Origin of the sequence: Sphingobacterium sp. SGR-19, assembly GCF_011043555.1 — a bacterium.
In the GTDB taxonomy this organism is placed as follows: Bacteria; Bacteroidota; Bacteroidia; order Sphingobacteriales; family Sphingobacteriaceae; genus Sphingobacterium.
The window spans coordinates 115,344-173,014 of the sequence record NZ_JAAKGS010000006.1; the positions used below are offsets into that span (position 1 = coordinate 115,344).

Sequence of the window (57,671 nt, forward strand, 5' to 3'; positions counted from 1 at the left end):
GGTCCCATCCTTGGAAGCAAAAAAAACTTGCTTCGATTCATATTGTGAAGGGTCGAAATTGATAGCCGATTTATTATAAATTTCCGACTTTCCAGATACGATATCATATTTGTAGATTGTAACCGGATTTACATAATTTGTGAAAGAATAATATAAATCTTTATCTTGCAGTTTCGCATCAAACCCACCCGCAGAACCTATGCCAGGGAGTTCGATTTCCCGTTCTAGTTTCCCATTTCGGTCATATTGCTTTATAAGCGAAGTCGCGTCTTTCAAATAATTAGCAAATATTTTCCCTCCACCTACAGTGGGCGATAGTGCCTGTTCGGTTTCCGCGATTAATGGTTGCCAATTTTCCGGTTGCGGATTCGCCGCATCAACCGTTACTACCCGTCCATTTGGAGCATCCAGTTCCGTATAGATAAACAATTTGGAACCATCGTTATCTATAATTTCGTGGTTTTTCTCCATATCGCCTATCACCGTTACAAATTCCGCGTCAGGGGAAGAAAGATCTTTTATATATAGTTCGTTACCCGACGTAGCATTTGCCGCCGACACGATCAAATAGCTTTCATCCTCCGTTAATCCGGCACCAATATAACGCCGTGGCATAGTTGGTCCACCAAATACGAGTTTATCATCTGTCTGCGGCGTATTTAGCTTATGGAAATACAGTTTATGCTGGTCTGTCATAGCGGATAACGCGGATCCCTCCTTAGGCTTATCATAACTGCTATAATATATGCCTTCATTACCTTTCCAAGCCAATCCGGAGAACTTAACATCTACCAGCGTATCCCCTACGATAGATTTATCCTCCGTTTTCAGAACGACAACCTTTCTCCAGTCAGACCCACCTTCCGAAATCTGATAAGCAACCAACGAACCATCCTTAGAGAAGGATATGCCCGCTAATGAACTCGTACCATCTTCTGAAAACTTGTTAGGATCCAAAAAAATCTCCTCTTTTCCATCTTCGCCTTTTTTACGCCAAAGTACGTATTGGTTTTGAAGCCCGTCATTTTTATAGAAGTAGATATAATCTCCCTCCTTAATCGGCGCGCCCACTTTTTCATAATTCCACAAACTTTCCAAACGCTTATGGATAGCATCACGGAATGGAATCTGACCTAAATAATCTTGGGTTACTTCGTTTTGAGCAGTCACCCATTGTTTGGTTTCCGCAGATAGGTCGTCTTCTAACCAACGATAGGGGTCTTCGACGGTTGTCCCAAAATACGCATCTTTCTGATCAATTTTTTCTGTTTTCGGATAAGGCTTTAGCACGATATCATTTTTTGATTCAATAACTTTCTCCTGGTTGCAGGCCGTGAAGCCCAAAGCCAGCAGCATAATTCCTAAATTTTTATTCATAACCAATTTTTTAAACCAAGCGCAAGTTAGGATTTTTATCTTCTTTTTTCCCGTAAAAAGAAGCAAAACCTCGTCGCTTCAAATATTTTACATTAGGGATAGTACTAAAAATAAGTTTGTGCAGTTGTAAAACATTTGGATGCGACCTTGAATGTTAAAGGAGGGGTTCGGCTTAAAACAACAACTTTAATCAAAAATTGATTAATTTTGACGCTCCATGAGAGATAAAATATACTTTGCTTCCGATTTTCATTTGGGTGTTACGCCCAAGACTACCTCGCTGGAGCGGGAGCGGCAATTAGTCTCTTGGCTAGAACATATCAAGCACGACGCAAAGGCTCTCTTTTTGGTAGGAGACGTTTTTGACTTCTGGTTTGAATATAGTACCGTAGTCCCTAAAGGATTCATCCGCTTTCTGGGAAAATTAGCAGAATTGGCAGACCTCGGCGTGGAAATCACGCTGTTTAAAGGCAATCATGACATGTGGATGTTCGGTTATCTGAAAGAACAATTAAACGCCCATATTGTCGATAATGAAATGATATTGAATATGGATGGCAAACGATTCTATATACACCATGGTGATGGACTTGGCCCGGGAGACACGAAGTACAAATTTTTGAAAGCCTTTTTTCGAAGTAAGGTCTGTCAGTGGCTTTTTGCGAGATTACATCCGAACTTAGGCATTGGTATCGCACAAAGATGGTCTCGACACAGCCGGGCGGCCAATCTGAACGAAGAACATTTCTTAGGAGAAGACCGGGAATGGCTCATTCAATATGCCAAAGGGCTATTGCAGCAGGAACATTTTGATTATTTTATCTTTGGGCATCGACATCTTGCCTATGACGTCAAACTTCATGAAAACAGCCGTATCGTTAATCTGGGCGAATGGATGTATGCTCGTACCTATGCTGTATGGGACGGCACGCAACTGAAACTGAAGAAATGGACGCCCTGACTATCATTCAACGTATAGCTCCGCTTAAACTGGAAGATCAAAAAAAGTTATCGGAACTTTTTGAAGAAATAGAATTTGATAAACAGCAGCGCATCATAGAAGCTGGTAAGAACTCCCATTACTTGTACTTTCTGAAAACAGGATCCTGTCGGATATTTTATTATAAAGAGGAACGCGAAGTCATTTTAGATTTTGCCTTTCCGGGTGACGTCTTGATATCTTTAAACAGCTATGTACATGGCAAACCAGGTTATGAAACGATACAATCCCTTGAACCGGTAACAGCATATCGTATAAATACGTCCCAATTACAATCTCTTTTTGCCAATACCCTCGGTATAGCTAATTGGGGCAGAAAACTTGCCGAAGTAGAAACATTAAAAATCGAGTATAGGTTGATGTCAAAACTCTTTAAAACGGCGGCTGAGAGCTATCAAGAATTGTTAGACCGCGCTCCGGAACTCGTTAATCAAATTAAATTGGGGTTTATCGCTTCCTATTTAGGTATATCACAGGTTACTTTGAGTAGAATTCGCGCAAAGCAATGATGCCCTAAATTTGCTTCGGAAGATGCTATACAGAAATTTTGCACGCATGACCAAAAATAGCTTCAGCAATATCCCCCGAGATATAGCGTTGCGTCTACTTGCTACGCTATGCTTTTTTATACTTCTACTTCTACAATACAAGCTCATATCAAGTTCTTATCATATTGAAAGCCGTGAAATTGCGCAGAAAGAGAAAAATGTCATCAAGCATCTCTATGGGGAGGCAATCATTAATGACAAACTATATCCGGGAGGTCAAAACGTGTTTGACAATTCGTTGAATAAAGAGCGTCTCATGGATTTAGAACACCTGTATAAAACAAATAGACTAATGTTTAATGATTCCATACGTCTGATCACTAAACATATTCTGGAAGAATTGACCGCAGCATCCAATATGGATTCCGTGATGTCCGCTATTCTGAAATCAATCCACCTAGATCTGGAAAAATATGGTTATGCAATAACACTCGATGAAATTTCGATCTCATTCGATGGTAAAAACTATATCGATCTAACGATTTGGAATGACGTTCTTCTACCCATTTGTATTGATGGGAACGAGCGTTATATCAGTCCAAACGAGGTAGTTTCCAATATTTCAGTTTCTTCTTATATGCCCTATAGCTATGGCGTAAAATTTACCCTTTACGGACTAAACCTTTCACAAAATTTCGCGGTTTTTAAGAAGATATTCCCACTTTTTCTTCTAACGGCTATTTGTACATTTATTATTTTGACAACCTATACTTTAACCTTTCGGCGTTGGCAGAAGCAGAAAAAACTAAATGAAGTCACACAGGATTTCTTGAGTAGCATTACCCATGAATTTAAAACACCTATATCATCCATATCCGTTTCCGTCAAAAACCTAATACGAGAAACAAAATCTTACAACAACACGCACGTCACACAAAGCATTGCGGTCATCGAAAGGCAATCTAAACGAATTGATCAATTAGTAGATCAAGCTATTGGCATATCGATGTTCGACCCCAGCAATGTTCGTAAGGAACATCGTAACCTGGTCGAAGATATAGAAAATAGTTTGCATGATTTGCGTTTAAAATATATACATCATTCGCATGTTGACATAAAATTTGAGACCGATATAAAGGACTTTTTTATAAGTTATGATTTTTTTTATCTTACAACAGCCATAAACAATCTTATTGAGAACGGCATAAAACATAACAATAGTACGGATAAAGAAGTAACAATACGGCTTAGAGAAACAAAGGCAAACGTTTTGCTAGAAATTTCCGATAATGGTGAGGGAATACCACGAGAAGAGCAACAGCACGTCTTTCATAAGTTTTATCAGGGCAGAAAAGGCAAAGAAAAAGGTGGCCTAGGCCTAGGGCTATATTATGTTGATCAAATGATAAAAACCCATCAATGGAAGCAAGAAATACATCTGCGTGATACACGGGGAACGGAGATTCGGATCATCATTCCCAAAACGATAAGAAAAACGAAGGATGAAAGGTAAGTTGTTATTGATAGAAGACGACCAAGATCTCGGTCAAGAAGTGAAAAATTATTTGAATGCAGTGGGGTTTACGACGCAGTTAGTACCAAGCAGCTTTGGAGCCTTAGAATACTGCAAAGTAAACGACTACGATTTACTATTAGTCGACATTCATTTGCCGGGAAAGGATGGCTTCGAACTCGTCGAGAGCATCCGTAAAATAAAGCCACATGTACACTTTCTGTTTCTGACGGCGAGAAATCAAAAAACAAGTCGGTTGAAAGGATTGAAATTAGGTGCTGCGGATTATATCACAAAGCCGTTTGACGTTGAAGAGCTAGCTTGGCGTATCCATAATATCTTGAATCGACATCAAGGATCGACGCGGGATGAATTGAAGGTAAGTGATATTTACCTCCGCAATAACACTATGGAATTGGTGATCGATGACAGCAAGGTATATAAACTCACTGCACGTGAATTTGAACTATGGAAATATCTGTTGGAGCATGTGGAGCAAGTATTAAAGCGAGAAGATATTTTGATCAGTGTGTGGGGTGACAACGATTATTTTCTCGGCCGCAGCTTAGATGTTTTTATTAGTCGGATTCGCAAGATTTTACGGCATTCAAAATTTTTGACTTTAGATACTGTTTTTAAAGTAGGTTTCATTTTAAAGCAAAAAAACGGGCACGTACGCTGAAGTACCTACCCGTTTCCGTTCGTAACCATCCTATTCTTATTTCTTTAATAGCCGGGATTCTGTTGCAAGTTAGGATTGATGGCCAGCTGAGTCTGTGGAATGGGGAACAATTCCTTCTGCTCATCATTTGTCGCTTCATGATCCCACCAAGATCCGGTTATAAATGTACCGAAACGGATCAAATCCGTCCTACGCTTACCTTCGAAGATAAACTCCCGTCCTCTTTCGGCAAGAAGTTCCTCAAGGGTTAGGTTCGCAGTGGTATATTTATTCGCATTCCAGCTGGCAGCATCAAAGGCGCGCTCTTTCGACTCGTTGATTAAATCAACAGCTTCTTGATCAGCGGTGCCGCCATTCTTACGCATGAGTGCCTCAGCCTTATTGAAATATATTTCGGTTAAGCGATAAATAATATAATCGTTTTCCTGATAGTTCTCGTCGCTTAAACGTCCCGACTTATATTTATGGAACCTCGCACCTGAGTTTTCTTCTCCTTCGGCCATAGAGCCTTCTGAACTCATGTCGCCCTCACTTTCTCGGCGGATGGAGTTCACATAGACCAGATCTCGTCCTGCATACTCTTCCGTTCCTTTTACCGGTGTTTGCGTTCCATATTTATACTGCGGCCCAAAGAGAAACCAATCCTGTTTGCGCAGATCACTCTCCTGATAAGCATCAAAGGCTGTCGGGATTACGACGAACGCATTCCAGCCACCATACCCTACATCCAACACCTCTTTCATATAGTCATAGCTCATGTAGAAACCTCCCCAATCAAAAGTAAAACCTCCTTTGCGACTAAACTGGAATTGGAAAAGTGCTTCGGGGTTTGCACTATTCGTATTGCTAAAGATGGCATTAATATCTGCGGATAATTGAGGGACTCCTCCAATACCACCCCCCGCTCCGGAGATTACTTTTTCCGAGGCGTTTATACATTCATCCCACATGGCCGTACCGGACCACTTCTCGGCATTTAGGTATAACTCCGAAAGCATGGCATATCCTGCTGCCTTGTTTACTTTACCCACCGTTTCCGCAGATAAATTCGGCAACTTTTCCACTGCCGCTTCAAGCTCCGTCTTTACAAAGTCAAAGACTTCCGCACGAGGTCTGGTTTCCGGGTTCAAGGGAACGTCGGCAACTTCTGTAGCAATGGGAACATTGCCCCACATATCTATAATGCGCATGTAATGATAGGCTCGCAATACCTTCAGCTGGGCGATTACTTCATCCATCTCTTCTTGTGCCATTCCGACGGCTTCCATATCGAGTGCTTCAATATCGCTTAAAGCATTATTGATAAAACCAACTCCGGTCCACATCAATTCCCAAGCGGTCCTCATCCGGTTCTCATTATCGGTCCATGTATGATAATGCAACCGGAAATGGTCTCCGCCATCATACCCGTGACGACCTTTTTGGGGCCAAGCCACTTGATCTGCTGCCAATTCCGAATGATAATAAAAGCCATTCCCGCCAGTCGGTGCCAGCCAAGCCTGCATATGTGTAAATGGTCGCAATGCTGCCTGCATGACCTCCAATTTATTTTTGTAAAAACTATCTTCTTCTAGGTCACTGTAAAGATTTTCCTCCAAATTTGTGCAGCCAGAGAATCCGGTCGTTGCTATCAAGGTCGCGACCGCAAATCGTATCGTATGTATTTTAAATATTCTCATGATTCCTTCCATTAAAAGCCAATATTCACCCCAAATGCCCAAGATTGTGTTCTCGGATAAAAGCCCCTTGAGTCAATCCCGGCATCGAATCCGGTATCTTGTAGTTCTGGATCCAATCCAGAGTAGGATGTGATGGTAGCCAAATTTCTACCGGTTAGATAAACATAAAGATTTCTGACATGTTCGCTTTTCAGACTGACGTTATATCCCAAGGTAACATTATCAATCTTGACAAATGAGCCATTTTCCAAGTAATAGTCTGAGTACTGCGGATCGTCGTCTAACCGATCGTGCTTGCCGAAAGCAGATTCAAGAACATTATTGGGCAACCATTTTTTGTTCCCAAAGAACATGTCTGCTGTATTCAGAATATCATATTTAAATTTACCGCGGAGGAATACCGTCAAATCAAATCCCTTATAACTAACCCGGTTACCCAAAGATGCCTGAAATTTGGGCACTCCATTTCCGATATACGTCAAATCATCATTATTCATGTCTCCCGCATGTGCAGTAGATCCGTCCGCTTTATAAAACAGCCATTTCCCAGCATCATCATAGCCGGCAAAGCGTTTTCCGTAAAAAGACCCAATTTCTCCCCCCTCTTCCAAGCGAATTGCGGAGCCTAAGTTACCTGGAGAAGGAAGACCGCCAAATTCTAAATAATCGCTTTGGAAGACATCACTAGACAGCTTTGTCAATTCATTCTGTTGATAATTGCCGGTAAAATCGATCTGCCAATGTACGTTGTCATTTCTAATCGGCGAACCACTCAGCTGCAATTCGATTCCCTTGTTAACAACTTCGCCTACGTTGTACCAGATGGTTGACTGTCCGTAAGATGGTTGTTGCGCACGATACTCATACAGCAAATCAGAAGTTTTCCGGTGGTATACATCAAGCGCACCGGTCACCCTATTGTTGAACAAACCGAAGTCGACGCCGATATTCGTTTCCGCTTTCTGTTCCCAACGCAAATCAGGGTTTGGGTTACGGGAAAGTCCGTAGGTTTGATAATAAATACCACCTTGTGGGTACACACCGCCGGTTCCCAATGTAATTAACGAAAGGTAGTTTGGAATACCTTGATTACCCGTTACCCCATAACCTACACGTAACTTCAGGTCATTAATCACTTCTTTGTTGGTAAAGAATTCCTCATTGGAGATATTCCAACCCGCCGAGACCGCAGGGAAGTTACCCCATTTATTATTCGCACCAAATCTGGACGAACCCTCACGGCGTAAGATCGCCGTAACAAAGTACCTATCAGCATAATTATAGTTCACGCGACCAAAGAATGCGATCAGTGTATTGTCTTCTTTAAACGACCCCATGGTGGGCCGTGGCAACTGATCATTCGTAAGCGCGGTTCCAGATCCAAAGTTCCAATCCAGAAAACCATCGGTGGTGAATCCGTTATTAGACATATCAAACCATTCCGCTGTAGCATACTGATAGCTATAACCCAATAGACCTGTTATGGTGTGCAGGTCATTAAAAGTCTTATTATAATCAATCGTGCTCTCGAATGTCTTGGTCCAGTTCAACTCATTGCGTTTATAAGCATAAGCCATCCCTTGATATTCCGAAGTAAGTCGCTGGTCCCAATCTTCCGTAGAACGATACTGACGATCATTCCAGTTATCGCGGACATAGGATCCAAAGGCAGAAACACTCAGTTCATCCAAAATCTGGTATTTGAGACGGGCATTGCCCGAGAAAGTTTGTTGTGCCCGGTCATTGATACGATGTGCCAATCGGCTCATCGGGTTATAGTTATTGTATTCCTGCGTCTGATAAAAAGATCCGTCTTCATTGTAAATAGGGGCGGTTGGATTACGTTGTACAGCCTGTTCGAAATCTGGAACATTTTCTGAATCGTCGTCCTTCCGGCCACCCAATAAGTCGGCCTTAGCGAAATTAGCGGCAATATTCGCAGACAACGTCAATCGGTCGTTAAGTCCTGTCTGATTAAAATTAATCCGGCCTCCAAACTGATCTTTACTGTTCGATTTGGCAATACCCTGTGCCTGTTCATAGTTAAAGGAAGCCCGATAAGTTGAATTTTCCCCACCACCACTGGCTATAAAATTATGGAAATGCGAAAAATTATTTTTGTTTATTAATTCACTGTAAAGATCGGTGTCAGATCCTAAGTCATACGATGGTCGGTTCAGTCCGTCAATTACTTTTTCACGAAATTGTGTTGCGTTCAGCATAGTAGGTCTACGGTTCACGATTTCGGATTGCCCATAGGTCAAATATTCAAATTGTGGTGTACCAGCCTTTCCTTTTTTAGTCGTTACCAGAATTACGCCACCATTTCCCCGGGTGCCATAAATAGCTGCTGCCGACCCGTCTTTCAGTACGTCGATCGATTCAATATCTCCCTGCTTGACTAAGTCCAGGTTCCCTCCAGGAATCCCATCAATGACAATGAGTGGGCTATTCGTCCCTTTCATAGAGGCCATACCTCTTAATTGGATATTCGTCGCAGAATTTGGATTACTCCCCTGAGCACGTGTAATATTCAACCCTGCCACTTTACCCTGAACAAGCTCCATTGGGTTTCTCATTCCTCCTCGGTTGAAATCCTCTTCTTTGACCGAGGCAACCGCAGAGGTAATTTCCTTCCGTCGCTGTGTACCATAACCGACGACCACGACCTCATCCAATATTTCTTCATCGGAAGTTAACCTAATCTGGATCGTGGTTTCTCGCACAGTCACCTCTTGGGTAGAAAAACCAATGAAACGAACTTGCAGTACGTCACCAATTTCCGCTGGAATTTCAAAGTTACCCTTATCATCCGTTTGCGTAGCGACATCCTCTCCTTTCACGTTGACGGTTACTCCTGAAAGTGGAGCTCCTGTAGATGTGTTCCGTACAGTACCCGTAATGATTTGTTGCTGAGTAGTTGAAGTTATTATTTCTGTTGCATCCTGATATGGTTTATGCGCTGCATAACCATAGTTGCAAGTCATCAAAGCAAAGCATAGCATACTGCCTTTTACGAAACCTGTCCGACACCTGTTTGAACTGTAATTGTTTAGCATATTAATATAGTTTATTGTCAGCTGCTACATAGATAATCCGGTTTTATCTTTGTATAAATACTCAAGTCTATAAATTGTAGCAATAAAGTTACAGCGTTTCGCATGCAGACTTGTTAATGAGTTGTTAACGATCTCGAAATCTAGCTGTTCTTACTCTAGCTCTAGCTCTACCTCTATTTCTTTTTTATCATTTGTAAAAAGAATTCTCGTGTAGTGTTCAGATATTTGTAGTCAACAATAAAAAGCTATGAATTGGATTATATTGATTATCGCAGGATTATTTGAAGTTGGGTTTACGTCTTGCTTAGGAAAAGCGAAACACACTACGGGGACCGAAATGTACCTTTGGTATGGTGGTTTTGGCGTATGCCTAACAGTGAGCATGCTACTGCTGATGAAAGCGACCCAGGCGCTGCCGCTAGGAACGGCTTATGCTGTCTGGACAGGGATTGGCGCAGTGGGAACTGTCCTGGTTGGCATTTTTATATTTAAAGAGCCAACTGACTTTTGGCGTGTATTTTTCATTTTTACATTGATCGCTTCGATTATCGGCCTCAAGGTAGTTTCCACACATTAATACCAAAAAAAAATGTACTTTTGTGCCTAGTAAAAACGGAAAATATGTTTCCGTTATCAAGAGCATTATGCACTATGTTAGAGAAACTACAAGCTATAAAAGAGCGGTGGGAAGAGGTAGAAGCTGAATTAAGCAAGCCCGAAACCATCAATGATATGAAACGTTTTGCCAAGTTGAACAAGGAGTATAAGGACTTGGGTAAAATTGTGGAGCAATATCATATCTATAAGAATATCGTTAGTAATATAGAGACCAATAAAGATATACTCGCCAATGAAAAAGATCAGGAGTTAAGGGAGATGGCAAAAGAGGAGCTTGATATCTTATTAACGGAAAAAGAGGAAAAAGAGGAAGAAGTTCGATTGATGCTTATCCCGAAAGATCCAGAGGACGGCAAAAATGCTATTATCGAGATTCGTGGAGGTACGGGAGGAGATGAAGCTGCCCTATTCGCGGGAGATCTATATAGAATGTATACTCGTTTCTTCGAGACAAAGGGGTGGCGCACGGAAGTAATGGATGTAACGGAGGGAACGTCTGGTGGATACAAAGAGGTTATATTAAAAGTCATCGGCGAAGATGTGTATGGCCAACTAAAATATGAATCAGGCGTGCATCGTGTGCAGCGCGTTCCGGATACGGAGACGCAAGGACGAGTGCATACATCTGCGGCTTCCGTAGCTGTTTTGCCGGAAGCTGAAGATGTCGATGTAGAGCTAAACCCCGGTGATATTGAAATGCAAACCTCCCGTTCGGGTGGTGCTGGAGGGCAAAACGTCAACAAAGTAGAAACGAAGGTGCAGTTGACACACAAGCCTTCTGGGATCGTGGTTGTGTGCCAAGTTGAGCGCTCGCAGTTAGCAAATCGTGAGCTTGCGATGGAGATGCTTCGGAATAAACTGTACGAACTTGAGGTTCAGAAAAAACACGGTGATGTAGCTGCCAAACGTAAAACGATGGTGTCTACAGGAGACCGTTCCGCTAAGGTGCGAACGTATAATTATCCGCAGGGACGCGTTACAGAACACCGGATCGGTTTGACGCTTTACAACCTCCCGGCTGTTATGGATGGTGATATTCAAGGTATTATAGATGCCCTCCAATTTGCAGAGAATGCAGAGAAAATGAAAGATGGAGCAGTAGACTAAATTTTTTCAAAAAAATTTCCGCATTCTGCAAAATACACCTATATTTGCACACCTTCAAACGAGAAGGATATGAGGTCTGGTAGTTCAGCTGGTTAGAATACATGCCTGTCACGCATGGGGTCGCGGGTTCGAGTCCCGTCCAGACCGCAAAAAAGGAAGCAATTATTGCTTCGAAAAAGTTCTTAGAATATCCTTCTATAAAAAGAAGAAATTAGGTCTGGTAGTTCAGCTGGTTAGAATACATGCCTGTCACGCATGGGGTCGCGGGTTCGAGTCCCGTCCAGACCGCTAGGAAAGGGTTTATCTATATAGATAAACCCTTTTTTATTTCGTTTAACACGCTATCCTCGCTTGACTTTGGGTTTTAAATCGGTCAGTGAAGCTATTTTGATGGGACTGCCCTGCTCGATACTACGGCGGGCAGCTACACCGATTAAAATAGACATGACGCCGTCCCGCAGCCCAGCTGAATGTCCGTATGGATCAGGGGCTTCAGGCTGTTTAAACAGCTTGTCATGCAAGCGTCGGTCACCACCGCCATGTCCCGCGCGTTCACTAGCTACCTGGATGATCTGGTAATCCTGCCAGTTCTTATAAAGAACGACAGGTTCATGAATAATATCCACATTTTCGACTTGTCGCATCTCCGCAGCATGGAGGCTCTCCTGGTCTAAGCTATCATTTTTCATCCATGGAATATCTAGCCAAGCCTCGATGCGTCCTTTTTGTCCGTTAAATGCAATTCGCCAGCCCTCAAACGGAGAATAGGTAGTCAGCGAGTAATTGGCTATCGTCCCATTGGCGTACTTGATTTGTGCAGACATCTTATCGTAAATATCAATCTCATTTCGATAAACACATCCATCTCGAATATACCCGTCATGTACCTCGTTCGCTACATATAGATTCATTGCATGGGAATCTTTGGTGATGTCCCAATAGTAACTGCACTCTTTTTTATACGAACAACTCCGACAACTCGTCCCTCGAAAAGGTCCGTTTTTTCCATAATGTTCCAACGCGCCGTAAGCAAACACTTCATCTGGCTCCGAATCCAACCACCAATTGAGTAGGTCAAAATGGTGTGTAGCCTTGTGTATCCATAATGACCCACCTTTGCTCATCAATCCATGCCAGCGTCGGAAATAAGATGCGCCATGATGGGTATTGAGGTACCAATTGAAATCAACCGACGTGATTTCTCCAATCTCGCCATTCATGATCAATTCCTTGATCTTTGTCATATATGGGCTCCAGCGATAGTTAAATCCCACAATTAGTTTCTTGCCATACTGGCGTTCAGCATCTAGAATGGCTTGGGCTTTTATCTCATCTGTTGTCAGCGGTTTTTCAGTGAGCACGTCACAGCCTGCAGCCAGTCCTTCGATAATCTGCTCGTGATGAGATGAGTCTGTCGTACATACGATGACCAAATCTGGTTTCGTTGTATGGAGCATCTCCTTAAAGCTGACAAAGGTCGGACAATTGACTTTCATATACTCCTTTCCATACTGCAACCTGCCGGGATTGATATCGCTTAGCCCAACAAATTCCAGCTGATCTGGATACTGTTCCACCAACCGGCGTCCCCAGAAAGAGATACCTCGTATGCCTGTGCCGACCAAGGTGACCCTAAGTTTGCGGTTCAAACCAAATGCATTGGCAGGCAAGGACATTACCGACCCCGCAGCAAGCAATGCAACGGACTGTAAAAATGATCTTCTTGAAAAACTCTCCATGTTATTCCATTTATAATAGTTTATCGTATACGTGTATTCAACGATACAGTTAGCACATCCAAAGTAAGAAAAAACTTCGCGTTGACCAAACCTAAATAAATTCATTTTTATATGCAATTTAATTGCGCATAATATAAAATGAATTTATTTTGCTCTCCTCTGCCATTCAAGGCTTATTTTATAGAGGAAATATATAATAAAAAACATCTCGGCAGGATATCAAACAAAAAAGACGCGATATAATCGCGTCTCTTTCCTTTAAAAATTATAAACTACTAAATCATGAAAAATTTCTATGCAGTCTCTTCTACATCAGCTGTAGAAAACTCCTCAAACACTTCTGCGAATCCTTCGTAATCAGCATCTCCCTCAGGGGAGAAACTACGGATCCCATTTTCTTCCACATATACTTTGAGCTCTGGATGTATATCTCCATCGACAAATACAGCTATATCCGTATATGAAAGTGCTCCTTTGTACATATCTACATACGAGCCATCGCCGTAAGGAGCTGCTTCCTTCGAACTCATGTCGTCTTGCGCCGCCATCTCGGCATATTTTGGTCCAACAGTATCAAAGTCTTCGTTTGCATAAAGGGAATACATCACTTTAGCATCCTTGAATGTGGGATCGTCTTTATAAGCCGTTTTTAAATATGCCGGAACCATAGCCGAAAACCAACCGTGGCAATGCACCACGTCCGGTGACCACCCCAACTTCTTCACAGTCTCTAGTACACCTTTACAAAAAAACAACGATCGTTCGTTATTATCTGTAAAAAACTCACCTTTGTCGTCACGAAAAACCTTTTTCCGCTGAAAGTATTCTTCATTATCTAAAAAATACACCTGCATCCGTGCAGCAGGTAATGAAGCAACCTTAATAATAAGCGGATTGTCATTGTTATCCACCACGATGTTCATTCCCGACAACCTTATCACTTCATGAAGACGATTTCTGCGCTCATTGATATTACCGAAACGCGGCATCAAAATACGGATTTCAAATCCTTTCTCCTGCATCGCTTGTGGTAATTGGCGTGTTATTTCAGAAATTTTACTTATTTCAAGGAAAGGCGACATCTCATGGGTTACAAACAATATTTTCGTTTTTGCCATCTCCAATTCTTTTTTTATTTATCGAACAGTAAAATCGGTCTACAAAGATACGACTATTTTATGAATTTTACAATCTATTAATCTTTACGTCTTTATATTACAGATTTATTTCTGCAAATTTGCGCCCTCATTTTAACGTTTGCCGTGAAGATATTTAGAACAAAACAGGCCCTTCAAACTTATCTCGATAAAATTCGCGAAAATAATCAGCGTATAGCGCTTGTTCCCACTATGGGAGCACTTCATGAAGGGCATCTTTCGTTAGTAAAAGATGCACAGCAAATTGCTGACGTCGTAGTGTGTAGTATTTTTGTCAATCCCACTCAATTTAATGACCCAAGCGATCTCGAAAGATATCCACGCCCAGAAGAAAATGACCTACGGTTGTTACAAGAAGTCCGATGTGATGTCGCTTTTATACCGACCGTGGAAGAAATGTATCCGAAAACGGAAGAATCTTGGCATCTTGATCTTGGAAACTTGGAACAGATATGGGAAGGAGAAAAGCGACCGGGACATTTCCAGGGCGTAACCCAGATCGTATATAAGCTATTCCGCTTGGTCGAGCCCGATGTTGCCTGTTTTGGACAAAAAGATTTCCAACAAGTTATGGTCATCCAAAGGCTGATAGACATAAAAAAGCTACCTATTGCTCTACATATCTGCCCAACTATCCGAAACGAGAAAGGACTCGCATTAAGTTCTCGCAACACGCGTCTTTCGGAAGCTGGAAAGAATAAAGCATCGGCGTTATACCGTTCCTTGAACCATATCAAGCATTATTTTAAAGAACGTGAACTGACCGTCCTTCGAAAAGAAGCCTTAGACATCCTTTATCATGAAGAAGAATTAGAGGTGGAATATCTAGCGATATGTGAAAGCCGTTCATTACAAGAAATTGATCACATCGATCCTACTAAAAGCCATGTTGCATTACTCGTTGTCTGGGTAGAGGGGGTGAGGTTGATTGATAATATGTTATTGGATTAATATGTTACTTTTTTTCTCTCAAAAAAAGTAACCAAAAAAAGTCGTCGCTGAAAACCTTTGACATCTGGGATAGTACAATAATGTAATTTCTACAGCTGTCAAAGCTTTTGAGGCGACATGTACTGTTAAGGAGAGGGGCGTGCAATACTTACCAAAGCATAATTTTTTAGCTGGTGTTACGCTACTAAGGAACGGCGGATCAAGCGGGTTAGGTTGCGAGGTCCATATCCATCCGAAGGCAATAGACACAAATGGCAAATGAAGACGCCAAATCATATAATTAAAAAAATTTTAGGTAATTTTGTAATATGTTGATTGAAGTAATGAAATCAAAGATTCATCGGGTTCGCGTTACGCAGGCGGAACTGAATTACGTGGGAAGCATCACGATTGATGAGGATTTGATGGATGCGGCAAATATTGTTGCGAACGAAAAGGTGCAGATTGTAAATAACAATAACGGGGCTCGACTAGAAACCTACGTTATTCCGGGTGAACGTGGAACAGGTACTATTTGCCTCAACGGCGCTGCTGCCCGGCTGGTGCAGGTGGGTGATATTATTATTATTATTTCTTATGCGAGCATGACACCGGAAGAAGCCAGGGTACACAAACCCGCGTTGCTATTTCCAGATCATAACAATAAATTAACACTATAGTTCCCTTATCTTTCTTTATCTTCGTATATCAACGCAAGATACATGTATGCATAAACTGAGTACTACATACCGTAATCTTATCGCTTGGTCATTAAGCGTTTGGATGGTGGCTATTATCACCAGTGGCGTAGTATTCATGCACAAAGAGGTCACATCAACGGGGGAGATTGTTACCCACATTCACCCTTATGACTTCACTAAAAAAGGGGAACCTCATCATCACCACTCGGACGATGAAATTCAGTTTTTAAACGTTGTATTTGCAGGTGTATTCGTAGCTAGCGATTTACAGGCCTTTGAGCTTTCCATTACGCCAATTATGCTACGCATACATTATGCAGAGCTGGTGGAAACCGCGCCTTCCACATCACTCTTTCATTATGATTTGCGGGGTCCTCCTTCCTCTTTTCTATCCTAATTTCCACTTTCCGGGTGGTCCTCGGAAATTTAACTAAACGCATTTAATTATTACAGGATAAGGTTTTGTATGATGTGGTGATTTCCTTCACTTCCAGCATACCTTAATTGCTCATTCGCTTGGCGCCTATCCCCGTGATGTCTTTTCAGGACAAAACGCTGATTCAGGATGGTGTCATGGTCTCGAGTTTCATATGAATTATATACATGACAAAAAGATACAACAACAGGCTTTATCTAATAGCCTTACTCTATATATTTCCCCTTGCTTTGTTTTCGCAATCGTCCTTAAAAGGAAAGATCACAAAGCCAGATGGTAACCCTATCGCACAGGCCACCGTACTTATCGATGGTTCGGGTAAAGCCACCTCAACGGACGAGAACGGAGAATTTGCCTTTTCCGGTATATTAAACGGACGAATCACACTTATCACACGTGCCGTCGGCTATCAAACAAACAGGCAGTCGTTGGAAAGCGTGGGTAATAGCCCTGTGCACATCGTTTTACAGGAAGATAACCTGAACTTGAATGAAGTGGTAGTGAGTGCCACCCGATATGGTCTAGACCGACGTGAAGCTCCTGTGGTCGTGAATGTACTAGGTCCCAAGCTGTTCAATGCGACACAATCTGTAGCCATGTCGGAAACATTGAATTACCAACCAGGCGTCCGGGTTGAGAACAACTGCCAGAATTGCGGTTTTTCCCAAGTACGGTTAAATGGTATGGAAGGAGCTTATTCCCAAATATTGGTTAACAGCCGCGCTGTATTCAGCGCGCTTAACAGTGTATACGGGTTAGATCAAATTCCAACCAGTATGATAGACCGCATCGAAGTTGTACGAAGCGGTGGATCGGCATTATTTGGTGCAAATGCCATCGCGGGAACTATTAACATCATTACCAAAGACCCGATAGAAAACGATTGGCAGGTTAAATCCACGAATTCGTTGATCGATGGAAAAGCCTGGGATAATACAATCGATTTTAACACCTCTTTTGTAGAGGACGATCTCATGACAGGTGTCACCTTCTATGGTATGCACCGTAATAGAGAAGCCTGGGACGCCAATGGAGATGGTTTTTCAGAAATTACGAAGATGCGCAATACGACATTTGGTACCAAAGCGTTCTTTAAACCGTCAGAGTACGATAAAATCACGTTGGACTTGAGTGTGCTGAATGAATTTCGTCGAGGCGGCGATCGTTTGGAACTAGCACCACATTTCACAGACATTACGGAGCAGTTACAAACAAATTCTTTCATCGGCGGCTTGACCTACGATCACTATTCAAAAGATTGGAAACATAAGATATCGCTTTATGCTTCCGCTCAAAAAAGTGCACGCGACAGTTACTATGGTGGTTTAGGCGGATCGACAGATCGACAGGATAGCATCATTGCCGCGAATGCTTATGGGACCACCCGTGATTTCGCCATGGTGACTGGTGGACAGTATACCTACCACTTTGAAAAAGATATTTTCACCGCTGGCGTAGAGTTTACAGTTAACAATACGGATGATGACATCCCCGGATACAGCAGAAGCATTGACCAAAAAACAAGAGGAATCGGTACTTACGCACAATATGAGTGGAAAGTGATCGATCCGCTAAAACTTTTACTTGGCGCACGTTATGATCATACACATGTCGATGGTAAATACGCGTTATTAAACCACGACCGGGCTTCGGAAGAGAATTTCGGTACGTTCAGCCCACGTTTTACTGTACTGTATGATATCACTGGAGAACTTCAATTTCGGGGGGGATATGCACGTGGATTCCGAGCCCCACAAGCATTCAACGAAGATATGCATGTAACCTCCATAGGTGGTGACCAGGTTTTTGTTTTAATGGGACAAGATCTCGAAACGGAGTATTCCGATGCCTATACCGGTTCATTCAATTATACACGGAACTTCGGTCGCACACAAACGAGCTTATTGGTAGAAGGTTTTTATACGGATTTACACAATCCTTTTATAAATGTCATGACTTCAGAGGAAGACAACATTATTTTGGAAGAAATGCGTAATGGCACGGGAGCTAAAGTATATGGTACCAATATCGAGTTGAGTGTGGCTCCATCGAATGCCTTAACCCTGCAGGCAGGAGGAACCATACAACGCACGAAATATAAAGAAGCCCAGGAGATTTTTGAAGGGGAAGATCCTTCAAACGATGTATATACTACCCGATTTGTACGTACTCCGAACGCTTATGGCTATCTAAACGTCAACATGAAACCCACATCGAGATTCGCTGTGGATATAACGGGCGTATATACAGGAAGCATGTTAGCCCCACACTATCAGCCAGATGAAACCATGTTGCTTAAAACGACGCGAGATTTTATGGAAATGAACATACGCTTAGGTTATACATTACCTATAAGAAAAGAATTTAGCGTCGAACTGTTTGGAGGCATACAAAATATGTTTAATGCTTTCCAACGCGATTTCGATAGCGGGCCGTTACGGGATTCGGATTATGTTTATGGCCCTACGAAGCCACGGACGTATACCTTTGGCATCCGAATTGGGCATTTTCATTAAAATACGTTGTAGAGACGTCCGTTTGTGGCGTCTCCACAATTTAAAAATAAGGAACAATACAGTGATACGTCATATCGCCATCATAACCCTCTGTTTATTAGGATCCTTTTCCTTTGCACAACAAAGGGATACTGTTGACTGGTTATCGTTTGAAGAACTGTCAGACTCATTGGCTATCAAACCCAAAAAAGTTCTGTTGTTCTTTCATACCGACTGGTGTGCCTATTGCCGTAAAATGGAACGCGATGTTTTTACCGATCGCGAGATTGTAAACGAACTCAATCAGCATTACTATGCCGTCAAATTTGATGCAGAGAGTGCGGATACAGTATATTTTGACGGGCAAATTATCACCAATGAAGTGAAGCAAAAGCGTATGGGACAATATCACGACATAGCCAAACTATTAGCCACCCGCAATGGTCAATTTACTTTTCCCACGACCTTGATTCTAGATTCTGATTTTACCGTGCAACAACGATTTTTTCAGTATCTAGATAGAAAGAAGCTGTTGAACGTATTATCAACTGGTAAATAACCACGTCCGAAAGTATGCATTTAAGATACGCCCTATTCCTAGCGTCTAACTACTGATATAGTTTTGAAGTTGATCAATGGTCTGCTTTTGATCTTCGATAATATGTTTGACGATATCACCGATGGAAATAATACCCATAACGGTATGATCTTCCACCACCGGCAAATGCCTGAATAGGTTGTTGGTCATCATTTCCATACAATTTTCAATTTTTTCGTCGGTGGTGATGGTTCGTGGGTTATGCGTCATAACCGCGTGAATCGGTGTGTCTTTGGAAGATTTACCTTGTAAGACGATTTTTCGAGCATAGTCACGCTCTGTGAAAATCCCAACCAGCGCATTTTCCTCCATAACCAACAACGCACTGATATTTTTTTCCATCATTATTTGCAAAGCTTCCAGTACGGAAGTGTTTTGGCTTACAGCGTGGATGACGGACGGCTTTCTCTCGAGGATGTGTTTTACGGTTTTCATAACAAATTGATTATTAACGCAATTAGACAAATAAAGATAGTTCTTTTTATCTAAATAAAAAAATCCATCTCACGAACCATGATATAAACAAAAGATCGCTTTAGAAGCTGCTTAAAGACGTTTAAAACACATAGGACATGACAACATCACTATAGGTTATCTGCGGATTTCGACCAATATATGCGACACGAAACTCATATTCCTTCACCGGATCTAGCCCGGTTATCGTCACTTTGGATTTCGAGCTTACGACCCTATTCCAATCGGTACCGCTGTTTTTCTGTCGGTATTCATTGATAGGCAAGCACCCGTCTCCAGCTGTTTACTTTGAGTTCTGCGATACGGTATACAAACACGATTATATTGCGAAAATAGGAACGTAATGACGAAACAAAATCTTCGCACCACCGACAAAACTTATTTTTTGTTTCGGAAATGAATATGTTTAATCGTCTTACACAACGTAATACTGCGTCCTATAATTAGTCGCCGTTCTGCAAGCTATTCTAAAATTAGTATCATTTTCTTATTTTTGCTGTAGCATTAAGGTATAAGCCTGCGTTCTATTGGTTAGAAAAGATATAAAAGATAAAAGATGAAAACTCTATTTAAACCACTAATTGTATTATTATGTACCGCAGTTGCATTCAGTTCTTGTATGAAAGATGACAGTGCAGAGAGAGAGGCTGAGCAACGTCAGCAAGAAGAAGCGATTGCCGCTTCCTTAGCTGCGGATGAAATTAAGATTGAAGAATATCTACTAGATAATCCGTCTGAAGCCCCAGGAGGATGGCAGGAAGATGAGACGGAATACCCGCTCGCGCTCATTGGGAAAACGCCTAAAAGAGGGTTTTGGTTCGAGATTTTGGCAGAACCTACAGAAGAAGACGACGAAGACTATACGTACGAGCTTTCTAGTTCCGGAGGGATGGTTTGGCCGAAAGTAAAAGTCAACTATACTGCTTGGTTATTAGACGGTACAGAAGTTCAGTCTGAAGAAAATGGTGATTTTGATTTTGCCACCTTTAGATCCAATTCAAGCGTTTATAATGATGTATGGTTTGCAGCTTTTTTCCCAAAATCGATTCGATATAATGGTCAGGACTATCCTATCGGTGGATTAACTACAAAAGGCTTGAAAAAAGGAAGTAAAATCCGTGTGGTATCGCCGTCGCTCTGGTCTTATGGCGCTAACAAAGTAGGCGACATCCCAGCTAACTCACCATTAGTATATGAGTTTGAAGTATTAAGCATTCAGTAATACAACAGTAAAAAATACAATAAAATAATAATATACAAAGGGCGTGTCCAAAGTTTTTTAGACACGCTCTTTTCTTAATCAAACAATGAAAAACCTTTCAAAATTCTTTTTCCTCTTCCTATTAGCCACAATAAGCATCATGTCCTGCAGTAAATCAGACGACAACAATACCGATTGGGGGGAAGAACAACGCCGTAGAGATTCCTTAAACCGAGTACGTATCGAAGCTTTATTAGAAGAACAAGCTCCCGAACTCAAAGCATTCGCTGAAACAAATTTTGGCGAAGATGCGCAATTTGACGATTCCACCGGCATCTGGTTCAAAATCCATGAACCAGGAGAAGAAGGATCATATACCAGATGGTTAGTCCCGAGTTCTGTGGGTGCCTTGGCTCTCGCCAGACCTACGGTCGAAGTAAAGTATTCAGGTAAATTATTGAACGGCGAGGTGTTTGATGAAACCTCCGCGAATGATCCGAAAGATAAAACCCGTTCTTTCCAGATAGGCACTGATGGCATGGGTAGGGGATTAATTGCCGCTTGGAACCTTGCTTTTTACCCCAAACAGGTCCGGCTAAACGGAAATGATTATAATATCGGCGGACTTACCGAAAAAGGGCTTCAAAAGGGTACTGTTATTGAATTTGCAGCTCCTTCGCCTTACTGTTACGATAATATAGAAAACAAAGACGGAGAAGTTACTATTCCGGCAGATTCTCCCTTGCATTTTTATATTGAAGTGGTGGATATAAAGTAACCTAGTTTACACAAAAAACCAAAGCCCGCTGTGTGAATCAGCGGGCTTTGGTTTTTTTCGGGTAAAATTCAAAAACTTGCAATATACGTGATTTATTTTTAAATTTACACGTAAAGAAAGAGCAAAGATGAATACAAAACTTACGTTAAATTTAGACAAGCACATCATCGATCGTGCGAAGGACTACGCTAAAAGTAATCGCGTAAGCTTGTCGCAACTTATTGAAAATTATTTGGATTCATTAACAAATAAAAACGACAAGAAAGATGTTAAAGTTAGTCCTCTTGTAGAGAGTTTGACTGGCGTGATTCCACGCGAGAACGAAACAGATTACAAAAAAGAATATTATGAATACTTAAATAAGAAATACTCTTGATGGACAGGCTTTTTATTGATACAAACATCGTTATCGATCTTTTACAAAAACGCGAAAGTTTTTATGAAGAAGCTCAGGAACTGTTCACACTTGGAGACGATAAAAAAGTAAAACTATTTATATCGTCCTTGACTATAGCGAATGCACACTTTTTGCTTTCTAAACATTACAATATGCATGATGCTCGAAAAATATTGGCTAAATTTAAAGTTTTGGTTGATGTTTTGCCCTTAGATGATAAAATAATCGAATTGGCATTAACATCGGATCAAAAAGATTTTGAAGACGCTATTCAATACTATACAGCAATTGAAAATAATACGGATATTATTATTACACGAAATAAGAAAGATTTTAAAAAACTTAATATTCCCATTTTAACAGCAAAGGAATATCTAAACCGAAAATAACAACCCTTACACAATGAAGATAGCGCTTGCTCAACTGAATTATCATATAGGCAACTTTACCGCCAACAACGAGAAAATTATCCATCATATTACGCGTGCCAAAGCCGATGGTGCTGATTTAATTGTTTTTGCAGAACTTGCGGTAGGTGGTTACCCTGCCAAGGATCTGCTGCGAAACACCCAATTTATACAACAGTGCACCAATAGCTTACAGGAAATTGCACAAGCTTGCCAAGGTATTTATTGCATCATCGGTTCGCCTGTGACAAATACGGATCCGGAGGGCAAACCACTTTACAATGCCGCCGTGGTACTGGCGGACGGCCAAATTCAACACATCTGTAAGAAAAGCTTATTACCGGATTACGACGTGTTTGATGAATACCGATACTTCGAACCTAACCGTTCTGCCTCTTGTATTGAAATCGCAGGAGAGAAGGTGGCACTAACGGTCTGCGAAGACTTGTGGGACGATGAGGTGTCAAACTCCTATGTAGGCGACTTAATGGCAGAATTGCGGAAGGAAAACCCCTCGCTTATTATCAATATTGCTGCCTCCCCCTTTTCGTATACGCATTTCGACAATCGGATCAATGTATTAAAACGCAATGTCATTAAAGCGGGATGCCCTTTGGTATATGTTAACCAGATTGGTGCACATGCCGATATTATTTTTGATGGCCGTTCGTTAGCGCTGGATAGAAATGGTAACATACTATCTGCATTAGAAGGCTTTTCGGAAGATTACACCGTAGTGGACATTTATGCCCAATCGCCGGCTACTACAAAAGACTTATCGGTAGAAAACCACGATAAACCATCGGAAATAGCGTTGATTCACCAGGCGCTCCTTTTAGGAATCCGCGATTATTTTCAGAAGTCTGGCTTTAAAAGAGCAGTACTCGGCCTGTCAGGAGGATTGGACTCGGCAGTGGTTGCTGCTTTGGCCTGTGAAGCGCTCGGTGCAGAAAATGTCCTTGCCGTCCTGATGCCATCTGTCTATTCCAGTGAACACTCCCTCAAAGATGCTTTGGATTTGGTCGAAAACACCGGTTGTTCCTACCAAATTATCCCTATAAAAGACGTCGCAGAGGCTTTTGAACAAACGCTTTCCGAACCGTTCAGGGATCGCGCTCCTGACCTTACCGAAGAAAATATACAAGCCCGTATTCGAGGAACAGTCCTCATGGCTCTTTCTAATAAATTTGGTCATATCCTATTAAACACGTCCAATAAGAGCGAAGCAGCCGTTGGATATGGAACATTATACGGCGATATGGCGGGTTCTTTAAGTGTAATTGGCGATGTATACAAAACCCAAGCTTATGCATTGGCAGGTTATATTAACCGTGAACGGGAAATCATCCCGGTAAATACCATCGTTAAACCGCCATCGGCAGAATTGCGCCCGGACCAAAAGGACTCCGATTCCTTACCCCCTTACGATATCTTAGACAGTATACTATATCAGCTTATTGAACTGGAAAAATCGGTGACAGCGGTTATCCAGTCGGGATTCGACGAGACGTTGGTAAAACGTATTGCCGGGTTATTAAACAATGCCGAGTTTAAGCGATTCCAAGCACCACCTATACTTCGGGTAAGCCCCAAAGCTTTCGGTAGTGGACGGGTCATGCCATTGGTAGCGAAGTATTTTTAATCTTTTTTTTCCGCAAAAAAAAATAGAAAAAAACTCGTCGCTGGGAAATCTTTGCATAGAGGGTACGTGCAAAGGCAAATTTGTACAGATGCAAAGTTTCCAAGGCGACATTAACGTTTAAGGAGGGTCAATACAATTGCATGATCCCATCCTTAACACCAAAGGTCGCATCCGGATTTTTGAGGTATGTAGAATCTCATTCTTAGTACTATCCATTATCTCAAATATCCGCAGCGACGAGGTTTTGGTCCTTTTCACGGGGAAAAGAACATAAAAATTACTTTAAACCTTCTATCAATTCACTTGTCTAATACCATACTAAAACAAGAGGTTATTATGAATACGATAAAATATATTTTCCTGTTGGGTGTTGTGGCCATCCTTGCTTCCTGTGCTTCTGTGAAGTATAATACCACGCGAGTGCAGCACCAGGATTTTGGCCAATACAAAACGTATAGCTGGCTTCCACCTGTGGATTCGCTGTCTAAAAATTATTTTAACAATGATATTGCCAAAAGCAATATCCTGAATGCTGCCAATAAGGAATTGGAAGCATTAGGTATGCAATATTCCAAAGACAACCCGGATATTCTTTTTCGCTATGTCACGATTGTGAATAACAAAAGCCGTATGGTATATAGCCCATCTTACGGATGGGGTGGCTGGGGTCCTTGGGGTATGGGTTGGGGCTGGGGAATGGGCTGGGGTGGTTACAGCTATCCTGTAGGTCATGAAAAATACCGTTATGCTCACCTCATTATAGAGGCAGTGGATAGACGAACCAACAGTGTTATATGGCAAGCTAGGGGTTCATCTGAGGTTAAATCTCCCGAAAAGACCATTAATAAACTTCCACAGATTGTCAACGGAATATTCAAACAGTATCCGATACAGAAATAAAAAAGAGGCGATGCGCAGTAGAGTGCATCGCCTCTTTTGTTATAATCCAAACACCAACACCTGATCCAACACAACACCCTCATCTAACGCGGAGATTCTAATTCTTGCTTTATCTTTTCCTTGCAAAGGGAACCTTATCTTTCGAATAGCTTGATTACGCAGCACATTCATTTTCCACTCTTCGCTACGCCCCGCAGTCTTATAGGATATTTCCTGTGTAGCGGTATCACCCAGCGAAATGGCGAAACGGATATCCCCTCCCTCTACGGGATGGCTCGGTAACAATCGTACTTCCACGAGAACAGAATCGCCTTGTATTTCCTTCAAATCATAATATAATTCTTCGCCTTTGGCCACGGAAACTGCTTTCCCCTCATAACCAAGTCCTTCTAGAGAGGTAGACTTGCCGTGTAGATCTGCTCCATTCAACGTCAAGTTTGGTTTAATATGGCTTATCATAGGTTCAGTAGCCTGCTCCTCCTTCACACGCTGAAATACCGGCAAATTTCGAGGTTTATAATCCATCATACGATTCCACTTTCCACCATGCAGGTTATTATATTTATCCGTTAGCGCTATAATACGATCAAAGGCATCATGGCTTTCTTTCCAGTCGACTTTCCCATGACGCGCTAATTGTGCATGTAGCATCTTATGGTTCATTTCCGCTGCCCCTTGAATAGGATACGCTATTAATTGAAAAAAAGCTTCTCTTTTGTTCTGTGGAATAAAATTTTCTATCGCGGATACCGCTGTCGAAAGATCTCTGTAGGATTGTAACAGGTCACGCACTTCTTCTTCACTCCAAGGCAAATCACGCACCGTTCTGTAATACGCACGGTCTGCTTCCTCCTCACGCGTATTGCCCATAAATTCCGGTTTACGGATATGTGCTAATCGGTAGTGTTCCTGCATCATGGGCAGCAGTTTTTCACCAGTCTCACGTCCAAACTCACGTGTCAACCAATCTCTAAGATGTTGGTTAACCCCCTTATTGTTGATTTCCGCTATATTCCACGCCATATCCAGAAACAGCTCTGTTTGATATTCCCCCGGTTTGATATCACCGACATTTACAATCCATATTTTACGAACATCATGTTCATAAGCTGTTTTCAGCTGTTGATGGATCAATGCGGGACTCGCGGTGGATAACCATAAATAGTCGTGGGGACGTCCCCAATAGGAAATATGATAATATACACCGTTTCCGCCACTTCGCTGTTTCTCCTCCGCATCAGGGAAATGCGTAATGTATCCATAGTTGTCATCACACCACATCAAGGTAGCGTAGTCAGGCACCTTCATACCTGCTCGGTACACGTCAAGTATTTCCTTATAGGGGATCACAACCTGCGGAATCTGGGACGGATCAGGGTTAATATACGTCTTCAACAATGCCGTTTGATCGACGATAACTTTATCTATAGCATCTTTATATTCTGCAACACCTTTTACCCCTTCCATAGCGCCATCATGCTTACCGCGCATGCCAAGTGTAAATATATTATTTGAGCCACCCAGCTCTTTTAGACGGTCTGTCCAATACGACACGACATTTTCTTTATTGCTGATATAGTTATACCGTCCTTTTCCCACGATATCCCATTCTGTGGCACTGTTTCTGGCTAAGGGTTCGCAATGCGAAGAACCGATATAGATGCCATATTTTTCAGCAGCTTCCCGATTGCCCTGCACAAAATAAAACGGAACCGTTACTTCATGCATGGCCGGCCAGATGGTATTCGCCCGTAACCGCAATAAGAGTTCAAAGATTTTGCTATAGGTCTTCGGACCTATGGTCTGCATTTTTTTTGTTTTGGCAGGATCAATACCCTCTTTTATTTTCGCTTCGCGTTCAAATGTATGGGCGCTCCAAGGCGTTAAACCCCAATCTTCGTCGTTTAGAAAAATCCCTCTGTATTGTACATTAGGATATTGCGTATCTTTAAAATCAGCTGGCAAAATAACGTCCGATTTGCGTTCAGGTGCTACATCGGCCCACCAGACCCAGGGCGATACACCAATTAATCGGGACAACTCCAACACACCATACGCCGCTCCATGTGGATCACTTCCAACCACAAAAAGATATTGTGTATTTCCATCTGTTATCGCTTGTATATGGAAAGCTTCCCATTGTCCTTTAATCTCAGATATATCAATTTGATTTGCAGCCAGGAGCTGATCAAATGACTTGCTTTCCCCCGGAATACCAATGATCACTGATCCGTTCGCTGGCTTATCAGTTAATCGGAACGGCTGCTCGGAGACACTTTTCGAATCTTCCACAATCAAGTCAATTGCCGTTTCCACCAAAGATGCTGTACCACTATAATGCAGGGAGGCACCTTCTCCGTCGGCTATTAGTTTAAATCCATCCTGTGCATAATTGCTAAAAGCAATAAACAAAAGGAAGAACATTCCTATTACTCTTTTCATCATCATTAAAATTATGTTTTATAACGGCAGGATGCAACCTGTGCTGTTATGAGCTTATCATTAAGTAGGAAAATACATTATTAAATTTGCCACCCTCCATATTTTGTACATTCCCGCAAGAATGAGAAGAGATTGGATACGGCGATTGAAAAACTAAAACAAGGAGATTCCTTCGCGAAGGATTTAATTGACGAATAAAATGAAAGAAGTAGCATTAAATAACAAGGGCGATGATTATCATCGCCCTTGTTATTTATTATCTCACTCCAAAACGATATTCTGTTTTTGACGTGTATTGTTCTCCTGGTTTCAGCACCGTGGAGGGAAACGATGGCTGATTAGGTGAATCTGGAAAATGTTGTGTCTCCAAACAGAATGCAGAACGAAAAGGATAACCTTTCCCTCCTTTACCCTTCGGATCGTTGTCTGTCATAAAGTTACCGCTATAGAATTGCAGTCCCGGTTCAGTCGTTAAGATTTGCATCTCTATGCCTGTTTTAGGGGCATAAACCGTTGCTACTTTACGGAATCCCTCGCATTTTACCAACTCAAAATTGTGATCATATCCCTTCCCTACCTTCAACTGTTCATTATCTGTATCAATTCGTGATCCAATAGTCTGTGGTTTGCGGAAATCAAATGGCGTACCTGCTACCGCTAGACTTTTGCCCGTAGGAATCAATGCTTCATTTACCTCCGTTATAGCATCAGCATCGATCTGCAATTCGTGGTCCAAAATCGTTGAATCTCCTTCTCCATTGAGATTAAAATAGGCATGGTTGGTCAGGTTCAGTACCGTTTCTTTGTCGGTAGAACCGTTATAATCAATAACTAAACCTCCTTCGTCAGTCAAAGAATATGTTACCTTGATCGTCACGGTTCCCGGATATCCGGCTTCCCCGTCAGGAGAGGTATAAACCAGTGTAATGGCGGTATCCGAAGCTTGCTCTACATCCCACACCTTGTTATATACACCATTTGTTCCTCCATGTAACGAATTCTCTCCGTTGTTCTTCTCCAACTCATATGTAGTACCGTTCAATGTAAAAGAAGCATTGCCAATCCGGTTGCCGTATCGACCCACAATTGCTCCATAATAATTGCTGGCATTTTGCTTGAATTCATCTGCCGTATCATAGCCTAAGATGACATCTGTTTGCTTGCCCTTGTTATCTTTTACTTGGAGACTGACTAACCGTGCTCCATAATTTGTGAGGGTTACACGTAACTGTTGATTTTGCAGTGAATACAGTTTAACATCTTTACCATCGATAACAGCATCAAAGGCGTTATGCTCAATACTGTCGACAGCGGCTTCTTCGGTCGATTGCTTTTTAGCTCCTTGCTGACAGGAATACGCCAATAACGTGGCTGCTAATAGGGGGATGAAAAATTTTTTTCTCATGTTCTTTATAGTTTATAGTTGTTATATCTTTCTCCTCTACCAGAACCTTACATAAATCGCTGTTACGAGTAGTAAAGTTATCACGATTAAGACCAAAATTGAGGGTTCTACCTTAAACATTCCGCGATCTAATTGGAACGCTTTCGGATTGACCTTCGGCCCGAACAAACTGACAACAATCATCAAGATCATCGTGAAAGCAAACGCCAGTCCCATACAAATCTGGAACGGAATTTCGTATACGCCATTTTTGTTCAGATAAGCCGTGTAGATCCACGTTTCCGGTCCGAATACCTTTGTTGCAAATTCGTTAAAAAATACGGAAAGCACAAATCCTGCAACGAGACCAACAATAGCGGCGGCTCCTGTGGTGCGCTTCCAAAACATACCTAATAGGAACATGGCAAAAACACCGGGGCTAATAAAACCGGTATACTTTTGGATAAACGTAAATCCTCCAGCGCCACCAATACCTAAAGTATCGTCCCAGGTAAATAGCACAGCCACCACAATAGATACAATAATGGTTAATTTGCCGATCCATACCATTTTGCCTTCGCTGGCGTCCTTGTTCAGGTATTTTTTATAAATATCTAAGGTAAATATCGTTGCAATACTGTTTGCTTTCCCTGCGAGACCCGCTACAATAGCAGCGGTTAATGCTGCCAACGCCAAACCTTTCATACCATTGGGTAGATATCCCAGAATAGCCGAATAAGCATTATCCGCGTGGAATACCCCTCCCGGAGCCATTTCTTCTTGCAAAGCACCATTCTTATACAGCACATACGCTGCGATACCGGGAAGCATAACGATAATGGGCATAAATAGTTTCAAGAAACCAGCAAAGAGAATACCCGTCCGGGCAGTTTTTAAATCTGCTCCCAATGCCCGCTGTGTGATGTATTGATTACAGCCCCAGTAATTCAAGTTTACGATCCATATCCCTGCAAGGTACATACCGATACCGGGCAACATCAAATATTTATTAATCTCTTCCTGTGAGGCACCTGGTCCCGGTTTCTCCACAATCATGTTGAAATGTTCGGGAGCATCCGTCATCAACTTATTGAATCCTGCCAGTACATTTTGACCTAAACCAAAGTGCTCGCTGACCAACGTCAAAGCAACGTACGTTGTCGCCACACCACCGATAATCAACACCACCACCTGAATAACATCCGTAAAACCAATGACACGCATTCCACCCAATGTAATAATAATAGCAAATACAGCCAATGCGACTACAATTAAATGAAAAGTGTCGCCACCGCCAGCCATGCTGGATATCGCGATAGCCCCTAAATAAAGAATAGAGGTTAAGTTTACAAAGACATACAGGAAAAGCCAAAATACAGCCATGATGAGGCTCGTCGTTTCATTGTAACGGTTATTCAAGAACTGTGGCATTGTAAAGATTTTATTCTTCAGATATACTGGAATAAACCATACGGCAACAATAATGAGGGCGACCGCAGCAATGATCTCATAAGCCGCCACAGCAATACCCACTTCAAAACCATTACCACTCATGCCGATAAATTGTTCTGCTGAAATATTGGACGCGATCAACGATGCTCCGATAGCCCACCAGGTCAATGAACCTTCGGCGAGAAAATAGTCCTTACTTGTGTTTTGCGCCGCCGTTTTCTTACGGTAGATCCAGTAGCCATATCCGGCTACAACAAAAAAGTAGATTACGAAGATAATGTAGTCTACTGTTGCAAATTTTTCCATGTGTTATACAGCTAAAAGATAAAAGGCTTTCCGTACATTATCATGCGTTGGAAAGCCTCGGTTAGGTTATTTTTTTAACAGGTAATATAATTCATTCCATTTGAGCTGGTTCTCCAGACCTGTCAATGTCGTATTTTCATCAATCGCGACATATTCGAGCCCAGCTATGCGGGCAAAATCTTCGAGATATTCGGGCGTCAAACTCAGACTATAGGCAGTGTGGTGTGCTCCTCCGGCATAAATCCAGGCGCTACATCCTGTTTTCATATCCGGTAGCGGTCTCCATAATACGCGGGCAACGGGTAATTTCGGAAGCTTCTCCACCACCGGCACACCTTCCACTTTGTTTACGATTAAACGGAAACGTGTTCCCATATCGACCAATGAAGCGTTTAGTGCGGGGCCACTTATACCATTGAAGACCAAACGCGCCGGATCAGCTTTTCCACCGATACCCAACGGATGGACCTCTATCCTTGGCTTGTGCGCTGCTAGCGCGGCATCTACTTCTAACATATGTGACCCTAGCACCATCGCGTTATCCGGATCGAAATGATAAGTATAATCTTCCATAAAGGCAGTTGTTCCTGGCAGTCCTGCCCCCATTACTTTACAAGCACGAACCAACGCCGGCGTTTTCCAGTCTCCTTCTCCTGCAAATCCATATCCTTCTGCCATCAAACGTTGAACAGGTAATCCCGGCAGTTGCACCATACCGTGCAAATCTTCGAATGTATCTGTAAATCCTTTGAAATTACCTGCCTCTAAAAATTTGCGAAGCCCAATCTCTATTTTAGCGGCCTCTATTAGGCTTTGGCGGTGTTCTCCACCCTCGACTACATTCGGTGCGAGTTCATACGTTTCTTCATATTCTTTTAACAAAGCTTGAAGTTCCTCCTCACTGGTTTCATTGATCAACGAGACCAAGTCCCCAATAGCATAGGTATTGACTGAGAAACCAAATTTCGTTTCAGCTTCTACTTTGTCACCATCAGTAACCGCTACATTTCGCATATTATCGCCAAAACGGGCAAACTTCGCTCCTTGCCAATCATGCCACGCAGCAGCGGCCCGCGACCACACGTTAATTCTGTCGATCACTTCCTCATCCTGCCAATGGCCGGTCACGACCTTACGTCCGATATTTAATCGCGTTACAATATGTCCGAATTCCCGATCGCCATGTGCACTTTGATTCAGGTTCATGAAATCCATATCCATTGTTTCCCACGGAATATCCCTATTGTATTGCGTATGCAGGTGCAATAATGGCTTTTGTAATGCTTTTAGTCCTCTTATCCACATTTTAGCTGGAGAGAACGTATGCATCCACGTGATCAAACCGATACACTCGCGGGTAGCATTAGCCTCCATAATCGTATTATAAATCTCGTCACTATTTTTTACTATCGGTTTGTAGATGACCTCAACCGGTATGTTTTCGTGAGCCGAAAAATAATCTGCAATTTCTGCGGCATGCACAGCTACCTCCCGTAGTGTTTCTTCTCCGTATAAATCCTGGCTTCCTGTCAGGAACCAAACTTGTAATTTGTTTAATGCGATATTCATTGTTTTGCTTTTTTTTTAACCCTATTAACCTTTTTTACTCCTGTCCATAGTAGGCGTCCGTACCATGTTTGCGATCATAATGCTTTTTGATCAATGCATCCTTAAGCCGAGGTGCTTTGGGGTTGATCTGCTCTGTTAAATACGCCATCTGTGCGACGGTTTCCAACACTGCACTATTGTAGACGGATTTAATACCTGTCTTCCCCCATGCAAAAGGCGCATGATTTCCGACCAGTACCATTTCCACTTCCTTATAATCTAGCTCTTGTGCTTCAAAGTGGTTCATGATCTGGAAGCCTGTTTCGTATTCATAATTTCCAACGATCATTTCGTCGCTCATCGGCGGGGCGCACGGTATGTCAACCGTCAGGTGATCGGCATGGGTTGTTCCGAAAATAGGGATATCCCGTTGACTTTGTGCCCATGCGGTGCCATATGTCGAATGTGTATGCGTAATCCCACCGATTCCTTCCCAGTGCTTATAGAGCACGGCATGTGTTTTTGTATCTGAAGAAGGACGCAAATTTCCCTCTACTATATTTCCCTCGAAATCTACAATGACCATTTTATCTGGTGTAAGCTCTTCGTAGGGAATACCGCTCGGTTTAATAGCAAAAACGCCTTTCTCACGATCCGCTACACTTACATTTCCGAAGGTGAACAGGACTAATCCTAATTTAGGCAGCTGCATGTTGCACTCGTATGCCTCTTCTTTTATTGCTGTATACATTTTATTATTGTTGATATAGTTATAAGGTTAATTAACCTTTCGCTTCTACAAAAGCACCTAGCGCTTTATATTGTTGATATCGCTCTGCATAAATGGCCACCATTTCCGGACGAGGTTCGTACGTACGTTCAAAACCTTGCCCCATAGCTTTCATGGCGTCTTCTACCTTACTATAGATACCTGCTGCTGTCGCTGCAAACATAGCTGCTCCAAGTGCGCAGGTCTGTTCCGATCTGTGGACTCTTATAGGCATATTGATGATATCGGCCATCGTCTGCATAATGTATGGAGACTTCTTCGCTACGCCGCCCAGTCCGATAATTCCTTTGACCGGAATGCCTTCATTTATAAAACGATCGACAATATTTTTTGCACCGAAACAGGTTGCTTCTACAATGGCACGGAAGATCCGCGGCGCATCAGTCCCAAGGTGCAGTCCTTTTATTGCAGCTTTCAATGTCTGGTCGGCATCTGGTGTACGACGACCGTTAAACCAGTCAAGTGCCAGCTCAGACGTGGGCGTCACAGGTAAAGCTTCTGCCTGCCTTCCTAACTCGGGAATGACTTGGTCATCAATAAAATCAATCACCTTTCGCAAGTCATCCTCGGCCAAGATTCTGCTATCTGCCAACAAATTTCTCATCGGCCACGTCAGTACTTGTTTGAACCAAGCATACGCATCACCAAAGGCCGACTGCCCCGCTTCCATACCAATCATACCGGGGATAACCGAGCCATCGACTTGTCCGCAGATCCCTTTGACGAGTGTATCTTTTACTTCTTCTCTTGGCGCAACCAATACATCGCAAGTCGACGTACCAATCACCTTACTCACGTAATAAGGTTCGATCTCTCCACCCACGGCTCCCATATGGCAATCAAATGCACCAACACCAACCACCACATCCGTGGATAGTCCTAATCGATTTGCCCATTCTTCTGATAATGTGCCGGCAGATTGATCAGAGGTATATGTTTCCGTAAATAAACGTTCCGTTATGCCATCTAATAAAGGATCTAATGCATTAAAAAACGAATTGGGTGGTAAACCGCCAAATTCGGCCGCCCAAAGCGATTTATGTCCCGCAGCACAAACACTGCGTTTGATGTCTGCTGCCCGCACTCCTCCAGTAAGTAGAAAGGGGATGTAGTCGCAATGTTCTACCCAGGTGTAGAGTTCCTTTCTCACCGACTCATCTACACGTAAAATATGAAGTAATTTTGCCCAAAACCATTCGGAAGAATAGACTCCTCCCACATATTTCAAATAATTGACATCAAACTCCTTAGCATGATCATTGACTTGCTGTGCTTCCTTTAAGGCTGTATGGTCTTTCCACAATACAAACATGGCATTTGGGTTATCAGCAAATTCGTCTAACAACGCTAATGGAACACCACGTTCATCTACTGCGACCGGTGTAGACCCGGTGGTATCTACCGAAATAGCTTTCACTTGTTTTGCAGAAAGGATTCCTTCTGTTTTTTTTAAACAATCCTTTACCGTAGCTTCCAACCCTTCTATATAATCCAATGGATGTTGGCGAAACTGGCTAGCCGATGCATCACAAAATTTTCCTTTTTTCCATCTTGGATAATAAAATACGGAAGAAGCAATTTCGTTCCCATTACTTGCATCTACCAACACAGCCCGAACCGAGTCGCTACCGTAATCCAATCCAATCACATACGATTTTTCCATTATGAACACCTTTTCTGGTTTATAACACCTATTTTTTTGTTCTTTCGCCATAACACCAATGGTATGGATCCAAGAACTTTCTTTCAAAATTAATGTCAAATTAACACTTAATTTTAGAAAAGTGAAAATTTTATTTTATTTTCCTCAGAATAATATAATTGTCCATATCTTAACCGAACAAATCAATAATCTGTTAATGTGGAAAAACCTGTCAATCAACGTATGGATTTTTATAAAAACGAGCCCAAAACGTTACTTGCCGTAGATTGTGTTATTTTAGGCTTTAACGGTGAATCGTTGGAAATATTACTTGTCAAAAGAGATATCGCTCCCGAACGCAACAAATGGAGTTTGATGGGAGGCTTCGTACAGGAAACGGAGAGCCCGGAAAGAGCCGCTTCTCGTGTACTAAAAAAACTCACGGGGTTAGAAAACGTCTACATGGAAAACTGCGGCATATTCGGTGAACCTGGCCGTGAAAAACGTCGGGTAGTGAGCATCACATATTTCGCACTGATCGACACAAAACAATATCGGCATATTCTTAGCGAAGAGTATGAAGCAAAATGGTTTCCGTTGGACGATCACCCCAAGCTGATTTTCGATCACGAGGACATGATTGCTGCGGCGAAGCACATGCTGCGCACGAAGGCAGCTTTGTATCCCATACTGTTCGAGCTATTACCAGAGAAGTTTACTGTTCCACAAATTGCATCCTTATATGAATGTGTATATAATATCGATCTGGATAAGCGGAATTTTAGTCGTAAGCTTCTCGCTTCCGGTCTTATCATCAAATTGAATGAAAAAGATAAGAACTCGAAAAAAGGTGCTTTTTATTATCGGCTAAATATGGATATATATAAAGAGAAAATCATGTCTTTCCTGCGTTACCTACCAAGTTGGTCTATTGATTATAAAGAAGGTCGGATATTGACATAAAATGGATTTTCTTTCTGTTCCTTTTTTTGTTGCTTGATGATTTGTGCAGCATATTTGCCCATAAGCTCGAAATCGGTTGAGATTGTCGATATTCCGTTGAGAATGAACTTTTTCAACGGTGTTTCATTATAGGAAATCACGCCTATGTCTTTACCGATCTGATAATCTTTTGCTATTGATTTTTCTAATATATTTACCAAATCGTCTTCGGCCAAAAGAATATAGCACGCTCCTTTTTTTAATCCTTCTGAGGAGAGGTCGCCAACGAGCAGGTGATCAAAAGCATATTGTTGACAAAATCTATAAAAACCTTTGATGATAGCTTTGGGGTAATCACTGTGATCGGGGAAAACAAGTTTCAGTGTCCGGTATTGAGAAAGAGGTGATAACATTTTCTCCAATGCCTCATAGATATCTTTTTCATAATTTTCATAGACCGCATCAAAACTCCCTTCCAATCCGTCTATAAGTTTTCCTAATAACATCAACTTATCGATTGGAATAAGCCCAAGAACCTCCGGAGCTTGATCACTTCCCTCTTTGAAATGTGGAAACACGACATAGTGGTCATATTGTTTCGTCAAATTCAGTAATAGGCTACGCAGATGGGAGATATCACTGTTGTAGACAAACAAATCCAATGATGCTTCATCTCCCAATTCTCGTGCAAACGCATCGTAAATAATTTTCTTATGTGCACTGAGCTTATTTAGAAATAGGGCAATCTTCTGTTTGCTTACAACGTCTGATTTCGCGACAAAATACCCTTTTCCAGGCGTTGAGGAAATAATATCTAAGCTCTTCAGGTGTCTATAGCCTTTTTCTACAGTATCTCGGGAAATATCAAAATACACACTCACTTCATTGATAGAGGGTAGGATATCCCCTTGCTTTAATTGATTCTTTCGCACACCTTCGATGACCGCATCTGCTAATTGGATATACTTCGGTGTAGACGAAAACTCGCTGATCTGAATGCTTTTGATAAAATCAATATCGCTCATGTTATTCCTGTTGGCTATAGAAAGATTAAAGAAACACTTTTTTTAGAAAAAACGCAAGCTTTTGCTGTTGTTTTGCAGCAGGTAGAGGCGGGCTAGCCATCGATAAATAATGAAATAAACTTAACCCAGCGTAAAATAAAATTCTTTCAAAATCGGCTTTTGAAGCCAAAAAACGCTTTGCCAAAACGACCAGTGTCTCTTTTTCAAGCCAAAGTTTGCTTTCAGACAATGACCACGGTCGTTTGTGTAAAACAAACTTTCATTTTATAAAATCAAAGCGTCTTTTTTCCCAATGGCCATGGTCATTTTTGAAAGATTGGAATAAAAAAAACCGGCATCTTGCGACGCCGGCCTTATTTGTTAAGCTATTAGCGATTACTATTCGATTTTCTTGAAAGTTAAATCTGTAATAACCTTCTTGATACGCACACTGTTGTGAAACAGGACTCGCTCGTGGTGGATATTCGCTGTGGTCACGTCCTCCGCTGTCTCGCTGCCGATACTACCTGTCCCCAAAAGAGCCGCATCCTGTGGGTTGCCGATTTCCTGAACATTGAATTGAATTACCATCATACTAAAAATTTAAATGTTTTAAAAAATGTTTGTCGGTACACCTTTTCCATGTCCTTACTCCTAGCGAGATGATCAAACAATACAAACATAAAATATCCTCCAAATCTCTTTGGCCGAAATGGCCGAAATAGTAGTAAATGTCCTAAATTGGTACCTTTTGGAATTATTTGAGCAAAATGGTGAAAAATGGACTTTAATACGTTCTACCTTGCCAAATATTTCAATCTGTGTAAAATATCATATTACTATTTATTTTTCACTACTTATGTAGCCTTATCAAAATATCTTACGTTCCTTTAATATTGATATCAGGCAGTAATCCCTATTAACATGAAAAAAACCTTCTTTTTATTGTTCGTCACCTTATTCTTAATGTCCTGCGAAAGTGATAAGGACAACTCGTATGAGTATTGGTCCCGACTTGTTAGCGCTAAACATTCGGAAATAACGGCTTTGGCATTGTCCGTACCCTGTCAAGATGTTGAGGAATTTGAGATCATTCCGCTTCAAGGAGTGTTTACTGACTATTTCTTGGTTCACCCGTCCATTAAAACAGCGTTCGATAAGTTATTCGCAGAACTGGAAGAGCTTCGCAGTAAGATGTATGAAGCCGCAAGCAGGGAAGGAATTTATTTTGACTTCCTCGTGCGTAACCCACCCCTACGTAAAGTCTGCCATGATGGTAAGGCAAAACTCGTTTTTGCCCAGGATCTGTCTTTGGAAGAAATAAATGAGGAGCTACCTGTTCGTTATGAAGAAATCAAAAACTTCTACAACGACATTATCTGCACCGACCCTAATGATTGGACCGTCTTTCGACTTCACCTCGCTGAATGCTGTTTTGAGCCCGTACCACTACACAAAACTATCCGAATGCCGGAAGCCCTTCAAAAATTAGAATTATACAATCGGTTAATAGAAAGAAAACGCCAGCTTGAGAATACAACTTGCTATCAAACGACCTGTGAAAACAAAGTAAAAAACATTACATGCATCAATGGAAAACCGGTAATCGAAATCGCTGTCCAATAAATTACAGACAGCTGAAATAACAAGAAATCCCGGGCATCTGTCCGGGATTTCCTTTATAAATACAGATAGTTAATCTGTTTGGTTTGGTAAAAATTTCACTTAACGTGTTCCGCCAGCCCACCAAACGTTTTCAGAATACACATAAGTACCGTTTCCGTATGCAGCTTGGACATTCGGGTTGGTCGTTGTTTCTGAACTACCATAAGGTAAACGTAGCGGGAATTGACTCGCATTATTTGGATTCGCTAGTTCTATCAAGTTCTCACCCATAGCTTTCCATCTACGGATATCGTTATACATCTCAGTAGATTCACCAGATGCTCCAAAGAATGCCAAATATTTCTGAACTGCAATTTCCTTCAACGGGTTCGCTAAGAATAACGGCTTAACTTCGTCTTCAAAGTAAGCGTCTCTATCCGCCGCAGTGATATCTGGAGACCTTCTTATAATACCAAAATCTTCATTAGATGAATGGCCTTTATAGCTATTTATTGTTGACGAGTTAAATGCAGCCAGAATTGATTTCTCGGAATTGATAATCGCCGCGTCTATCGCGCTCCTTAACACAGGCTCTATGTCTGCAGTAGACCTGCCTAGACGCTGCATAGCTTCTGCTTTCAAAAACTGTATTTCATGAAAGCTTAACAGTTGCGTAGAAGCCGACTGCGAAAAAACAAATGTCGATGTCAAATAAGTGTATTGTATTTGATCATTTTCGCCATTGGGAGCAAGCAAATCGTATGAGGTATTACCTGTTTCCAGGTTACTTACATGTATCCATCTAGCATCCGTAAAGTTCCGGTTACGACGTGGGTCATTCCTCTCAATCAACTTATCGGCAATACTCTTACTTGCAGCCAAACCGTCACGCGACCACTGAAAGTCAAACAGTGGATTCAAATTCTGACCGGTATAAACATTGAACGCAGCCTCTTCTGAAGCACTAGCGAAAGATGCATCTACGAAATCGATGACATCTTCCAAAGCCTGAGTCTCGTTGGATGTGACATTCAATAAACGCATAGTGTACCGTGCTTTAAGACCATAAGCAAATTTTAACCAATCACTATTGCTACCGGCAAACAACAAGTCATGGGTTGCGTAATTACCTGTTGCATGATTGTCACCTTTAGGGATATTTTCAATCGCCGCATCTAATAGCCCCATAATTTGCGTATATAATACTTCCTGCTTATCAAGAATTGGTGTTTTATTCTCGAATGGATTGAAAGCTTCCGAATAAGGCACATCACCATACATATCTGTTAATATAGCCATGTTATAAGCCAACATAATCTGTCCAACACCTAATGTGGCGAAGTTACCTTCTTGTGCACCCCCTTCAGAACATTTTTCGACAATAATGCGAGCGTTTCTAATGGTCTCATAGATACTATTCCAACTGTTATTGAAGGTAGATGCCGTTTGGGGCTCGCCTTCACGATGTTCGGCTCTCCACAATTGGTTATGTGTACCCACTTCATGCTCTACATAGGTAGAAAGGTAGGTATTTAAGTCTCCTCCCACACTGCGCACAGCTGTTGATGTGATTACATCTGCTAAAAGAAATTTAGCTTCTACATCAATCGGGTTGTTCGGATTGAAGTTGATCTCATCCATCCTGTCCTCTGAACAGGACGTAAATGCAATAGGTGTTACCAGTATCCCTAATGCAAAAAGTTTATATATATTATTTCTTAATTTCATTGTCTTAAAATTTAATGTTCACACCCAAACCATAGCTTGATGCTCCCGGCAATGAGAAACGCTCAAAGGCTCCAGACATATTGGTGTTGCCCTGGGAAGCCTCTGGATCGTATCCTTTCAATTCTGACCACAGAATAAGATTACGTGCAAACGCATTAAGATCTACACCGAATCGAGCATTAGAATATACCGGATAACCTACTGAAATCTCTCTTAGTTTGACGAAAGAAGTTCCGAATACTGACGACTCAGAAATTGTATTCTTCCTATCAAAGTAATCAAACGCATTGGATGGATCTATTAAGATATCATTTGGAGCATAAACACCCTCAGAAACTTCTTTCACCGCAGCTTCCTCAAATAAGAAAGGAGAACCGCCTCTATAGTCTGCTGATTTTTGTGTTACCCCATAGAAATCTAAGATTCCTGCAGTTCCATGTAACATCTGTCCACCTTGTTTCCAATCCAAAACGGCTGATAATCTTACTTTTTTATATTCCAAACGCGTATTAAAGCCTAAAATAAAATCTGGTGCTACCGAACCGATGACTTGCTCGGGACCTACTTGCGGCATTCCATCATCATCTACCACAATTTGCCCAGCATCATTTCTCAAGTAAGAAACACCATAAATAACTGGAAATTTCTCGCCAATACCTGCACGTACTTGTGGTTCCACAAAACCACCCAAAAAGATACTTTGTACGCCGTCCGCCAATTCATCTACGTAGTTATCGATTTTAGTAAAGTTGAAAGCAAAATCCCAACGGAAGTCACCCTCACGGAAAGGAGCTATATTCAACGTTACTTCATGTGCATTGGTATGAACTTTCCCACCGTTAGTCATCAAACTACTATAGCCACTAGACCCTCCTAATGGCACCTGAAAAATTTGGTCTTTCACATCTTGGCGGGAGAATGTATAGCTTAAATCAATAAGACCATCTAAGAAGGTTAGATCTGTACCAATTTCATAAGATTTTGTATTTTGTGGCCTCAACGCTGGATCATACAAAATACCATATGGTGTAAATGCTACCGTAGACCCAATTGGATAAATGATTGGCTGCCCACTGGAGAAACCTCCACTGTAAGTTGGTGTCGCATAATAAGAATCGTAATAATTCCCAGCCTGTCCTACTTCAGCATAAGAAGCTCTCAACTTACCGAAATTCAATACCTCACTTTGCAAACCTTCAAGTTCAGTAAAGACGAAAGATGCTGAGACTGATGGATAAAAGAATGAGCGATTATCACGGGGCATATTCGAAACGACGTCATTACGTCCCGTTACATTCAAATATAACATGTTTCTATACGCCAAGTTCAAGTTTCCGAACACACCAAAGGTACGCGTATGTCTCAACGCCTGCTCCGCGGTGTAGCTGGTAGCATTGTTGATGTGATTCCAACCTGAAAAATTAAAGTTAGATCCGTAGGCATAATCATGGCGACGATTTCTATCTACAATCTCGTTACCGATCATCGCATCGAATATCAAATCGTCGTTAATTTCCCAATTGTAAGTAGCGGTCGCTAACGAATTCAATTCTGTTACGGAATAGTGATAGTTCTCCACTTCACCTCTTGTAAGACCTGCTTTACCATACCCCCAAAGATCGGTATAATTCGCAGTATATGAATCGACTCCTAATTGATATTTTAACGTTAGTTTTTGATTTTCTGCCAGCTGTGTCGCATATTGCGCGAAACCATTACCAAAGAAGCGTTGTGTTCCTTCAGTAAACCGGTTATGCTGTGTCCCCCAGTAAGGATTATCGAAAGCACCACCTCTATAGTTGACTTGCTCATAAGGGTTACCATCTACATGATTTGGTATTCCCTTCAAGTCATAAGAAGCAGGAGCTCCATAGATAGTAGCGATAAGACCATTGTTTGCACCTGTTTGCTTAGAGACTTTCGAATTAACATAGTTACCCATGAACCCTGTTGTCCATTTATCGGAAAGATTAAGCTGAGTTGCAAGTTTTGCATTATAACGATCTAACCCAGTTGACGGCACGATACCATCTGCATTGGTTGCACCTAACGACATTGCATAATGACCTTTATCAAAGCCTTGCATAATATTCAACGAGTTGTTATAGGTACTCCCCACATCAAAAAAGTCTTTTGCATTATTATAAGCCTGAGGTGTCGCCCAAGGATCTAATCCAGCCGAAGCCCTTTGTGGCACGTAATATTTTCCCTGTTGCAAGCCATATTCATCGGTATAGTCATTTACGGTGTTACCTCCATAGGTAGGATCATTTGCCAAATCACTAATAAGGGGACCCCACGAAGTCGAAGCTGTTGGATTGAAAACATACGCGCCATCTGCTGCTCTTACAGCACCTTGGGCATAGGTTCTCTGAAAATCAGGCAGTACAGCTACTCTATCAAAAGACACATTAGAATTATACGTAATCTGTGCTTTACCTTTTTCTACTCCTCTTCCACTTTTCGTGGTAATGATGATCGCACCATTGGATGCTCGCATACCATACAAAGCAGATGCCGCTTGTCCTTTTAGAATATTGATGCTTTCAATATCGTTCGGATCAATATCTAACCCTCTAGCCGAATAATCTGAACCGGTTACCGAATTCCCGGTAGATACATCCGAAACAGACGTTATTGGCATACCGTCCACGACATACAAAGGCGTATTATCTCCGGTAAAAGATCTGGCACCACGAATGGTAATCTTAGCAGAAGCACCTGGCATACCCGAAGATGGTGTTACTTCAACTCCGGAAACTTTACCTTGAATAGCTGTAGCCAAATTGCTGTTTGCTGCTTGCGTTAATGCATCTCCTTTTACCTCTTGGGTTGCAGTTGCCAACGCACGTTTCTCTCTCGTAATACCCATCGCTGTTACCACCACTTCTTCCAACGCCTCACCTCCGCCAGCTAGTTGTACATTCACCACCGCACGGTTACCCACAGCCACACGTTGGCTATCGTAGCCAATATATGAAAACGCCAAAGTGGCATCGTTCCCGGATATCTGAATAGAATAATTTCCGGATCCATCGGTTTGTGTAGCGTTCGACGTTCCCACCACTGCCACAGATACTCCCGCAATTGGAGCCCCATCGCTAGCCGATGTCACACGACCACTCACTTGTCGATTTTGTGCAAACGTCACCCCTACCAGGCACGTTAACACAAAAATTAAACTGAGTAATTTTTGTTTCATGTTTGTGTTTGTTTAGTTATTAATTTGTTGATTGTTTATTGCTTTTATTGTGTACTATTTACTAAATGGATATAGTAATTCGTTTTTACGTTACACGCTACAAACAGATATGATATCGAAAGAAATCAAATTAGTATAAACCAAGTTTAGTAACTTGAAAATCTACATCACGACTAATTTGTGCGTAAAAACGTTTCTCTCTAACAAAGAAAATGGAGTGGATTAATTGTTAAATACTGTTTCATTTGCGTTGTTGTTTAGTTATCTAATTTCTTTCTCTTTCTTATCCGGTATGGCATTGGACGCCATTTGTTAAAAACTGTTAAAACTATGCAAACATAAAAAAATAACTTTGTTCTTGCAACTTTTCCAAAAAACTAACACAATCACTGATACTGTATTAATGAAACAGGAGGAAGAGTACAAAATAAGAAAAAGAAATAAACAAAATAACAACACATAGTACTACCGAAAAAACAAAACTATATTCTTTAAAAACACATAAATAAAAAATATAAACATTGTATATATTGAACTAAAAACGACTTCAATCTTTTGGAGTAGGCGATAAATATTATATTTTGTCAAGAAAAAGCCACATCAAAATGCGTCTCTAAGTACACATAAAAAATTTATCTTTGTATCATGCGTTTTGATATCATTACCGTTTTACCGGGCTTATTGGACAGTCCATTTGCACATTCTATTTTGCAACGCGCTCAACATAAAGGTTTAGTAGAAATCCATGTGCACAATCTACGCGATTATGCTACAAACAGACATAAGTCTGTTGACGACTATCCCTATGGCGGAGGTTCGGGAATGGTCATGCAGATCGAACCTTTTGCGGCCTGCATCGAAAGATTACAGGCGGAACGGCAATATGACGAGGTAATCTATATGACGCCGGACGGCGACACCCTTAACCAGGAAATCGCTAATGCGCTTTCATCCATAGAAAATGTCATTATCCTCTGCGGACATTACAAAGGAATTGATCAGCGTATCCGGGATGTATTCGTGTCGAAAGAGATTTCTATAGGCGACTACGTATTGTCCGGGGGCGAATTACCTGCTGCAATATTAGTTGACGCTGTTGTCCGGTTGATACCGGGGGTACTGTCTGATGAAACCTCGGCACTATCGGACTCTTTCCAAGACGGCTTGTTGGATGCGCCGATATATACGCGTCCTGCAGAATGGCGAGGACATCGCGTGCCGGACGTTCTGCTTAGTGGACATGAAGCGAAAATTGCGACGTGGCGTTACGAACAACAACTGAAACGAACGGAAGAACGTCGCCCAGATTTGTTAAATGATTAAGATTAGTCCATAATTTTTATTTTTTTATTAAAAAAAGTTTGCTAAATAAAAAATATTCATAAATTTGCGCTATACAAATGATCATGAAACAAGTACATACAAACTGGTGGTGGCCCGAAGCAAGCAGCGTCGGGAATGTGTTTTGCATGTATTAAAGATATTCATAATCAACCAAAACCATTTTGAAAGTAAGCCCGGCGATTAAACGTCGGGCTTTTTTTTATTTTTGGTATCGTCAAAACTAGAAACAACAAGATTAACAATGAAATATTCACTGAAGACAAATTACAGAAAGATATTGGCGGACACGACAACGCCCGTGAGCATCTATCTCCGATTGCGAGATACCTTCCCTAACAGTTTGCTCCTAGAAAGTTCGGAGTACCATAGCCGTGACAACAATATCAGCTATATTTGCTGCGATCCAATTGCGGGGATTTCCCTCAATAAAGAGCAACTTCGCATCGTTGAACCCGGTGCACAACCCATTTATAAAGCTGCTGACGAAATCAACCTCCGGGAGGAAGTATCTGCTTTCCGGGAAAACTTCTCCCAAGTGGAAATGGAAGGCGTAAATGTTATTTCTTCCGGCCTATTCGGATACTTTACCTTTGATGCTGTTGAACACTTTGAAGATATCAAGTTAACGGCAGGCACGCATACAGCACGAGAAATTCCTTATATGCAATACCACGTGTATCGTTATGTTATCGCGATCGACCATTTCAGAAATCAACTGTATATCTTCGAAAATCTGCTAGCCGACGAATCTTCCGATCTGGATCGACTGGAATATCTGATACAGAATAAAAATTTCCCCGAATATCATTTCAAACGCCAAGGCGGAGAATCGTCTAATATGACGGATGAAGACTTCAAGAGCTTGATCAACAAGATGAAACAACACATACAACGCGGAGATGTTTTTCAGATTGTACCATCACGTGCGTTCTCCACACCCTTTGCAGGAGACGAGTTTAACGTATACCGTGCTTTGCGATCCGTCAACCCTTCACCTTATCTTTTCTATTTTGATTATGGTGATTTCAAACTATTTGGTTCATCGCCAGAGGCCCAATTGACCATCAAAAAGGGAGAAGCCACGATCTACCCCATCGCTGGAACGTTTAAGCGTACAGGTGATATGGAAAAGGATGAAAAGATTGCTGAAGAACTGAAAAATGATCCAAAGGAATCCGCCGAACATGTGATGCTGGTTGACCTAGCACGCAACGATTTGAGCCGTCATTGTACAAACGTAAAAGTAAAGTCATATAAAGAAGTACAATATTATTCCCATATTATCCATTTGGTATCCAAAGTTTCCGGTAAGCTCAATCCTGCCTCCAATCCGTTTGATGTCGTAGGCGATACGTTCCCTGCAGGGACCTTATCAGGTGCTCCGAAACATAAAGCACTTACGCTCATAGACCGCTACGAAGGCTTCCCGCGCTCCTTCTACTCCGGTGCCATCGGCTACATGGGTTTTAACGGAGATTTCAACCACGCCATCATGATCCGCTCCTTTCTGAGCAAACAGAATGTATTACATTACCAAGCTGGTGCAGGAATCGTGCTGGATTCTGACGCGGAAAAAGAACTACAAGAAGTAAACAATAAAATTGCGGCACTACGTCGCGCCTTAGAAATTGCAGAAACGCTATAACACAAAATGAATAACAATAATAACAATAAGATATTGGTAATCGACAACTACGATTCATTCACCTATAACCTTGTACATTTATTGCAGGAACTAGGGCAAGCATACACCGTATGGCGAAATGACAAATTCAAGCTGGAAGATGTCGAACCGTTTAATAGGATTTTGCTATCGCCTGGCCCCGGAATACCGGAGGAAGCGGGACTTTTAATGGAAGTTATCCGTCGGTATGCCCCCTCGAAAAGCATCTTGGGTATCTGCTTGGGGCAGCAGGCTATTGCCGAAGTATTCGGAGGAACGCTATACAACATGCCCAAACCGCTACACGGTGTCGCTACCGATATCATCGTTACTGACGGCACGGAAAGGTTGTTTCAAGACTTCCCTAAGGATTCTAAAATTGGACGATATCATTCGTGGGCGGTTACAAAGGAAAACCTACCGACATGCCTTCAGGTGACCGCAGTCGACTCGGATGGGGTTATCATGGCGCTACGTCATAACGAATATGATGTACGTAGCGTGCAGTTTCATCCAGAATCGGTACTGACAACAAATGGTAAAAAATTAATAGCGAATTGGTTATCTTAACGTACTTTTTTCTCTCAAAAAAGTATGCAAAAAAAGTCGTCGCTGGGAAATCTTTGCATAGTGGTTAAGTGCAAAAAACAAATTTGTACAAATGCAAAGTTTCCAAGGCGACATTTTGATGTTAAGGATGGGATATTACAAAGTATACGTACCAAAAATAAGTTATAATTCAACGGACTAACATCTAACTTGAAACAAATGACAATACTAGATAAAATAATCGAACGAAAAAAAATAGAGGTAGCAGAAGCTAAAAAGCAGGTTTCTGTGGAGGAACTGGAGCAGTATCCGTTTTTCAGCAGGACTTGTTATTCACTGAAAGACTCTGTATTGCACCCTGAACGAACGGGTATTATCGCGGAATTTAAACGGGCATCTCCATCAAAAGGGCTCATCAATGGAACGTCTAGCGTTGCGGAAGTCGTTCAAGGCTACCAGGAGGCGGGCGCATCGGCGGTATCCGTACTGACAGATCCTGATTTTTTCAAAGGTTCCCTTACGGATTTAAGCGCTGCGCGGGAGGCATTGACTATTCCTTTGCTACGTAAAGAATTTATCGTAGACACGTATCAGATAACTGAAGCCAAAGCATATGGTGCTGATATTATCCTCTTGATTGCGGCGTGTTTACGTAGCGATGAAATAAAAGCTTATGCAGATTACGCTAAATCGTTAGGATTGAGTGTGCTTCTTGAAGTTCATAACCAAGAAGAACTACACCGTAATATCTTTGATAATGTGGATGCTATAGGCGTCAACAACCGCAATCTAAAGGATTTCGTGGTCGACCTGAACCATTCTTATGATTTAGTGAATATCATTCCTGATCGATTTATCAAAGTTTCAGAAAGTGGTATATCCGATCCAAAGACAATAAATGAATTGAAAGATGCTGGCTTTCAGGGATTCCTGATTGGTGAAAATTTCATGAAAACAGCAGACCCAGCAGAAGCAATAAAGGAATTTGTAGGAAAATTGTTATAGGGGCGTATTCGTACCCCCTATAACTTTTCGCGTTTCCGCATCGCTCTATCCGCACGTTTGCGGGCAGTTTTGATTTTATAGTCGAGCCATTTATCCTTGAACAGCTTGCGCATGGTATCATCAAAATGACGCGTAATAAATAGGTTTCTAGCTCCTTTTATTTTTTCGCTAAGGGAATTTGCCAATGCCCGCACAGAAATGGAATAACCTTCGGTTTCATACTGTATATAATGCCACCATCCCGCTGGCATATAGAGTGTATCACCGGGGTGGATAACAGCTTCATAGCCATCCAACAATTTCAAAGCCGGATATTCCTCTTGGCTACTTGTTTTCAAGTTAGCAATGCTGTGGAAATTATAAGGCAACTTATACATCAGGTCGGATTGATTGTTCGGGAAGAGCCATATCCTTTTCGTTCCTTGAAACTGCGAAATGAATACATGCGACATATCAATATCGAAATGGTTCCGGGTTGCCGAACCTTCTCCACCAAAAAACATATAGGGAAGCCACTGCAAGACTTTACCGCCGGTCACATCATTATAAATGACATCTTTTTTTAACTCAGGCCTGATTTTCATTAAATTAAAGAGGAACAAGCGCAATTCTGTCGGTTCCATCCTTATTTTATCAAGGTATTCACCAAAACTCGTCCTGCCTACCGGTGGGCTGGCAGCATGGTTCTGCGACTCCTCTTCTCGTCCGTATACGTCTATTTGTTCGTTACCTGCTATTTCCTTGAAATAGTCATAACTCCATTTCTGCCAGCAAGGACTTTCTTTGCTGATAAAATCTTTGATGATTACCGGTTGTCCTTTGTTGAGATAATCCCGAACAAAGTCCTTTGGAGCAATCCCTGATATACTATTTACTGGTTTTAGTTTCACAAGTTCTTACGCTTAACAACTATTTACAAACTTAAAAAAATATTCCTCTTAAAGATATTTTTTATTTTATCGCATCGATATCACACACAAATTAAATAGAAATATTCTAAATAGGAAATGATAAGCGTCATTATCTCCTTATTTATTCACCTGTTTAATATATTGTTCGACTGCCATGGTCATGCTCGGTGCTTCTGGTGTAGGAGCCGGTATATCTAAAATCAAATTATGGTTAAGCAGCTCTTGTTGGGTAGTAGCACCAAATGCCGCAATTCGGGTATTGTTCTGCTTATAATCGGGGAAATTCTCAAATAGCGACTGCACGCTTGATGGGCTAAAGAAAACGATAACATCATAAAATACATTTTCCAGATCTTTGATGTCACTGATAACGGTGCGGAACAAAACCGCAGGCGTAAAGTCGTATCCGTTATCCTGTAGCCATTTTTGCGTTTCTTCATTAGCGACATCTGAGCATGGAAAAAGAAATTTTTCTTTACTATGCTTCTTTAGAACTTCCTCTAAATCTTTAGCAGTTTGCTTACCAAAGAAAATTTTGCGTTTACGATATTGAATATATTTTTGCAGATAAAGTGCTATTGCCTCTGATATACAGAAATATTTCATATCTGCCGGCACTTCATACCGCATTTCCTCACATACACGAAAGAAATGGTCGACTGCATTCTTGCTGGTAAAGATAACAGCTGTAAAATCTGCAAAATTAATTTTTTCCTTGCGCACGTCTTTAGCCGGAACACCTTCTACGTGGATGAATCCTCTAAAGTCCAATTTTAAGTTATATTTTTCTGCTAACGCAAAATATGGAGACTTATCATTTTCAGGTTTGGGCAAGGTAACTAAAATACTTTTTACCTTCTTGGCTCTTGCTTCATCTACTTGCATATTCAATTTTTTAGTTGCTCAATGTTCTAACCAATATCAAAATCGGCGCTACTTCAAGTGCGCAAAGATACAGAATTAAATAAAAAATTGAAAACTTTAGATTTCCGAACAAGCGGAAAGCCGTCCTCAAAAACCTATATATGAACAAGATAGACACCAATACACTGAACAAAATTAACAGAATCTTAAAGTATGCTGTAGGAACAAGCGTAACTGTCAACAGGAAAGGCATCAAAAAAAGCATGCTGTTAAAATAAACTAAATAGAGTACCGTTACGTATTCCCTAACTAGACGATCTATTTCAAACACGAACGAAATAAATCTGATTAAGAGTATTTTAATAATAAATAACACAGCAACAAGAAAGGCTGTTCGTATATAGTTTTCTAAGCTGAGCACGTCAAAACGCTCAAAAGTAGATTCCATTAACACGATGAAAAGCCCTAATGCAAGGCTAAAGATGAGATACAGAAATATATACGGCCAAGAGGTAAGCATATTGTCTTCCTTGCTCACCTGCTGCAGTGTCCGCTCATCATAATAGGCCTGTACAATCATCGCAAAATCAGCCGGAAAAGCTAGCCGCACAAGTGCAACAGCCAGAAACAACAGAAAGACAACCGACAAGACCCAAACAGGGCGTTCGCCCTTTACCTCCCCTTGTCGAAAGGGCATACTTTGCGCGGGTTCCGACATGGATCTCATGTAATCCAGAGAAGCAACAGGATTTATACTGCGTTGGCCAATGTCTGATAGGAATTGTTCAAGTAACTTATGCGGACGGTCCTCCGATGGAATTATATAATTAAACGTATCGATTTCCGCCACTTCCATGCTGTCGATCGCTATAGGTAAACGGGTTGTGTCTTCTTGCCCCCACACTATGCTGGTCATCAAACACAATATGCTACCCAAAAAGATACGCTTTAATAAATACATCCAAAAATTTTCTTACTTTGCCGTAAAGTTAGCATAATATCGCCAAGCTAAAAAAGAAAAAGACATGACGCCATCCTTTACAGAGCGTTGCCCTTGGTGTGGCAACGACGAATTATATGTACGATACCATGATGAAGAATGGGGAAAAGAAGTCGATTCAGACACCCTCCTTTTTGAATTTCTCGTCCTAGAATCAGCACAGGCCGGTCTAAGCTGGATTACCATCTTGCGAAGAAGAGAGGGGTACCGAAAGGCTTTTGCGGAGTTTGATTATAAACAAGTGGCACAGTTTGATGAGCGCAAAATAGAGGAACTCGTGCAAGACGAGCGCATCATCCGTCATCGTGGTAAAATAACCGCGACTGTGAAAAATGCACAGATATTCATGCAAATACAGCAGGAATTCGGATCATTCTACAATTATCTCTACAGCTTTATGCCGGAAGGGAAACGAATCGTCAACTCGCTGAAAGACTTAAAATCAGCTCCAACACACAGCAAGGAATCGGACGCCATCTCTAAAGACCTCAAAAAACGAGGAATGAAATTTTTCGGAACCACAATATGTTATGCTTTTATGCAAGCCGTAGGGATGGTTGATGATCATTTGGATAGTTGTTCTTTTAAAAATTAGTTTTTCTTTTTTTACCACAAAAAAAGAAACAAAAAAGCTCGCCACTTAAAAATTTTGATGGGTTGGATAGTGCATATATCATATTTCTACATATTTCAAAATTTTTGATGTGGCATTAGAGGTTAAGGAGGGAATTGTGCAATGCGTAAATAAACGGGATCAACACCGGACGGTGGTTACACGGACTAAAACAGCTTTGTATTCATAAATTACGATATAAGCTTAGTAGACATCTGAAGACCACGTGACGGTGGTCAAGATCGACATCGTATCGTTCTGCGTTAATTTTTTTCGAAGGCTATTCCGAAAAGAACAAAATACTGTTTGAACCGCCATAGGGCGGTGAGTTTATTTTGTTCCGGAATAGGTAAGAAAAAATAGCAGAACGATACAAGTCGTGATCTTTTGCTTCTTTTCCATCTAGGGAAAAAGAAGAAAGAAATAAGTAACTTTGCAAAAAAGTTAAAATGGCTGTTAAGATTGGTGAACATATTGATTTAGGTGAATTTCCGCTACTATTGGCGCCTATGGAGGATGTCAGTGATCCACCATTCCGTTATGTGTGTAAGCAAAACGGAGTGGATATGATGTATACGGAGTTTATTTCTTCTGAGGGGTTGATTCGGGATGCTGCTAAATCGAAACAGAAGCTTGACATCTTTGAATACGAACGGCCTATCGGTATACAGATATTCGGCTCCGATATTGAAAGCATGCGTCAATCTGCCGAGATATGCACCTTAGCGCAACCGGATCTGATTGATATCAATTACGGTTGTCCTGTGAAAAACGTCGCTTGTCGTGGTGCGGGCGCCAGTTTGCTTCAAGATATCGACAAAATGGTCGCCATGACAAAAGCTGTTGTAGATGCCACTCCCCTTCCGGTGACCGTAAAGACACGTCTAGGCTGGGATGATAGCACCAAAAATGTCTACGAGGTGGCGGAACGTCTTCAAGACGTCGGTATTAAGGCATTATCAATCCACGGACGCACACGGGCCCAGATGTATAAAGGTCAGGCCGACTGGAGCATGATACGGGATATAAAACGTAATCCACGCATTCAAATCCCTATTTTCGGAAACGGCGACGTCGATTCTGTGGAAAAAGCTGCTGCCTGGCGTATGGAGTATGAAGTCGACGGCATCATGATTGGGCGCGCATCAATTGGATACCCCTGGATATTTCGGGAAATCAAACACTTCTTTAAAACAGGAGAACGATTGGAAGGTCCGACCATAGACGAACGCGTTGAGGTGTGCAAAACGCATTTGACCAAGTCTATCGAATGGAAAGGTGATAAAACCGGTGTGTTTGAAATGCGACGTCATTATGCTAATTACTTTAAGGGTATACCGAACTTTAAAGAATACCGAACGAAGCTGGTGGGGTTAGGCGACCACAACGAGATTCTGGAAGTGCTGGAAGAGATCAAGGAAAAATTTTCAGCAGACATTGTATGGTAGGGTGCTTAAAAAGCATACCCCAAACCAATCATCCATTTGCCGGTAATAGATTCCGTGTTTTCAGTCGTGTTGATTAACTTTCGTGCGATGCCGCCGCCGACTTCCAACATCAGGTTTCTTTTAAAAAGCCACTTGCCTCCTAAACCTACACCCAGTCCTGCTGATGTTCGTCGTTCTGTCGCCTCTATATAATTGGCGTGGATATCACTAAATTTCTGAAACGTTTCCTCCTTATTCGTAATCGGCACAAACGCTTCCAAGAAAAAGCCTGCCCCATGCGAACCTCCTACATACAGTCGACCGAAAGGAGAAAACTGTATCATTTCATCCATCGCCCCTAGTCCCAAAAGGCTATGCAGTCCAAGCCCTACGTCTTCATTGATAGCGCGTTCATAAGAAAAATTAAGTACCGGCCCTGCAATTAACGAGATGGGGTCTAGCATAATGTGGTTGGGGCGCGCCACCGCCCGTTCTCTTTTTGATTCCTGCGCATGACCAATCATTACAAATGCCATAACTCCCCATAAAAGTAACGTTCTTTTCATAATATATTTTAAATGTTAATCAACAAAATTAGGTAAACGACACGCGGGTATAAAACGCTACGTTATTTCAAATTATTTTTCCGTTGCAACAGCAATTGCTCTATATTGTTCCTCTCCGAAAAAACAATCGCTATACAGAACAGCAACAGCAATCCGTTGCCTATCCAGAAGTTGCTATTAAAAATAAAAAAACTAACAAGAGAGACACCTAAACCACTCACAAGATAAAGAATTATTTTTAGGAAATGGTAGGGTATTGGATAATATTTCTGTCCCCAAAAAAGTGATAATCCGATCATGACTAAGTACGCAGTAGTGGTTGTAGCAACAGCACCTGGATAGGAATAGATGGGAATCAACAAAAAATTCAAGACAATCGTCACTAAAGCGCCAGTCAAGGATATATATAAGGCAAACCGTGTCTGATCGGTCAATTTATACCAAACAGATAGGTTCATATAGATCCCTAATAGCACAAAGTTTAAAAGTATGAACGGCACGACTTTAAGTCCTGTCCAGTAGATGTCTGGCTGGAGTTCATTCCCCTTGATAAAATCTTTAAGCCAATCCAAATTGACGACAATACCCACCATGACCAATACCATCAACATCACAAAGTACTCCATAATCTTGGCATACGTACGGCGGGCATTCTCATTCTTGGCGTACGAAAAAAAGAAAGGTTCCGCACCTAAGCGAAAGGCGGTAACAAATAAGTTTAGAAAAATAGCAATTTTGCTCACCGCGCCATATATTCCAAGTTCCGTTCTGCCGTATTCTCCAGGTAACAGCTTTGGAAAAAACATTTTATCCAGATTTTCATTTATAATAAACGATATATTGGCGATCAAAATAGGGAAACTGTAAGCCAACATGTTTTTCATAAGCGGCCTATCGATACGCAACCGTAATGTCAACATCTCCGGCACCAACAAAAGTAATGTTATGCTACTGGCTAGCAAGTTGGAAATAAAAACATAACCGATCCATCCCTCTTGGAACCAACCCGTTGCAAAATCGGCCCAAAAGGCGGACGATTTCACCCAGTCAGACAAGTAAACGATAAAAAATAAGTTGGAAAGAACTGTAATGAAGATATTGATAAACTTCAGATAGCTATAACGAATAGGACGTCCCTGCGCCCGCAGCTTGGCAAAAGGCACTACCGCCAACGCATCTGCCACTAAAATAAACGCAAAATATTGAATATACTTAGCATATTCATCAACATTTTCGTCGCCCGCAAACCAAGTGGCTATTGGATCAATAAAAGTAAAAACAGATGCCAACAAAACTAGGGAGGTAATCAGGGTTACAACAAAGCTGTTGTTAAAAACCCTATCCTTATCTTTGGAATCAACTTTTTGCAAAAACCGGAAATACGTAGTTTCCATTCCGAACGCCAGAATAGCATTCAACATGGAAACCCAAGAGTAGAGATAGTTATATAATCCATATACCGCAGCATTTTCGAATTTACGTAGATATATGGGAGTCATCAAAAAACCGATCATACGGGGAACAATGGTCGTAAAACCATATATCACGGTATCATTTACAAATTTTTTGACGGAAGACACGCGGCTATCTTTTCTTTTTTATAACAAAATTCTTAAAACCTTGTAGGGTTCCCTCAACAGAACTTACTTCTGAAACCTCGGCACGATCTGGTCCCTCTTCACAAAATTCTAACAAAGCTTCCAGCGCAAACGTATCACCTTCGGCTTCTATATATACCGAACCATCAGGCTGATTCATAACGAAACCTTTTACCCCAAGTTGATCTGCAACCGCTTTGCATGTTGCCCGATAATATACGCCTTGTACCTTCCCTGTAACCGTAATATTCAGATGTTTCATTCTTACAGTCAAAGGTACAGAAGAAAAAGGAAAGAAGCTAAGCTATTCTTTTCAACGTGACCCGTTCCGTTAGTCGCAGATTGTTCATGCCTTCCAGCAGTACTAAACCAGGTGTTTTACCGACTTCGATAGATCCTAACTGATCTGCAAGTCCCAATACTTCCGCACCATTAATCGTTGCCCACGGTAGGATGTGCAAGAAGTCCAAGTGGTTCAAATGGGAGGAAATCACCTTCAGTTCTTCCAAGACATCAAGCGTATCGTTGGACGCCAAACTGTCAGTACCGACTACCATTCGGCTTTGGTTGGGAACAAAATTCAGTATTTTAGGCAACTTGCCTTCGATATATAGGTTTGATTTCGGACAGACACAAAAGTATACATCCCTACCTAACCGTTCAATAAAATCAATATCCTTTAGAGACATGTACGTGTTATGGATCAGCATGAGCGGATTATTCTTTGGCAAGTGTGTAAGATAAGATTGGATGGAATTCCTTGCCTGCGCTTTGAAGGAGTCTGCATTCAATCCCATTTCTTTATAAAAATCGAGGAACTCGCCTTGCCTATAACGATAGAGTTTATTCTCTTCCTCGCTCTCTTGATTGTGGACACTTAGGATATTATCCTCGCTTACGAGCTTACGAAATGCTTTAAATAACTCTTTTGAACACGAATACGGGGCATGGGGCGTAATGGAAGCGTGATCGGCGTCGAAGTAGAATTCGATATCACGTGCTTTATCCACGCGGACTTGTATATCTTCTTTCGTCATCGCCATGACCTCTACAAACGTATGGTATTTTATCTGGCTATTTGACTTTATTTTTGCTGACAACGCTGTATTAACATGATCTCCCACAGCTTGGATACCGTTATTATACATCATTTCGTCGGCAGCTTCGATCTTCGTCAAAATATCTTTCTCTTTTGCGGAACGCTGTTTCATTACATCCGCCAAAAAACGAGGCAGTCCCGTTCCTTTTTTTGTTTTACCCAGCATGTGGGACAATTCAATATGGCAATGGGCATTGACAAAGCCCGGTATCAGGACCCCATCGTAAAATTCTTTCTTCACATTCGACACAGCTGGATCTGTTTCTTCATAGACCCCCTTAATCACACCAGTTTTATCAATCGCAACGACACCTTTTCTCATGAAATTCCCTTTGACAGGAATCACAATGCTTGCTGAAATATACCTCATTTAACTAATTGAACTATTTTGTTTTCGTATAATAGAATCAAAAATGACGCCATAATTTGAGAATATCAAATTAATCTTTACTTTTGTACTTATCGAATAGGGGTGCCTTGTTGTTTGAACACAAAGACAGGCTGAGATTATACCCAGTCTTCCAATTACGGGAGACGCACCTGATCCAGATAATGCTGGCGTAGGGAAAGGTTAGTTAAATAATAAGCTGTTGCTAACCCCTGGTGATAGCATGTTTAACTCAGTTTAATTGTTTATTTTTATGTTAAAACATGGAATGACGACCATGGTTATGCTTTTCGGAGCATTCTTCGCCTTGGCACAAAGTCAATTAACGGTTCGCGTCCTCGACGTCGAGCGGAAACCGTTACCGGGTGCAACGATTGTGTTTCAGGGAATCACAAAAATCAGCGGTCAAGGGGGAGAAGCTACCTTTACAAATGTAAAACCAGCAGCTTCTGACTTAAATGTTCGCTATCTAGGGTATGCTGTTTATCAACAACAGATCACACCTAATAAGCAAACCGAACTTACCGTTGTATTGCGCCCCGAAACAAGAATGACCGGCGAGGTACAAGTCATGGCAACACGAGCGGGAGATAACGCGGCTACAACATACAAAAATCTCTCAAAAGAAGACATCAAGCGGAATAATTTAGGACAGGATATTCCATATTTACTTGACCAAACGCCTTCCGTTGTTATTGGCTCGGATGCTGGCGCTGGAATCGGCTATACGAACATGACTATCCGAGGGTCCGACAACCAGCGTATCAACGTTACCCTTAATGGCATCCCGTTGAATGATGCGGAAAGCATGGGTTCTTTCTTTGTAAACCTTCCGGATTTTGCATCAAGCACAGAAAGTATTCAGATTCAACGTGGCATAGGAACTTCGACTAATGGTGCAGGAGCTTTTGGCGCCTCACTCAATATCCAGTCGGATGCATTAGAAGCGACACCATACGCTGAATTGAATAACAGCGTAGGCTCCTATAACACGTGGAAGAACACCATTAAAGTTGGTTCTGGATTAATCGATAATAAATTCGCTTTTAATACGCGTTTATCAAAAATCAGCTCCGATGGGTATATTGACCGTGCTTCCTCTGATTTGAAATCTTTCTATATTGATGCCGGATACTATGGTGAAAAACATCATCTGAAAGCTACCGTATTCTCCGGTAAGGAGAAAACCTATCAGGCATGGGATGGTGTGCCGGAAGATTC

At 41.6% G+C, this 57,671-nt stretch carries 51 protein-coding genes and 2 tRNA genes (2 of these 53 cut by a window edge); 28 read left to right on the forward strand and 25 right to left on the reverse strand.

Going from position 1 to position 57,671, the window contains the following annotated elements; translation table 11 throughout:
* Positions 1 to 1,377: the 5' portion of a prolyl oligopeptidase family serine peptidase gene (locus G5B43_RS12615; protein ID WP_165295105.1), read on the reverse strand. It extends 771 nt beyond the left edge of the window; only the first 1,377 of its 2,148 coding nucleotides appear in the window; its start codon is at positions 1,375 to 1,377; the stop codon falls past the left edge of the window.
* Between the two features lie 217 nt (positions 1,378 to 1,594).
* Here G5B43_RS12615 and G5B43_RS12620 point away from each other — a divergent pair, with 217 nt between their 5' ends.
* From G5B43_RS12620 to G5B43_RS12635, 4 genes are read left to right on the forward strand one after another with little or no spacing between them, the layout of a single operon-like run.
* On the forward strand, positions 1,595 to 2,338 hold the full coding sequence (locus tag G5B43_RS12620; RefSeq protein ID WP_165295106.1) for a UDP-2,3-diacylglucosamine diphosphatase: 744 nt from the start codon (positions 1,595 to 1,597) through the stop codon (positions 2,336 to 2,338).
* The gene (locus tag G5B43_RS12625; RefSeq protein WP_165295107.1) at positions 2,326 to 2,886 is read left to right on the forward strand and encodes a Crp/Fnr family transcriptional regulator; all 561 of its coding nucleotides are present in this window, start codon (positions 2,326 to 2,328) and stop codon (positions 2,884 to 2,886) included. The genes G5B43_RS12620 and G5B43_RS12625 overlap by 13 nt, the downstream gene beginning before the upstream one ends.
* A gap of 46 nt (positions 2,887 to 2,932) precedes the next feature.
* Entirely contained in the window at positions 2,933 to 4,378 is a 1,446-nt protein-coding gene (locus tag G5B43_RS12630; RefSeq protein WP_165295108.1) for a sensor histidine kinase, read from the forward strand.
* Positions 4,368 to 5,060, forward strand: a complete 693-nt coding sequence (locus G5B43_RS12635; protein WP_165295110.1) for a response regulator transcription factor — start codon at positions 4,368 to 4,370, stop codon at positions 5,058 to 5,060. Before G5B43_RS12630 ends, G5B43_RS12635 begins: the two co-directional genes overlap by 11 nt.
* A 44-nt stretch (positions 5,061 to 5,104) precedes the next feature.
* Here G5B43_RS12635 and G5B43_RS12640 read toward each other — a convergent pair whose 3' ends face one another.
* Entirely contained in the window at positions 5,105 to 6,739 is a 1,635-nt protein-coding gene (locus G5B43_RS12640) for a RagB/SusD family nutrient uptake outer membrane protein (RefSeq protein ID WP_165295111.1), read from the reverse strand.
* Between the two features lie 11 nt (positions 6,740 to 6,750).
* Positions 6,751 to 9,726, reverse strand: coding sequence for a SusC/RagA family TonB-linked outer membrane protein (locus G5B43_RS12645; RefSeq protein ID WP_240904860.1), 2,976 nt, complete (start codon positions 9,724 to 9,726; stop codon positions 6,751 to 6,753).
* A gap of 319 nt (positions 9,727 to 10,045) precedes the next feature.
* Between G5B43_RS12645 and G5B43_RS12650 the strand changes: the two genes are divergently transcribed.
* From G5B43_RS12650 to G5B43_RS12665, 4 genes are all read left to right on the forward strand, one after another.
* Complete coding sequence (locus G5B43_RS12650) at positions 10,046 to 10,375, forward strand: DMT family transporter (RefSeq protein ID WP_165295114.1); 330 nt, start codon at positions 10,046 to 10,048, stop codon at positions 10,373 to 10,375.
* A gap of 74 nt (positions 10,376 to 10,449) precedes the next feature.
* A complete protein-coding gene (prfA, locus tag G5B43_RS12655; RefSeq protein WP_165295115.1) occupies positions 10,450 to 11,523 on the forward strand; it encodes a peptide chain release factor 1 in 1,074 nt (357 codons plus the stop codon).
* Positions 11,524 to 11,596: 73 nt separating this feature from the next.
* A tRNA-Asp gene (locus G5B43_RS12660) sits at positions 11,597 to 11,670 on the forward strand.
* A gap of 67 nt (positions 11,671 to 11,737) precedes the next feature.
* A tRNA-Asp gene (locus G5B43_RS12665) sits at positions 11,738 to 11,811 on the forward strand.
* A gap of 53 nt (positions 11,812 to 11,864) precedes the next feature.
* On the opposite strand, the gene G5B43_RS12670 is transcribed toward G5B43_RS12665, so the two are convergent.
* Both G5B43_RS12670 and G5B43_RS12675 read right to left on the reverse strand, forming a co-directional pair.
* Positions 11,865 to 13,367 carry a Gfo/Idh/MocA family protein gene (locus G5B43_RS12670; RefSeq protein WP_206367347.1) on the reverse strand — a complete coding sequence of 501 codons (1,503 nt, stop codon included), beginning with the start codon at positions 13,365 to 13,367 and terminating at the stop codon, positions 11,865 to 11,867.
* A 188-nt stretch (positions 13,368 to 13,555) separates the two neighbouring features.
* Positions 13,556 to 14,380, reverse strand: coding sequence for a glycogen/starch synthase (locus tag G5B43_RS12675; protein ID WP_165295116.1), 825 nt, complete (start codon positions 14,378 to 14,380; stop codon positions 13,556 to 13,558).
* A 144-nt stretch (positions 14,381 to 14,524) separates the two neighbouring features.
* Here G5B43_RS12675 and panC point away from each other — a divergent pair, with 144 nt between their 5' ends.
* The 5 genes from panC (at position 14,525) to G5B43_RS12700 (ending at position 19,540) form a co-directional block, all read left to right on the forward strand.
* Positions 14,525 to 15,370 carry a pantoate--beta-alanine ligase gene (gene panC, locus G5B43_RS12680; RefSeq protein WP_165295118.1) on the forward strand — a complete coding sequence of 282 codons (846 nt, stop codon included), beginning with the start codon at positions 14,525 to 14,527 and terminating at the stop codon, positions 15,368 to 15,370.
* Positions 15,371 to 15,678: 308 nt separating this feature from the next.
* On the forward strand, positions 15,679 to 16,029 hold the full coding sequence (gene panD / locus G5B43_RS12685) for an aspartate 1-decarboxylase (protein WP_165295119.1): 351 nt from the start codon (positions 15,679 to 15,681) through the stop codon (positions 16,027 to 16,029).
* Between the two features lie 46 nt (positions 16,030 to 16,075).
* A complete protein-coding gene (locus G5B43_RS19415; RefSeq protein WP_240904861.1) occupies positions 16,076 to 16,447 on the forward strand; it encodes a hypothetical protein in 372 nt (123 codons plus the stop codon).
* A 206-nt stretch (positions 16,448 to 16,653) separates the two neighbouring features.
* Positions 16,654 to 19,002: a TonB-dependent receptor gene (locus G5B43_RS12695; RefSeq protein ID WP_165295120.1), complete on the forward strand. Its 2,349-nt coding sequence runs from the start codon at positions 16,654 to 16,656 to the stop codon at positions 19,000 to 19,002.
* 61 nt (positions 19,003 to 19,063) lie between these two features.
* Positions 19,064 to 19,540 (forward strand): thioredoxin family protein, encoded by a 477-nt coding sequence (locus G5B43_RS12700; protein ID WP_165295122.1) that lies wholly within the window; start codon positions 19,064 to 19,066, stop codon positions 19,538 to 19,540.
* 45 nt (positions 19,541 to 19,585) lie between these two features.
* Here the strand turns inward: G5B43_RS12700 and G5B43_RS12705 are convergent, their stop codons facing one another.
* Both G5B43_RS12705 and G5B43_RS12710 read right to left on the reverse strand, forming a co-directional pair.
* The gene (locus G5B43_RS12705; RefSeq protein WP_165295123.1) at positions 19,586 to 20,014 is read right to left on the reverse strand and encodes a CBS domain-containing protein; all 429 of its coding nucleotides are present in this window, start codon (positions 20,012 to 20,014) and stop codon (positions 19,586 to 19,588) included.
* 121 nt (positions 20,015 to 20,135) lie between these two features.
* Positions 20,136 to 20,318: a fibronectin type III domain-containing protein gene (locus tag G5B43_RS12710; RefSeq protein WP_165295125.1), complete on the reverse strand. Its 183-nt coding sequence runs from the start codon at positions 20,316 to 20,318 to the stop codon at positions 20,136 to 20,138.
* A gap of 291 nt (positions 20,319 to 20,609) precedes the next feature.
* Here G5B43_RS12710 and G5B43_RS12715 point away from each other — a divergent pair, with 291 nt between their 5' ends.
* The 6 genes from G5B43_RS12715 (at position 20,610) to G5B43_RS12740 (ending at position 25,378) form a co-directional block, all read left to right on the forward strand.
* Positions 20,610 to 21,275 carry an FKBP-type peptidyl-prolyl cis-trans isomerase gene (locus G5B43_RS12715; RefSeq protein WP_165295127.1) on the forward strand — a complete coding sequence of 222 codons (666 nt, stop codon included), beginning with the start codon at positions 20,610 to 20,612 and terminating at the stop codon, positions 21,273 to 21,275.
* Positions 21,276 to 21,360: 85 nt separating this feature from the next.
* Complete coding sequence (locus G5B43_RS12720; RefSeq protein WP_165295129.1) at positions 21,361 to 22,032, forward strand: FKBP-type peptidyl-prolyl cis-trans isomerase; 672 nt, start codon at positions 21,361 to 21,363, stop codon at positions 22,030 to 22,032.
* A 127-nt stretch (positions 22,033 to 22,159) separates the two neighbouring features.
* Complete coding sequence (locus G5B43_RS12725) at positions 22,160 to 22,408, forward strand: DUF6364 family protein (protein WP_165295131.1); 249 nt, start codon at positions 22,160 to 22,162, stop codon at positions 22,406 to 22,408.
* Positions 22,408 to 22,818, forward strand: coding sequence for a type II toxin-antitoxin system VapC family toxin (locus G5B43_RS12730; RefSeq protein WP_165295133.1), 411 nt, complete (start codon positions 22,408 to 22,410; stop codon positions 22,816 to 22,818). The genes G5B43_RS12725 and G5B43_RS12730 overlap by 1 nt, the downstream gene beginning before the upstream one ends.
* Positions 22,819 to 22,831: 13 nt before the next feature.
* Entirely contained in the window at positions 22,832 to 24,478 is a 1,647-nt protein-coding gene (locus tag G5B43_RS12735; RefSeq protein WP_165295135.1) for an NAD+ synthase, read from the forward strand.
* Positions 24,479 to 24,814: 336 nt separating this feature from the next.
* Positions 24,815 to 25,378 (forward strand): DUF4136 domain-containing protein, encoded by a 564-nt coding sequence (locus G5B43_RS12740; RefSeq protein WP_165295137.1) that lies wholly within the window; start codon positions 24,815 to 24,817, stop codon positions 25,376 to 25,378.
* 39 nt (positions 25,379 to 25,417) lie between these two features.
* Here G5B43_RS12740 and G5B43_RS12745 read toward each other — a convergent pair whose 3' ends face one another.
* The 6 genes from G5B43_RS12745 to G5B43_RS12770 form a co-directional block, all read right to left on the reverse strand.
* Positions 25,418 to 27,826 (reverse strand): glycosyl hydrolase 115 family protein, encoded by a 2,409-nt coding sequence (locus G5B43_RS12745; RefSeq protein ID WP_206367348.1) that lies wholly within the window; start codon positions 27,824 to 27,826, stop codon positions 25,418 to 25,420.
* A 250-nt stretch (positions 27,827 to 28,076) separates the two neighbouring features.
* Positions 28,077 to 29,225, reverse strand: coding sequence for an aldose epimerase family protein (locus tag G5B43_RS12750; protein ID WP_165295139.1), 1,149 nt, complete (start codon positions 29,223 to 29,225; stop codon positions 28,077 to 28,079).
* A gap of 36 nt (positions 29,226 to 29,261) precedes the next feature.
* Complete coding sequence (locus G5B43_RS12755) at positions 29,262 to 30,962, reverse strand: sodium:solute symporter family transporter (protein ID WP_165295141.1); 1,701 nt, start codon at positions 30,960 to 30,962, stop codon at positions 29,262 to 29,264.
* Positions 30,963 to 31,028: 66 nt separating this feature from the next.
* Positions 31,029 to 32,531 (reverse strand): L-arabinose isomerase, encoded by a 1,503-nt coding sequence (gene araA / locus G5B43_RS12760; RefSeq protein ID WP_165295143.1) that lies wholly within the window; start codon positions 32,529 to 32,531, stop codon positions 31,029 to 31,031.
* A 34-nt stretch (positions 32,532 to 32,565) separates the two neighbouring features.
* Entirely contained in the window at positions 32,566 to 33,261 is a 696-nt protein-coding gene (locus tag G5B43_RS12765) for an L-ribulose-5-phosphate 4-epimerase (RefSeq protein WP_165295144.1), read from the reverse strand.
* Positions 33,262 to 33,292: 31 nt separating this feature from the next.
* Entirely contained in the window at positions 33,293 to 34,963 is a 1,671-nt protein-coding gene (locus G5B43_RS12770; RefSeq protein ID WP_165295146.1) for a ribulokinase, read from the reverse strand.
* 222 nt (positions 34,964 to 35,185) lie between these two features.
* Between G5B43_RS12770 and G5B43_RS12775 the strand changes: the two genes are divergently transcribed.
* On the forward strand, positions 35,186 to 35,905 hold the full coding sequence (locus G5B43_RS12775; protein WP_165295148.1) for an NUDIX hydrolase: 720 nt from the start codon (positions 35,186 to 35,188) through the stop codon (positions 35,903 to 35,905).
* On the opposite strand, the gene G5B43_RS12780 is transcribed toward G5B43_RS12775, so the two are convergent.
* The 3 genes from G5B43_RS12780 to G5B43_RS12790 all read right to left on the reverse strand — a co-directional run bounded on the left by G5B43_RS12780 (position 35,878) and on the right by G5B43_RS12790 (position 37,482).
* A complete protein-coding gene (locus G5B43_RS12780; RefSeq protein WP_165295150.1) occupies positions 35,878 to 36,909 on the reverse strand; it encodes a GntR family transcriptional regulator in 1,032 nt (343 codons plus the stop codon). The two genes, G5B43_RS12775 and G5B43_RS12780, sit on opposite strands and share 28 nt — an antisense overlap.
* A gap of 25 nt (positions 36,910 to 36,934) precedes the next feature.
* Positions 36,935 to 37,138: a hypothetical protein gene (locus tag G5B43_RS12785; RefSeq protein WP_165295151.1), complete on the reverse strand. Its 204-nt coding sequence runs from the start codon at positions 37,136 to 37,138 to the stop codon at positions 36,935 to 36,937.
* Positions 37,139 to 37,287: 149 nt separating this feature from the next.
* Positions 37,288 to 37,482, reverse strand: coding sequence for a hypothetical protein (locus G5B43_RS12790; RefSeq protein WP_165295153.1), 195 nt, complete (start codon positions 37,480 to 37,482; stop codon positions 37,288 to 37,290).
* A 330-nt stretch (positions 37,483 to 37,812) separates the two neighbouring features.
* On the opposite strand from G5B43_RS12790, the gene G5B43_RS12795 reads away from it, so the two are divergent.
* The gene (locus tag G5B43_RS12795; protein ID WP_165295155.1) at positions 37,813 to 38,514 is read left to right on the forward strand and encodes a hypothetical protein; all 702 of its coding nucleotides are present in this window, start codon (positions 37,813 to 37,815) and stop codon (positions 38,512 to 38,514) included.
* Positions 38,515 to 38,613: 99 nt separating this feature from the next.
* Here G5B43_RS12795 and G5B43_RS12800 read toward each other — a convergent pair whose 3' ends face one another.
* Positions 38,614 to 40,221 (reverse strand): SusD/RagB family nutrient-binding outer membrane lipoprotein, encoded by a 1,608-nt coding sequence (locus G5B43_RS12800; protein WP_165295156.1) that lies wholly within the window; start codon positions 40,219 to 40,221, stop codon positions 38,614 to 38,616.
* A 4-nt stretch (positions 40,222 to 40,225) separates the two neighbouring features.
* Positions 40,226 to 43,423: a SusC/RagA family TonB-linked outer membrane protein gene (locus G5B43_RS12805; protein WP_165295158.1), complete on the reverse strand. Its 3,198-nt coding sequence runs from the start codon at positions 43,421 to 43,423 to the stop codon at positions 40,226 to 40,228.
* A gap of 645 nt (positions 43,424 to 44,068) precedes the next feature.
* Here G5B43_RS12805 and trmD point away from each other — a divergent pair.
* From trmD to trpC, 4 genes are all read left to right on the forward strand, one after another.
* Complete coding sequence (gene trmD / locus G5B43_RS12810) at positions 44,069 to 44,746, forward strand: tRNA (guanosine(37)-N1)-methyltransferase TrmD (protein WP_165295160.1); 678 nt, start codon at positions 44,069 to 44,071, stop codon at positions 44,744 to 44,746.
* 262 nt (positions 44,747 to 45,008) lie between these two features.
* Positions 45,009 to 46,412 carry an anthranilate synthase component I family protein gene (locus G5B43_RS12815; protein WP_165295162.1) on the forward strand — a complete coding sequence of 468 codons (1,404 nt, stop codon included), beginning with the start codon at positions 45,009 to 45,011 and terminating at the stop codon, positions 46,410 to 46,412.
* Between the two features lie 6 nt (positions 46,413 to 46,418).
* Positions 46,419 to 47,000: an anthranilate synthase component II gene (locus G5B43_RS12820; protein ID WP_165295164.1), complete on the forward strand. Its 582-nt coding sequence runs from the start codon at positions 46,419 to 46,421 to the stop codon at positions 46,998 to 47,000.
* A 198-nt stretch (positions 47,001 to 47,198) separates the two neighbouring features.
* Complete coding sequence (gene trpC, locus G5B43_RS12825) at positions 47,199 to 47,984, forward strand: indole-3-glycerol phosphate synthase TrpC (RefSeq protein WP_165295165.1); 786 nt, start codon at positions 47,199 to 47,201, stop codon at positions 47,982 to 47,984.
* Between the two features lie 17 nt (positions 47,985 to 48,001).
* Here trpC and G5B43_RS12830 read toward each other — a convergent pair whose 3' ends face one another.
* From G5B43_RS12830 to G5B43_RS12840, 3 genes are all read right to left on the reverse strand, one after another.
* Positions 48,002 to 48,874 carry a cupin-like domain-containing protein gene (locus tag G5B43_RS12830; RefSeq protein ID WP_165295167.1) on the reverse strand — a complete coding sequence of 291 codons (873 nt, stop codon included), beginning with the start codon at positions 48,872 to 48,874 and terminating at the stop codon, positions 48,002 to 48,004.
* Positions 48,875 to 49,012: 138 nt separating this feature from the next.
* The gene (locus G5B43_RS12835; RefSeq protein ID WP_165295169.1) at positions 49,013 to 49,780 is read right to left on the reverse strand and encodes a uroporphyrinogen-III synthase; all 768 of its coding nucleotides are present in this window, start codon (positions 49,778 to 49,780) and stop codon (positions 49,013 to 49,015) included.
* A gap of 10 nt (positions 49,781 to 49,790) precedes the next feature.
* Positions 49,791 to 50,720: a DUF4271 domain-containing protein gene (locus G5B43_RS12840; RefSeq protein WP_165295171.1), complete on the reverse strand. Its 930-nt coding sequence runs from the start codon at positions 50,718 to 50,720 to the stop codon at positions 49,791 to 49,793.
* 64 nt (positions 50,721 to 50,784) lie between these two features.
* On the opposite strand from G5B43_RS12840, the gene G5B43_RS12845 reads away from it, so the two are divergent.
* Positions 50,785 to 51,354, forward strand: a complete 570-nt coding sequence (locus tag G5B43_RS12845; RefSeq protein WP_165295173.1) for a DNA-3-methyladenine glycosylase I — start codon at positions 50,785 to 50,787, stop codon at positions 51,352 to 51,354.
* 467 nt (positions 51,355 to 51,821) lie between these two features.
* Positions 51,822 to 52,820, forward strand: coding sequence for a tRNA dihydrouridine synthase DusB (gene dusB / locus G5B43_RS12850; protein WP_165295175.1), 999 nt, complete (start codon positions 51,822 to 51,824; stop codon positions 52,818 to 52,820).
* 5 nt (positions 52,821 to 52,825) lie between these two features.
* Here dusB and G5B43_RS12855 read toward each other — a convergent pair whose 3' ends face one another.
* The 4 genes from G5B43_RS12855 to G5B43_RS12870 all read right to left on the reverse strand — a co-directional run bounded on the left by G5B43_RS12855 (position 52,826) and on the right by G5B43_RS12870 (position 56,432).
* Positions 52,826 to 53,365, reverse strand: a complete 540-nt coding sequence (locus G5B43_RS12855) for a hypothetical protein (protein WP_165295177.1) — start codon at positions 53,363 to 53,365, stop codon at positions 52,826 to 52,828.
* 62 nt (positions 53,366 to 53,427) lie between these two features.
* Entirely contained in the window at positions 53,428 to 54,945 is a 1,518-nt protein-coding gene (locus tag G5B43_RS12860) for an MATE family efflux transporter (protein ID WP_317167515.1), read from the reverse strand.
* Positions 54,946 to 54,949: 4 nt separating this feature from the next.
* Positions 54,950 to 55,225 (reverse strand): acylphosphatase, encoded by a 276-nt coding sequence (locus G5B43_RS12865; RefSeq protein WP_165295178.1) that lies wholly within the window; start codon positions 55,223 to 55,225, stop codon positions 54,950 to 54,952.
* 37 nt (positions 55,226 to 55,262) lie between these two features.
* On the reverse strand, positions 55,263 to 56,432 hold the full coding sequence (locus G5B43_RS12870; RefSeq protein ID WP_165295186.1) for an amidohydrolase family protein: 1,170 nt from the start codon (positions 56,430 to 56,432) through the stop codon (positions 55,263 to 55,265).
* 271 nt (positions 56,433 to 56,703) lie between these two features.
* Between G5B43_RS12870 and G5B43_RS12875 the strand changes: the two genes are divergently transcribed.
* Positions 56,704 to 57,671, forward strand: partial view of a TonB-dependent receptor gene (locus tag G5B43_RS12875; protein WP_165295188.1) — the 5' portion only. 1,414 nt of this gene lie beyond the right edge of the window; only the first 968 of its 2,382 coding nucleotides appear in the window; it begins with the start codon at positions 56,704 to 56,706; the stop codon falls past the right edge of the window.

Coding starts and splice junctions, on each gene's coding strand:
- G5B43_RS12840 (WP_165295171.1), bottom strand. CDS start 50,720: ATGTATTTATTAAAGCGTATCTTTTTGGGTAGCATATTGTGTTTGATG.
- G5B43_RS12745 (WP_206367348.1), bottom strand. CDS start 27,826: ATGATGATGAAAAGAGTAATAGGAATGTTCTTCCTTTTGTTTATTGCT.
- G5B43_RS12820 (WP_165295164.1), top strand. CDS start 46,419: ATGAATAACAATAATAACAATAAGATATTGGTAATCGACAACTACGAT.
- dusB (WP_165295175.1), top strand. CDS start 51,822: ATGGCTGTTAAGATTGGTGAACATATTGATTTAGGTGAATTTCCGCTA.
- G5B43_RS12675 (WP_165295116.1), bottom strand. CDS start 14,380: ATGGCAAAAACGAAAATATTGTTTGTAACCCATGAGATGTCGCCTTTC.
- G5B43_RS12720 (WP_165295129.1), top strand. CDS start 21,361: ATGAAAAACCTTTCAAAATTCTTTTTCCTCTTCCTATTAGCCACAATA.
- G5B43_RS12705 (WP_165295123.1), bottom strand. CDS start 20,014: ATGAAAACCGTAAAACACATCCTCGAGAGAAAGCCGTCCGTCATCCAC.
- G5B43_RS12870 (WP_165295186.1), bottom strand. CDS start 56,432: ATGAGGTATATTTCAGCAAGCATTGTGATTCCTGTCAAAGGGAATTTC.
- G5B43_RS12805 (WP_165295158.1), bottom strand. CDS start 43,423: ATGAAACAAAAATTACTCAGTTTAATTTTTGTGTTAACGTGCCTGGTA.
- G5B43_RS12625 (WP_165295107.1), top strand. CDS start 2,326: ATGGACGCCCTGACTATCATTCAACGTATAGCTCCGCTTAAACTGGAA.
- G5B43_RS12635 (WP_165295110.1), top strand. CDS start 4,368: ATGAAAGGTAAGTTGTTATTGATAGAAGACGACCAAGATCTCGGTCAA.
- panD (WP_165295119.1), top strand. CDS start 15,679: ATGTTGATTGAAGTAATGAAATCAAAGATTCATCGGGTTCGCGTTACG.
- G5B43_RS12755 (WP_165295141.1), bottom strand. CDS start 30,962: ATGGAAAAATTTGCAACAGTAGACTACATTATCTTCGTAATCTACTTT.
- G5B43_RS12770 (WP_165295146.1), bottom strand. CDS start 34,963: ATGGAAAAATCGTATGTGATTGGATTGGATTACGGTAGCGACTCGGTT.
- G5B43_RS12740 (WP_165295137.1), top strand. CDS start 24,815: ATGAATACGATAAAATATATTTTCCTGTTGGGTGTTGTGGCCATCCTT.
- G5B43_RS19415 (WP_240904861.1), top strand. CDS start 16,076: ATGCATAAACTGAGTACTACATACCGTAATCTTATCGCTTGGTCATTA.
- G5B43_RS12835 (WP_165295169.1), bottom strand. CDS start 49,780: ATGCAAGTAGATGAAGCAAGAGCCAAGAAGGTAAAAAGTATTTTAGTT.
- G5B43_RS12765 (WP_165295144.1), bottom strand. CDS start 33,261: ATGTATACAGCAATAAAAGAAGAGGCATACGAGTGCAACATGCAGCTG.
- G5B43_RS12815 (WP_165295162.1), top strand. CDS start 45,009: ATGAAATATTCACTGAAGACAAATTACAGAAAGATATTGGCGGACACG.
- G5B43_RS12620 (WP_165295106.1), top strand. CDS start 1,595: ATGAGAGATAAAATATACTTTGCTTCCGATTTTCATTTGGGTGTTACG.
- G5B43_RS12630 (WP_165295108.1), top strand. CDS start 2,933: ATGACCAAAAATAGCTTCAGCAATATCCCCCGAGATATAGCGTTGCGT.
- G5B43_RS12790 (WP_165295153.1), bottom strand. CDS start 37,482: ATGATGGTAATTCAATTCAATGTTCAGGAAATCGGCAACCCACAGGAT.
- trpC (WP_165295165.1), top strand. CDS start 47,199: ATGACAATACTAGATAAAATAATCGAACGAAAAAAAATAGAGGTAGCA.
- araA (WP_165295143.1), bottom strand. CDS start 32,531: ATGAATATCGCATTAAACAAATTACAAGTTTGGTTCCTGACAGGAAGC.
- G5B43_RS12725 (WP_165295131.1), top strand. CDS start 22,160: ATGAATACAAAACTTACGTTAAATTTAGACAAGCACATCATCGATCGT.
- G5B43_RS12670 (WP_206367347.1), bottom strand. CDS start 13,367: ATGAATTTATTTAGGTTTGGTCAACGCGAAGTTTTTTCTTACTTTGGA.
- G5B43_RS12645 (WP_240904860.1), bottom strand. CDS start 9,726: ATGACTTGCAACTATGGTTATGCAGCGCATAAACCATATCAGGATGCA.
- prfA (WP_165295115.1), top strand. CDS start 10,450: ATGTTAGAGAAACTACAAGCTATAAAAGAGCGGTGGGAAGAGGTAGAA.
- G5B43_RS12865 (WP_165295178.1), bottom strand. CDS start 55,225: ATGAAACATCTGAATATTACGGTTACAGGGAAGGTACAAGGCGTATAT.
- G5B43_RS12855 (WP_165295177.1), bottom strand. CDS start 53,365: ATGAAAAGAACGTTACTTTTATGGGGAGTTATGGCATTTGTAATGATT.
- G5B43_RS12780 (WP_165295150.1), bottom strand. CDS start 36,909: ATGAGCGATATTGATTTTATCAAAAGCATTCAGATCAGCGAGTTTTCG.
- G5B43_RS12845 (WP_165295173.1), top strand. CDS start 50,785: ATGACGCCATCCTTTACAGAGCGTTGCCCTTGGTGTGGCAACGACGAA.
- G5B43_RS12650 (WP_165295114.1), top strand. CDS start 10,046: ATGAATTGGATTATATTGATTATCGCAGGATTATTTGAAGTTGGGTTT.
- trmD (WP_165295160.1), top strand. CDS start 44,069: ATGCGTTTTGATATCATTACCGTTTTACCGGGCTTATTGGACAGTCCA.
- G5B43_RS12715 (WP_165295127.1), top strand. CDS start 20,610: ATGAAAACTCTATTTAAACCACTAATTGTATTATTATGTACCGCAGTT.
- G5B43_RS12735 (WP_165295135.1), top strand. CDS start 22,832: ATGAAGATAGCGCTTGCTCAACTGAATTATCATATAGGCAACTTTACC.
- G5B43_RS12730 (WP_165295133.1), top strand. CDS start 22,408: ATGGACAGGCTTTTTATTGATACAAACATCGTTATCGATCTTTTACAA.
- G5B43_RS12775 (WP_165295148.1), top strand. CDS start 35,186: ATGGATTTTTATAAAAACGAGCCCAAAACGTTACTTGCCGTAGATTGT.
- G5B43_RS12795 (WP_165295155.1), top strand. CDS start 37,813: ATGAAAAAAACCTTCTTTTTATTGTTCGTCACCTTATTCTTAATGTCC.
- G5B43_RS12640 (WP_165295111.1), bottom strand. CDS start 6,739: ATGAGAATATTTAAAATACATACGATACGATTTGCGGTCGCGACCTTG.
- G5B43_RS12800 (WP_165295156.1), bottom strand. CDS start 40,221: ATGAAATTAAGAAATAATATATATAAACTTTTTGCATTAGGGATACTG.
- G5B43_RS12695 (WP_165295120.1), top strand. CDS start 16,654: ATGACAAAAAGATACAACAACAGGCTTTATCTAATAGCCTTACTCTAT.
- G5B43_RS12750 (WP_165295139.1), bottom strand. CDS start 29,225: ATGAGAAAAAAATTTTTCATCCCCCTATTAGCAGCCACGTTATTGGCG.